Consider the following 57,671-nt stretch of genomic DNA (forward strand, 5'->3'; position numbering starts at 1 on the left):
GCAACAAGCATCGTATAGTTACTCTTGCAACGGAGTTGATCCCATTACTTAGAAATCAAATTTTGCAAGTTGAAGAATATTTAAGATTAGATTTACAAAACGAGCGATACGCAGGTGTGTGGATGCATAACGCTTTAACTCGTAAATATCCCTCAGCTAATAAATCACTAGCGTGGCAATACTTATTTCCTTCCTACAAATTAAGTGATGACCCAGAAACTGGCGAGATACGTCGCCACCATTTCCACCCTACATGTGTTAGAAAAGCGATTAAAAAAGCATTAAAACAAACCAATATTACAAAGGTTATTACGCCTCATACCTTGCGCCATTCATTTGCAACGCACCTATTGCAAAGTGGCGCCGATATTCGCACCGTTCAAGCACAATTGGGCCATTCTGATGTCAAAACCACACAGATTTACACCCATGTTTTACAACAAGGAGCAAACGGTGTTGTAAGCCCATTAAGCAAAATTTTCTAGCTATTATTAAAGATGCGTTAACTTATCATTCAATGTATAGGGCTTGGACCGTTTCTTGATTGCTCAAAGCAGCAGTTAGAGCATTTAACCTAACTTATTTTGAGGCAAAAATGAGGTACCCCAAACTCCCGTTCAATTAATTATCTCTGTGCTTCAAACTCCTTAAAAATACTATTCACATTCACTTTTGCGCCTAGCTTTGCAGCGATTAAAAACAGGCCTGCTAGTTTTCTGTGAACGAACAGAGCATCTACGGGTGGTGCGTGCCAATGCTCTGAGGCGGTGCTCATTTTAAGGCCAAGTTCTTTAATGCGTTTTGGTAAGTCGCTATTCGCAAAATCATACTCACCTTGGTGGCGCAGTGGCTCGCAGGCGAGTAGAAATATATCGACGACATTATCTATATATTCTTGAGCAAGCCCTTGTTGAAAATAGCCAATTTGCTGTGCGGCTGTTGCAACGCCTGCTCTGTCGTTATTAATCGCTCCGGATAATAACTGTAAGTAACCAGCACTAATATGCTGAGGTAGTTCGCGGGTAGCGCCAAAATCTAAAAGCACTAAGCGTTGATTGTCGATTTGATATTGATAATTAGCAAAGTTTGGATCTGTTTGAACTAGTTTAAAGCTAAATAATTCGCGTAAGAATAAACTGAGTAACTGTTCAACCGCTTTATTACGAAGCGCTTGCTCAGTGCTTGCCAGCTCATCCAGCTCTTGTCCCTCAACAAAGCTCATGACTAAAACTTGAGAAGAACTAAGCGAATCTACCACAGTTGGAATAAGGTAATTGTCGTCATCCTTTAAACACTCGCTGTAGCGTTTTAAATAATTAGCTTCTAATTCGTAGTCAGCTTCGTTTATAAGCTGTTGTTTTGCTTCATCGATAAGAGGCTGTATTTCTACCTCTTTGGGTAGCAAACCACTGAGCTTCAGAAGGTAAGCTAAGTTATCAACATCACTGGCAATACCTTTTGCAATACCGGGGTATTGCACTTTAACTGCTAACTTTTCGCCCGATTCTCGATAAGCAATATGCACTTGCCCTATTGATGCCGCAGCAAATGGTCTAAGTTCAAAGTGAGATAATTGCTCTAGCCACGCATCCCCCCAATGCTCACGCATTACTTTAACTAGCTGCTTATGTGGCATAGCTGTCGCTTCTGCACGCAGCCTTGCTAAAATTGCAGATAGTTCAGGAGTGAGTAATTCACCACTATCCATGGATAACAGCTGCCCCAATTTCATTGCAGCCCCGCGAAGATTTGCAAGCTGCTCTGCAAAGCGCTGAATATTTTTAGGCTGTAACAATAACTCCTGTCGTGATGTTTGCTTGCCCGTCGCCCATGCTTTTGTGCCTTCAAACAACATATTACCTGCGACTTTACCAGCTAAAGAGCCAAGCCGAGCAGCGCGTGAAAATCGTGATGTTGGCACAGACTTTTGTTTATTACTCATATTGCTTCACACTATTAACTTTATGCTTTGAATACGTTGATTGCTCGGGTTTAGATCCACTTTGGCTTTTACTGTCTACAGTCTTTTCGCCAAAAGTAAAAAGCCGCATGGCTTCCCGATGCGGCTATTTATTTAAAAGCAACTCAATGAATCGCTTTATTGAATGTTATTGCTTTCCAGACATCAACTGTTCCATTAACTGACTAAAGTCGAAGCTAGCTGCTTTTTGTAATGGTGGATATTTTGATAGTGACTGAATATGCTCACCAAGTAAGTGTTGTACAGGCTCATTTAGCCATTGCTTAGCTTGCACTATGTCTGAACGGTCAGTTAAACCATCAAAGCTTTCAAACGGGTCCATGCGTAAGTTATAGATAATCGGGAACTTTTGCTTTTCGTACTGAGCGTAATAGTTTTCGCTTGTTTCGAAATGAAGTTTCCACTGTTTGTAACGTACGGCTTTGATGCTCGATTCGTAATAGTAAAGAAAACTATCACGCGCACTTTCGTCTGTTTTACCTAACCAATAATCTAAGTTGTTTACGCCATCAATCGGTTGCTTGTGTTCTTTCAGCGCTTTTTTCGCGATATTTGGTTCACCCGCTGCTGCTGCAAGGGTTGTATAAATATCCATGTGTGACTGAATGCCATTTAGTACGGTATTTGCAGGTACTTTACCTGGCCAACGAACAATCATAGGAACGCGTACGCCGCCTTCGTAAGTTGTCATTTTTTCACCGCGGAACGGTGTTGTACCGCCATGTAATCGTGCACTGTGCTCTGGGCCATTATCAGTAGAATAAATCACAATGGTGTTGTCTAGGGCGCCCATCTCGTCGAGCGCAGCCATTAACTCACCCACTTGTTGATCATGCTCAATCAAGCCACTGCCATATAAATCATGCTCTGTAGTGTAGTCTGCTGCTAAGTAACGGCTTTCATTACTTAAACGCGTGTACATATGCATGCGGCTTGGGTTAAACCAAACGAAGAAAGGTTTATCAGCTTTTTGCGCTCGTTTAATAAAGTCTATGCTTGCGTCCATAAACTCTTTATCAACGGTTTTCATTCGCTCACGAGAAAGCTGGCCAGTATCTTTAATTTTTTGCTTACCTACTTTACCAAAACGAGGATCAACAGTTTTGTCATCTACATTTGTGGCGTAAGTATGTAAAACGCCTCGGGTGCCATACTTTTTGAAAAACTCAGGATCTTTTGGGTAATCACGTTGCTCAAACTCTTCTTGAGTATTTAAGTGATATAAATTTCCGAAAAATTCATCAAAGCCATGAACTGTAGGTAGGTGCTCGTTGCGATCACCTAAGTGGTTTTTACCAAATTGTCCTGTTGCATAACCCTGCTCTTTTAAAACCTCAGCAAGCGTATAAGAGCCCGCTTTTAAACCAAGCTCTGCGCCAGGTCGGCCTACCGTTGTCATGCCACTACGAATTGGATATTGACCGGTAATAAGGGCTGCGCGCCCAGCTGTGCAAGATGGCTGCGCATAATGATCGGTAAACATTGCGCCTTCGTGAGCGAGTTTATCGATGTTTGGCGTTTTGTAACCCATGGTACCAAGTCCATAAGCACTAACGTTTTGCCAGCCAACATCGTCGGGGAATATGATTAAAATATTAGGTTTGTCTTTAGCAAAAGCGACCGAGCTTGCTAAATACAAAGCAGCGGATGCTACGGCGAGTAGTTTTTTCATAACAGCAGTCCTTCGTGTATTGTGAGTGAGTACTAATAAAATTTATTGTACGTTTTTCAGTCTACTAAAATTACTGTATACCGCAATTAATTATTATTGCTAGGCATAAAAAAACCGTATTTGCTTACACAAATACGGTTTTTAAACGTTATGAACTTAAATGTTATTTAATAACTTCTAAGCCACCCATGTAAGGGCGTAATACTTCTGGTACAACAATTGAGCCGTCAGCTTGTTGGTAGTTCTCTAAGATTGCTACCAGTGTACGACCAACCGCTAAACCTGAACCATTTAGTGTATGAAGTAGCTCTGGCTTTTTCTCGCCTTGACGACGGAAACGCGCTTGCATACGACGTGCTTGGAAATCAACCATGTTAGAACATGATGAGATTTCACGATAAGTGTTTTGTGCAGGTAACCATACTTCTAAATCGTAAGTTTTTGCTGCACCAAAGCCCATATCACCCGTACATAAAATCACTTTACGGTATGGAAGTTCTAATGCTTGTAAGATTTGCTCAGCGTGACCTGTTAGCTCTTCTAGCGCTTGCATTGAATCTTCTGGTTTTACTAGTTGTACTAATTCAACTTTGTCGAATTGGTGCTGACGAATAAGACCACGTGTATCACGGCCATAGCTACCTGCTTCACTACGGAAACAAGGCGTATGCGCAGTTAAACGAATTGGTAAGTCGCTTTCGTCGTAAATTTCGTCACGAGCACTGTTCGTAAGTGGTACTTCAGCTGTAGGAATTAAGCTAAAACCTGGTTGTTGCTGACCGTCGTCATCCACTAAACCTAAGGTGTGGAATAAGTCACCAGCAAACTTAGGTAATTGACTTGTGCCGTATAAGCTTGCGCTATTAACTAGGTAAGGCACATACATTTCTGTGTAGCCGTTTTGCTCTGTGTGCGTATCAAGCATAAACTGCGTAAGAGCACGGTGCATACGTGCAACTTGACCACGCATAACAGTAAAACGTGCGCCACTGATTTTAACACCCATTTCAAAGTCTAGGCCGTTTACGTCTTGACCAACATCAACGTGATCTTTTACTTCAAAGTCATATGACTTAGGCGTACCCCAGGTTGAAATTTCAACGTTTTGATCTTCGTCTTCACCTACTGGTACTGACTCATCAGGTAAGTTTGGAATAGCAAGTGCAATTTGCTTAAGCTCTTCAAGTACTGCGTCTTGCTCAGCTTTAACGCTGTCTAGTTGATCACCAAGGTTACTTACTGAATCAAGCAGCTGTTGTGCTTTTTCGTGCTCGCCTTTCGCTTTTGCTTGGCCGATAGCTTTGGAACTTGCATTACGCTCGCTTTGAAGTTCTTGCGTTTGTACTTGTAATGTTTTGCGTTTTTCTTCAAGTGCAGTTACCGCTGCAATATCAAGTTCGAAACCGCGTGTTGCTAAACGTGCAGCCGCTTGTTCGATATCTTGACGTAAATATTTAGAATCTAACATGTTTGATTTTTAACCTTTTTGCATTACCAGCTGAAGGCCCAGCCAAGCCATAAATATACACACCACCACGTTTAGGGTGATATTGAGGGCCATTTTAAAAAAGTGACCTTGTTGCAAGAGCAACAACGAATCCATTGAGAATGTTGAAAAGGTGGTCAATGCACCTAAAAAGCCAATACCAATTAAGGTTTTAGCGGGGCTAACAGCGATTATTTCTTTTTCAATCAAGCCGTATAAAATGCCCATTAACAATGAACCAAGAATATTAACTGTCAACGTGCCAAAAGGGAATCCCCTACCGAGCAGTTTTAACATGGTTTCGCTAAGAAAATAGCGTAAACACGCCCCTGAAGCGCCCCCCATTGCAATCATCATATAAAGTTTCAAGCTATTCATAGCGTTTAATATCACTTTGCTCGTTGCGCTGGCTTAAATAGTCCAGCTTTTGTTTTATTTTTTGTTCAAGCCCACGGTCAGTTGGGAAGTAATACTGGCGATCATTAATTGCCTCAGGGAAATACTTTTCGCCAGCAGCAAATGCCCCTTCTTCATTGTGCGCATAACGATATTCAGCGCCATAACCCAAGTCTTTCATTAAGTTGGTTGGCGCATTACGTAAATGCTCAGGCACCGGATAACTCGGCTCATTTTTAGCATCTTGCAGCGCTTGATTAAACGCCATATACACGGCATTACTTTTCGGGGCACTGGCTAAGTAAATGGTGGCTTGTGCGATAGCACGCTCACCTTCGCTTGGGCCAACACGTTGAAAAATATCCCACGCGTTGAGTGCCACTTCCATTGCTCGCGGATCAGCATTGCCAATATCTTCAGTAGCAATCGCTAATAAACGCCGAGCCACATAAAGTGGGTCGCCACCCCCTGCTAAAATACGGCAATACCAATATAAAGCGCCATCAGGTGAACTTCCTCGCACTGACTTATGAAACGCTGAAATCAAGTCATAAAACTCATCACCACCTTTGTCGTACTTGGCTAAGTGAGTTGGTAAAACTTGGCTTAAAACATGTTGATCAACAAGGTATTTTCCCTGCTGCTCAGTGGTTAAATCAACCGCTTGTTCTAACAGGTTAAGCACTTTACGTGCATCGCCATCACTTGCTTGGCAAAGCGCTTGTTTAGCGTTATCGGCAATGTCTATGTGTTTTTGGCTAAGTTCTACGTCTTCACGTAAGGCGCGTTCAATGACGGTAAATAAGTCGGCTTGTTCAAGCGCTTTTAAAACATACACACGAGCACGAGACAGAATCGCATTATTAAGTGCGAATGATGGGTTTTCGGTGGTTGCGCCTACGAAAATAAAGGTGCCATCTTCAATATGCGGTAAAAATGCATCTTGCTGAGATTTATTAAAGCGGTGCACTTCGTCAACAAACAATAAGGTGCGTTGCCCTCGCCCGGCAAGGTTTGTTTTTGCTTCGCTTACTGCCTCACGAATGTCTTTAACACCCGCTGTGACCGCCGACATTTGAATAAGGCTGGCATCGGCATGGTTTGCAATAATTTGCGCTAATGTAGTTTTACCAACGCCTGGCGGCCCCCACAAAATAAGGCTGTGGCATCGGCCTGCAAGAATCGCTTGGTAAAGAGGTTTATCGGGGCTTAAAAGGTGCTGCTGACCAATGTAGTCATTAAGTGTTTCAGGTCGCATGCGCGCCGCTAGTGGGCGCACATCAGGACCAAAATTAAATCCGAGGTTACTCAAGCCTTAATCACCTTGGCTTTGGTCGTCAACTTCAACGCCCTCAGGAATAGTAAATTCAAAGGTTTGAGCCGCCAGAGCTTCGTTTACCTTGGCATCTTTAAAGGTAAATAAAGACTGCTGACCTGAGGTATCTAATACCGTTAGTGATGCGAGGCCTTGCTCTTTAGCATTAAAGCGAATGTCTAGCTTTTCAACTTGGCTCTCAACGCCTTTGTTTGGCGTGACACTAAAGCCAGCATCGGTTGCCACAACTTGGTATTTAGCCCACTGTTCTGGATCTTTTGAAGTCAGCAATACAAACGGTGTTGAATCAATTAGGCTGTGGGTATTCATAATCGTTACTTGCTCAGCAAAGCTGTCGAAGTAATACGTTTTGTCGCCATTAGATACAAACAAGGTATCGTCTGGGCTTTGCTGTTGCCAGCGGATCATCATAGGCTGCTGAAGGGCAATATTCCCCTCACCTTGCATGATAGCTTCGCCTTGCGAATCGGTCACTTGCTGTGAGAACTGTGCTTTAAAACTTTTAATCGCAGCCAGTTGTTGTTGCAACGCTTCGCTGTCGTCTGCAAAACTTTGACCGCTTAATAAACAACCCACAATTAGGGCTAGGTATTTAATTTTTTTCATTAATTTGCTCCACCATTTGGCACTAAGACTTCGCGGGCACCGTTGTGACCTGGTGCGCTAACAATGCCTGATGTTTCCATTTGTTCAACTAAGCGTGCTGCGCGGTTATAACCTACACGAAGCTTACGCTGTACACTCGATACCGACACTTTGCCAGTTTCAATTACAAATGATACTGCTTCATCGTAAAGCGGATCTGACTCTTCATCACCGTCTTCACTGGTTTCTCCTGGTAGTAAAATTTCTTCTGTGGCATCGCCACTTAAAATTTCATCAATATAATTTGGTTTGCCGCGTTTTTTCCAATCGTCTACAACCGCATGAACTTCGTGGTCGTCAACAAACGCGCCATGCACACGCACGGGTACACTGGTACCCGGCGGTAAGTAAAGCATGTCACCCATACCAAGTAAGTTTTCAGCGCCTTGCTGATCTAAAATGGTACGCGAGTCAATTTTACTTGAAACTTGGAACGCCATACGGGTTGGAATATTCGCTTTAATCAAACCAGTAATTACGTCAACCGATGGGCGCTGTGTTGCTAGCACTAAGTGAATACCTGCTGCACGGGCTTTTTGCGCGATGCGTGCAATAAGCTCTTCCACTTTTTTACCCACGATCATCATCATGTCGGCAAATTCGTCAATGACCACCACAATACTTGGTAGTTTATCTAGCTCTGCTGGGCCATCGGCCATGCCGTCGGTATCTTTAAACAGTGGATCTAGAATCGGTTGACCCGCTTCTTTGGCATCCAGCACTTTTTGGTTGTAACCTTTTAAGTTACGCACACCAAGTGCCGACATCAGCTTATAACGACGCTCCATTTCGCCTACACACCAACGCAATGCATTGGCTGCTTCTTTCATGTCGGTAACAACTTCACATAATAAATGTGGGATGCCTTCGTACACAGAAAGTTCAAGCATTTTCGGGTCGATCATGATCATACGAACATCATCAGGGCCCGATTTGTACAGTAAGCTTAATATCATTACATTAACGCCCACTGACTTACCTGAACCTGTGGTACCCGCAACAAGTAAATGTGGCATTTTGCCAAGGTCAGCACATACTGGCTCGCCAGCAATGTCTTTACCTAACACCATAGTCAGTGGTGATGGGTTTGATTCAAACTTAGGCGCGTTAATAACTTCACTTAAACGCACGATTTCACGGTGTTTGTTTGGTAGTTCTATACCTACATAGGTTTTACCCGGAATAACTTCTACCACACGGACACTCACCGCAGACAGTGAACGCGCTAAATCTTTTGATAAACCTGTGATTTTGGCCACTTTAATACCCGGCGCTAAATCAAGTTCAAAACGCGTTACAACCGGACCCGGGTAAACCCCAACCACCGCAGCTTGAATATTAAAATCAAGTAGTTTTGTTTCAACTAAACGCGAAATACCATCAAGCTCTTCTTGTGATAACGGGTTTTTCGCTTTGTCAGGGCGATCGAGTAAATCAAGCGACGGCAACGGATTTGCTGGCGGTTGCTCTTCAAGCAAGGCTTCAAACTTTTCTTTTGCCGTTGGCGGTGGCTGATACGCTGGTTTTGGTTTAGGCATTGGGCGCGCAGGCGAAACAACCGTTGTAACTGGTTTTTCTGGTTCTAAAACGGGGCTTTGATCAAGCGCATTAAGTGCTGATACTGTATCGAAAGATTCATCATCAAGGGCACTAAAACCAATTTCTTGGTCAAGAATATCGTCTAGTTCATCAAAACCTTGGAAATCATCATTGGCTTTTTCCGCTGGCTTCTGCTGTGCTTTAGTCTGCTTTGGCTCATCTTTTTCGGCATCTTTAAAACCAATTGCAGGTTCGTTTTCTGGCTCGACAAAGTTTGCATCAGGTTCTGTAGTCGTAACGTCTTTAACGGCTTCTTTCTCACGGTGCATCCAAGCAGAAAATTGTTCACGCAAAAAGTAGAATGTTTTCATCACCCATTTGCCAACAAAATCGACAAATTGTACCCACGAAATACCGGTTAATAAGGTTAAACCTGCAAAGAAAAAGCACAGTAATAAAATAGAGGTACCGGTAAAATTAAAGGTCGGCATCATGGCTGTAGCGATGACATCTCCCACTACCCCACCGGATGAAAAATTATAAATATCATCAAAATTAATGCTGCTGATGGCAGTCGCTGAAGTAATAAACAACGCAAAGCCAATTACACGTAAAGCAAGTGTGGTGTAATCAAGCTGAAAAATACGGTGTGGCTGTTTAAACAATAAATAACCAAACAACTGAATAGCAACAGGCACTAAATAAGCAAGCCAGCCAAAAGTGAGTAATAGGATATCTGCAACCCAAGCTCCCGCTGTGCCGGTAATATTCTTAACATTAACAAATTCACCGGTTTGCGACCATGAAGGGTCCGCAGGATCAAAACTGATTAATGCACATAAAATAAATACTGCAGCAAAGGTGCTGATGATTAGCCCCGTTTCTAACAGTCTTTGAACACCATTTAGGCGCATAGCTCCCTATTCCTTATTATTCTTTACTTATCGATTAGCAGTGAAATACCTTAGCAGGAAATGCCGTTTGATGCACTTTATCTTAACCTTGATGGACTGATAATGAACAAGTTTTTGTTACTCAATGTGTATTTTAACAGTTTAGGCGATATATGGGCGAATAATGACCCCTTGTTCACCTTTTACTTCTTCCATTACCACATAAGTTCGGCTTTCACTGACGTTGGGTAGTTTTAGCAGAATATCACCCAGTACATTGCGATATTCAGACATATCATTTACCCGCGTTTTTAATAAAAAGTCGAAATTTCCCGACACTAAGTGACATTCGATTATTTCGTCGTGTTTTTTAACTGCAGCGTTAAACTCTTCGAACACATCAGGTGAGGTTTTCGTGATAGTGACTTCTACATACACGGATAATCCTTGACCGAGCTTAGCAGGGTCTACTACCGCTTTGTATCCAAGTATATAACCTTCTCTTTCAAGCTTTTTAACCCGCTCTAAACATGGGGTGGCGCTTAGGCCTACACGCCGCGCGAGCTCTACATTAGAGATCCGACCATCGAGCTGTAATTCCATTAAAATTTTACGGTCTATCCTGTCGAGTAATTGGTGCATATGGCAAACCAGAGTTTTAAACTGTTATATATTAATTTTCAGAGTATATCACTAGAATACCACTTAAAAAAGGTGAGACACACTGGCAGGTCATGAATATAATAGTCAAAAATTTTACCCCGTTCTATTAAGGCGAAAAACTATGATTATTGGTGTACCTAAAGAAATTAAAAACCATGAATACCGTGTAGGTATGGTTCCTGCGAGTGTTCGTGAACTAGTAAACCATGGCCACCAAGTATTTGTTGAAACTGATGCTGGTATGGGCATTGGCTTCACAAACGAAGATTATGTAGCAGCAGGTGCTGAAATTTTATCAACAGCGGCAGAAGTTTTTGCTAAAGCTGAAATGATCGTAAAAGTGAAAGAGCCACAAGCTGTTGAGCGTGCAATGTTACGCGAAGACCAAATTCTATTTACTTACCTTCACTTAGCACCGGATCTTCCACAAACTGAAGACCTAGTGAAAAGTGGCGCTATCTGTATCGCTTACGAAACAGTAACTGATGCACGTGGCGGTTTACCTCTTCTTGCTCCTATGAGTGAAGTTGCTGGTCGTATGTCTATTCAAGCTGGTGCACAAGCATTAGAAAAATCTAACCACGGCCGTGGTATGTTACTTGGTGGTGTACCAGGTGTTGAGCCAGCTAAAGTTGTTGTTATCGGCGGCGGCATGGTTGGTCGTAGCGCAGCGCAAATGGCTGTTGGCCTAGGCGCAGACGTTGTTGTTCTTGATCGTAACATCGATGTATTACGTGCTTTAGACGCACAGTTTGGTAATAAAGTTAAAGCACTTTACTCAACTGCTGACGCGTTAGAAAAACACGTACTAGAAGCTGACCTTGTGATCGGTGGCGTACTAATCCCAGGTGCTGCAGCGCCTAAACTAGTAACTGCTGAGCACATCAAAGCAATGAAACCTGGTTCTGCAATCGTTGACGTTGCAATCGACCAAGGTGGTTGTATCGCAACTTCTAAAGCGACTACTCATGCTGATCCAACTTACATCGTTGATGACGTTGTTCACTACTGTGTTGCTAACATGCCAGGTGCTGTTCCACGTACTTCTACGTTCGCACTTAACAACGCAACGTTACCGTTTATCATCAACCTTGCTAACAAAGGCTACAAGAAAGCGCTTCTTGACGATGCACATTTCTTAAAAGGCTTAAACGTGATTAAAGGCCAAGTTACTTATAAAGAAGTAGCTGAAGCTTTCAACATGGAATATGTTGACCCACGTACAGCGGTTGAAAATGCTTAATTAGCATTGTGAATCGAAATAAAAAAAGCAGCGATATCGCTGCTTTTTTTTATGCCTGTTTGCAAGTGAAGAGCTTTACCTGCAAACAAGTTTGAATATAGTTTTTAACGACGCTTAGTTTGTTTAGCGCGTTGATTGTGCTTTTTAACCGCTTTACGGATTTGGTTAATTTTAGCACGTTTGTCTTTACGCTTTTCAGGAATAACCGACAGCTTAGTTTGCGTTTCGCGGCCAAGTTGTACTGTTTTACGTAAATAGTTAACCGTGTCTAAATCAAGCTCAGCCCAACCACCTTGTGGCAAACGCTTATCAAGCTCTAGCTTACCGTAACGAATACGGATAAGACGCGATACTTCAACATCTTGTGATTGCCATAAACGACGAACTTCGCGGTTACGACCTTCTGTTAAAGTCACATTAAACCAACGGTTGATACCTTCACCACCCATAGGTTTGATGTTTAAGAATTTCGCAGGACCATCATCAAGCTCAACACCTTTTGTTAAAGTGCGCAGCGTTTCGTTTGTCACTTCACCAAACACGCGAGCAGAGTACTCACGCTCTACTTCGTAGCTTGGGTGCATTAAACGGTTAGCAAGTTCACCATCGTTAGTAAACAGCATTAAACCAGCGGTATTAATATCTAGTCGGCCAACTGCAATCCAACGTTCGCCATCAACACGTGGTAAACGGTCAAATACAGTACGACGACCTTCAGGGTCTTTACGTGTACATAACTCGCCTTCTGGTTTGTTATACATAAGTACACGACAAATTCGGTCGGCTTTGTCTTCGATTTTCACCACGTGACCATCAACACGAATTACATCGGTTGCTTCTACGCGGTCGCCTAAACGGGCCACTTTACCATTCACGCTCACGCGATTGGCATCGATGTATTTTTCCATTTCACGACGTGAACCCACGCCAGCACGGGCTAATACTTTTTGTAACTTTTCAGTTTCTACATTACTCATTCAGATAGTTCTCTCACAGAAGGATCGCTCAATAACTGGTTGATTTTACTCTCCTGAAGTTCAGGTAACGGCGGTAATTCATCTAAACCAGCTAATGAAAAATAATCTAAGAAAGCGGATGTGGTAGCATACAACGCTGGGCGCCCTGGCACTTCTTTGTGGCCAACAACCCGAATCCACTCTCTTTCTAATAAGGTTTTAATAATTCCTGAGCCAACGGTCACACCCCGTACTTGTTCAATTTCACCACGGGTAATAGGTTGTCTGTAGGCAATCAAGGATAAAGTTTCTAGTAGTGCTCTTGAGTATTTAGGTGCGCGTTCTTGCCATAAGTTTGCCAGCCAAGGGGCTAAACTGGCACAGGCCTGAAACCTGTAACCGCTGCCAACTGCAACAAGCTTGATGCCTCGGGTTTGATAATGCGTTTGAATCTGTTCGATTGCATTATTAATGCGTGGCATAGATACGCTTAAATCAGCTAATACTGTCTCTTTTAAATGACGTTTAGACACAGGTTTTCCAGCAACAAAAATCGCGGCTTCTATGATTTCGACTAACTGTTCATCACTGATACGTTTTGTGGCCATTGCTACTAAAGGTCATTTTAAATCACTAACGCACTATTATGACAGAAGTCAGCCAAGGTTGGAAAAATTATTGTAAAAAAGCCAGTGTAAAACACTGGCTTTGGGGGATTTTTATGAATAAATATTGAAATTAGCTTTTTTTGACCATTTCAAGGGCATCATCTTCTGCCACATCGCTGCCATATTTGCTAATGTAGCTAATGAACTCGGTGCGACTTACACGCTTATCTTTGTTGCTATCCATGTAGCCAAAATGATTTGCGATGTCGTCGTCATCCGCTTCTTCAATAGAGATGTAACCATTTTTATCGTTGTCTAACGATTTAAAGTCACTTTCGATCGGGTCAAACTTAGCGATTTCTGCTTTAAATGCTGATTCAGACACCTCGCTATCTGTTGCCACTTTGCCTGTATTTAACTGCATGTAGGCGTTAAATTCTGTACGGCTAATTTGCTCATCCATGTTGGTATCGATGTTTGAGAAATGCTCCCAAATTGCATCGTCATCTGCTTCTACTTTCGAGATATAACCATCATGGTCGTTATCTAGGCTGCCAAAATCGCTGTCGATTTTTGCTAAAGAGTTACTTGCAGAACATGCTGATAGGCTTAATGCTGCTAAAATTGTTGATGCTAAAGTTAACTTGTTCATAAGACATTTCCTTGTAGTCGATTAGATTCAGTTAGACTATTTCAAGTTGAATGCCAAAATGCCTTATTGACTAAAATCAAGCACTTACAACTAAGTTAAGTTTTGGTTAAGCCTATGATTTAGAAAGCTTTTCATGGATTGCTGTAATTTTTTCATAAAAAAAGCGCTCCGATGAGCGCTTTTTACAAATCGCTAAAATGTCGCGATTAGATAGCTGCGTTTTGGTAACGCTTAACGAAATCTGTTACTGCTTCGCCATTACATTTTAAGGTATTTAAGTTACCAATTTTTTCACGCACAGGTGTTAAACCTTGCTTAAGTGCAGTAATACAAAGCTGAGTTTCTTTTTGCTCATTTTTAGCAAACACTTCAACAGCTGCTTTTGTTGCTGCTTCTTGTGATTGTGCTTTTTTAGCAATTTCACGGATATCTGTGCCGTTACATAAAATGCTTTGTGAAAAACGTGACATTGAAATGCCGTGTTTTGCTGCTTCTTTACGTGCAGCGGTAAACCCTTCGTTCGCACTTAAGCTACATAACTTTGATTCGATACGGTTATCAGCTGAAAAGTAGTGCGGGTTGCTTGCTAATGAGCCAAATGAGATACATGCAAGAGAAAGCATCACTAATTGTTTTTTCATGGTTTACCTTTAAATAGTACATAATATGAACGGGTGGTTTGCGCGCATTATATAAACAAAAATCAGTAGATCAACTGAATTATTTATTTAATTTAATAATTAATAATGAGTTAACAATGTCTTTAAAATAAGCAGCAATTGATCAACATTTACTCAATTTGATTTTCGTAATTTGCTCATGAATAAGCCCTAGTTTGATGATAGAATTGCGCTAAACGAATAATCAAAAATACAGATAGGTAAACCATGAAGGTAATCTCATTTAACATTAACGGGCTGCGCGCTCGTTTACACCAATTGCAGGCCGTAATTGATAAACATCAACCAGATATCATCGGCTTACAAGAAATCAAAGTGCACGATGAGGCCTTCCCTCTCGAAGACGTACAAAAAATGGGCTATCACGTTTATTTTCATGGTCAAAAAGCACATTACGGTGTGGCGATGTTATGTAAGCAAGAACCTAAATCTGTAGTAAAAGGTTTTGCAACCGATACCGACGAATCACAGCGCCGTATGATCAGCGTAACAGTGACACAAGAAAATGGTCGCGACTTAACGGTAATGAATGGCTACTTCCCGCAAGGTGACAACATTGCCCATGAAACAAAGTTTCCTTATAAGCGTCAATTCTATAAAGATTTAATGACCCATCTAGAAGATAACCACACGCCTGATCAAGATGTTATCGTGATGGGTGACATTAATATTTCGCCAACTGATCTCGACATTGGTATTGGTGAACCAAACCGTAAACGCTGGTTAAAAACAGGTAAGTGTTCTTTCCAACCTGAAGAGCGTGAATGGTTAAGCACGTTATTAAACTGGGGCTTTAAAGATACCTTCCGTGAACTTTATCCAGAAAAAACAGAACAATATTCGTGGTTTGATTACCGCTCAAAAGGGTTTGATGACAACCGCGGTCTGCGTATTGATGTGATCTTAGCAACCCCTGCTCTTGCTGAGCGTTGTGTTGAGTCTGGTATTGATTACGAGTTGCGCGGTATCGAAAAACCATCTGATCATGCGCCAATTTGGTCAACATTTAACGCATGATAGACACACTGCAATGGCAGCTCCCATTGTGGAGCTGTGTGGCTATAATAATTTGGCTCAGCTTTGATAAGCAAAGCGCATCACATTTGCTGGCAACACCGATAAGACAAGTGGGTGTACTCGCATGTGCCCTTGTACTTGCGGTACTGTGGCGTATTAAAGCAGGCATATTACCTGGCCTCGAATTGCATATTTTGGGGGTCACCGCAGTGACCCTAATTTTAGGTTGGCGACTGGCTATTTTTGCAAGTACCTTGGCGAGTTTGTTGTTAGTGCTGGTTGCACAATTGCCAATCAGTTTATTGCCTGTGCATTTGTTATTTACAGCGTTCATTCCAATTACGTTGAGCTATCTGTGCTTTGTAATTTGTTATACCTATTTACCAAGACACTTTTTTATTTATATCTTTTTATGCGCGTTTTTAACCGCAGCTGTTATCGCCTGTATTAAAATACTCACCAGTGGTGTGCTTTATTACTTGCTTGGTGATTACAGTTTTATTGAGATTTCAGAAAACTATTTGATCCTGTGTGCCATAATTTGGTTTCCTGAAGCGATGCTCAATGGCATGGCAATCACCTTGTTGATCACCTATCGCCCTTACTGGGTAAAAACCTTTTATGATAAGGACTACTTAGACTCATGAGTCTTCACTATCACTGCCCGCTTTGCAAACTTGAACTGACGCTCACCGATAAAACGTACCGCTGTGACAATAATCACAGTTTTGATATCGCCAAAGAGGGTTATGTCAATTTACTTCCCGTGCAAAATAAAAAGTCGAAACAACCGGGCGATAACCTTGAAATGGTGCAAGCACGCCGCGTATTTTTAAGTGCCGGGCACTATTTGTTTTTACAGCACGCTATAGCTGAATTAGTAGCATCTCTCGCTCCAAGTTCAGTGATTGATTTAGGCTGTGGTGAAGGTTTTTACACTCAAGCAATTGCAGCACAATCAAGTGCCGATGTTTATGGTGTTGATATTTCGAAGCCGGCGGTAAAATACGCCGCTAAGCGGTATGAAAATGCGCATTTTAGTGTCGCGTCGATTAGCCAAGCCCCTTTTGCAGATGCCAAAGCGGATGTACTTGTTAGTGTGTTTGCCCCTTTATTTGCACAAGAACTTGCCCGCCTTGCCAAACCGCAAGCTAGTTTAATTGTTGCAAGCCCTGGCCCTTGGCATCTTAAAGAGTTAAAAGCGTTTATTTATGCCGATGTTAAACCGCATACAGAGATAGAACCACCAGCAGGCTTCAGTAACGAGTCAACAACATTATTAGAGCAACAGGTGCTGTTGTCTGTTGATGAGATTAAACATTTAATTATGATGACGCCGTTTGCGTGGAAATTCCGCCCAGAGCATTGGCAGCAGATTGAGCAGCAAGGCCCACAAAAAGTAACGTTATCGTTTTATGTGAGCCAGTTTATTCGTGATTAGAAGTGTTCTTTAGTAAAGGCTTTATCCATTTTTTCGAACATATCTTTTAATAGTTGAGCTAAATCTGAATAGCGTGGTTTTTCAGTCGTTAATTGTGACTGATAACCATGCGCTTTCATTTTACTGTGCAGCTCTGTGTACCAACTAAGCATTGCTGGTTCTAAGCGAGTTTCTGCACGGCGGCCTAGCCACAACAAACCTTGCAGCGGTAGTGATAAAAAGAAAAGCGCGATAGTGATTGCTTGTGGAAAATAATCACTACCTAAATAATTAACTTGCATGAATACAGTCAGCATTGCCAATATTGGCATCACTGTAATAGCCAGATCTGTGGCCTTGATCACTCTAAATTCGGCAAACAATGGAGCGAGCTCTTGTCGCATCGGCCATTTTTTAGCGTATTGACGACCTGTTTGCACTTGTGACATGACACCTTTTTGCATCATCACTCCTAGGGTCTTCATCTTGTTTCACAATCGAGTGTAACACACTCCCGGATACAATCCCTGCAAAACCTGTCCTAGTTTTAATACCAAATTAATGGTAATGAGACTAACGTTTAATGTCTAAATGAGATAAAATGTTATCGGCTTAAGTCAACCAGACTTTAGTATAATTACAGCCTAGCTTTGTTAAGTGTAGCAACAAAATACTTATTTACTATACTGGCAAAGAATTCTAATTATCAAGCCTTAATATACACTGACTGATATCGTATTTTTAGGACCTAGCTATGTCGACGCACCTTTGCTCACCACAACATGTTTTAGTACTGAACTGTGGTAGTTCAAGTTTAAAATTTGCCATTTTAGATGCCACTACTTCTGACGAAGTTATTTCTGGTTTAGCTGAGCGCCTTGGCTCAGACACGCCTTCAATCAAATATAAATATAATGGTGAAAAACAACTTATTGAACTTGCAAAGGGCCAAGCCCATGATGCAGCCATTGCTGAGCTTGTGAAGCTAGTTAATGAGTTAGGTCTGGCAGATAACTTAATTGCGGTGGGTCATCGTGTTGTGCACGGTGGTGAGCATTTCACTGAGTCTGTGCTTATCGACGATAATGTACTTACAGCTATCGAAAAAACAGCGGCACTTGCTCCACTTCATAACCCTGCAAATTTATTGGGCATTCGCACTGCACAGCAAGCGTTCTCAACGCTACCGCAAATTGCTGTATTTGATACGGCATTTCACCAAAGCATGCCAAATATTGCATACTTATACGCCCTACCTTACTCGCTTTATAAAGAGCACGGGGTGAGACGTTATGGTTTTCATGGTACAAGCCATTATTATGTTGCTGGAGAAGCGGCAAAATTGCTAGGTAAAGAGCGTGAGCAAACCAATGTGATCAGTGCGCATTTAGGTAATGGTTGTTCAGTGTGTGCGATTAAAGATGGTAAGAGCGTTGATACCAGCATGGGTCTGACACCGCTTGAAGGCTTAGTGATGGGCACGCGCAGTGGTAGCATCGACCCGGGTTTATTCACGTTTTTAACTCAGCAACTTAATTATTCAGTGCAAGAAATTGATGACTTACTTAATAAGCAAAGTGGCCTGTTAGGTATTAGTGAATTATCAAATGACTGTCGCACTATTGAAGAAGCCGCTGTTGAAGGTCACCCGCAAGCAAACCTTGCACTCGATATTTTCTGCTACCGTTTAGCAAAACAAATCGCCGCATTCTTAGTGCCTGTACAACGCCTTGATGCACTTATTTTCACCGGTGGTATCGGTGAAAACTCAGATATCATTCGTGACAAAGTGATCACCCAATTAGGCTTTTTAGGCCTTGAGTGTGACGAAGCTGCAAACTTAGCTGCTCGCTTTGGTAAAGAAGGCTTAATCTCAAAAGGCCAAGCCCACGCGAAAGCGTTTGTGATCCCGACCAACGAAGAATGGGTTATTGCTAACGACGCAGCCCGCATTGCAAAGGAGGGTTAATTAATGGCACGTAGAATTATGTTGATCCCTATTTCAACTGGGGTTGGTTTAACATCTGTTTCTGTTGGTTTAGTGCGTGCACTTGAGCAAAAAGCGCTTAAAGTGAACTTTTTCAAACCAATTGCACAGCCGCGTTCTGGCGATACAGGCCCTGAAAAGTCGACGCAGATTGTTACTCATGGCTCGCCAATTAATCCGCCTACTCCCTTCGATTTGAGCTATGCAGAACAAATGATTGGTGATGGTAAAGGCGACGACTTACTTGAAGAAATCGTCGAGCGCTTTGAAAACACCATTAAAGAAGACGAAATTGCAATTATCGAAGGTATGGTGCCAACACGTCGTCAGCCTTACGCAGGCCGTGTAAACCGTGAAATCGCGCAAACTCTGGGTGCTGATATTGTTTTTGTTTTAACGCCTAGTAACGATAGCAACGACCAAATTGAAGACCGTTTAGAAATCGCCTCAGGCAACTATGGCGGTGTTAACCACCCTCGCGTGTTAGGCTGTATTTTCAATAAAGTTAATGCACCTTTAGATGACGAAGGTCGTGCCCGTGCTGATCTAGTTGAAGCTCATGAGCCAGAGCAACTTGAAAACGAATTAAACCGTTTAGCATCGCTGCCTATTTTCAGAAAGCACCCATTTAAATTATTAGGTTCAATCCCGTGGGATTTCGACCTCGTTGCACCGCGTGTGCGTGATTTATGTGAATACTTAAAGGCCGAAGTTATTAACGAAGGCGACATGGCTCACCGACGTTTACGTCGCGTTACTTTCTGTGCCCGTACCGTATCGAATATTTTAAGCCACTTTACCCCAGGTGCATTACTGGTCACTCCGGGCGATCGCTCTGATGTATTAGTTGCCGCTTGTTTATCAGCTATGAATGGCACCAAGCTTGGGGCTATTTTATTAACCGGTGGCTTTAAGCCGGAAGATCGCATCATGAAATTATGCGAACAAGCGATGGATACCGGCCTGCCAATTCTTGCAACACAAGAAGATACGTGGCGCACGTCTTTATTACTGCACAACTTCAATATGGAAGTACCGTGTGATGATGATCAGCGTATCGATAAAGTAAAAGATCACAACGCCAGCCACATTGACTCTGATTGGTTAGACAGCCTAGCGCAAAGTGTTGGTCGTACTCGTAAAATGTCTCCGCCAGCGTTTCGTTTCTTACTGACAGACAAAGCTCGTCAAGCGAATAAAACAGTTGTTTTACCAGAAGGTAATGAGCCACGCACAATTAAAGCTGCGGCAATTTGTGGCCAACGTGGCATTGCAAAAACAATCTTACTTGGTGACAAAGAAGAGATTTTACGTATTGCTGAGCAACAAGGTGTTGAGCTTAACGATAACGTAACTATTGTTGAGCCAGCGGATGTGATCAACGATTACGTTGCGCCTATGGTTGAAATTCGTAAAAACAAAGGCTTAACAGAAGTGGTTGCCCAAGAGCAATTACTTGATAACGTGGTGCTCGGCACCATGATGCTTGAACAAGGTAAAGTAGATGGTCTAGTGTCGGGTGCGGTTAACACCACAGCGAATACGATTCGCCCCCCGCTACAGTTAATTAAAACTGCACCGGGTTCATCGTTGGTATCGTCAGTGTTCTTTATGTTATTACCTGATCAAGTTCTGGTTTACGGTGACTGTGCAATCAACCCTGACCCAACAGCAGAGCAACTGGCCGATATCGCGATCCAGTCAGCTGATTCAGCGGCTGCGTTTGGTATTGAACCTCGTGTTGCAATGATCAGCTACAGTACGGGTACTTCGGGTTCAGGTGCTGACGTAGAAAAAGTGCGTGAAGCCACTAAACTTGCCCAGCAAAAGCGCCCTGATTTAGTGATTGATGGCCCGCTTCAGTACGACGCTGCAATTATGGAAAACGTAGCAATTAAGAAAGCACCAGACAGCCCGGTTGCAGGTAAAGCAACGGTGTTTGTATTCCCAGATTTAAATACGGGTAATACAACCTATAAAGCCGTTCAACGGAGTGCCGATTTAATTAGTATTGGCCCAATGCTGCAAGGTATGCGTAAGCCGGTAAATGACTTGAGTCGTGGTGCATTAGTAGACGATATTGTTTACACCATTGCCCTTACAGCGATTCAAGCTAAGCAAGTTGAAAGCTTAGAAAATTAACCCTTCAAAATTTAGGCTAATTTATAAAACCCTTATAAATTAGCCTATTACCTTCTTTATACTGACCTATTCCCATATTTATCCACAGAATCTGTGGACAACCTCAACAGCGATATTGAGTAAAACCTCAGCAATCAAAATTATTGCGCTTTATCTTAACTTTGTTTACCTATACTATAAATTCAAAGGCTTCAAAGATAGGATCGCAGATGTCAAAACAAACGTTACAACTTCATAGTGAAGAACTTACCATTCATAGTTTAGATGTCGATGCAACGATTGACCCTGCCTTACTCCAACAAGCTATTTTCTTTATTGCAAAAACGGCTGATGAGCTGTCTATTGTCTGCCCAAGTAGTTTCCAGCTCGACAGTCTGGACCAAGAAACCGACTGGCAAGCACTGGAAGTCATTGGCCCACTTGGTTTTTCGTTGACTGGTATTATGGCGAACATTTCTGGCGTGCTAGCAAAAGCGTCGATTTCGATTTTTGCTTTATCTACTTACGATACCGATTATGTATTAGTGAAAAAGCAAAGTATGGCCAAAGCCATTACAGCTCTGAAAAAAGACGGTTACCATGTGCTAGGTGATGTTAAATAAGCCATGACTAACGAAGTTCAATACTTACCCGAACGCAGCCTCAGAAAAGCGCGCTGCATGGCCATTAAAAGCCCATTTAGTGGGCGTGTAAAAAGCATTAACGAGCACCCTGAGCCATTTTTTCGTTTTGCCACCCTTGGCCCAGGGATTAGTGTTGAACTAACCAGCCACAACATCATTGCGCCATTCGATGGCACCCTATTACAAGTTAAAAATGCTGGTAAAGAATACATTTTACAAGCAAAAAACGGTTTAAAAGTTTTATTAAACTTATCGTTTTCATCGGTTGAAGAACATATCAACCACACCAATATCGCTAAATTAAACGGCAGTAAAATTAGCCAAGGTGAACGATTAGCCTATTTTGATTTACGCGAGTTGAGCAGCCCTATGCTTGGTACGCTTTGCGTTCTCAATAGCCAACACCTTGGACCCCTTTATTATTCACTATCTCAGGTCACTGCTGGGGTAGACACATTACTCACTGTAACTAAAAAGTAGAATTTATGACTATCATGTACGGTATCAGCAATTGCGATACAATTAAAAAAGCCAAGAAATATTTAACTGACAACAATCAAGAATTTACTTTCCATGATTACCGTAAAGACGGCATTAGTGCTGAGCTAGTTAATGAGTTTGCAGCGCACATTGATTGGCAAGATTTAGTTAATAAACGCGGCACAACTTACCGTCAATTATCTGATGAGCAAAAGCAAAACCTAGATAAAGAATCTGCATTAGCGTTACTGGTTGAGCAACCTGCGATGATCAAGCGCCCGGTACTTGTGCATAACGGCCAATATCACTTAGGTTTTAAAGCCGCTCAATACGATGAGATTTTTGCCTAATGACTCACCCTGTTATTGAACTTGCTCAAGCGCTTATCCAACGTGAATCAGTGACGCCTGAAGATGCTGGTTGCCAAGCGTTAATGAACGAGCGCCTTGAAAAGCTAGGCTTTAATATTGAATCACTGTTTTTCACTGATACGCTAAATACTTGGGCTCGTAAGGGCGATGCGTCACCGCATTTTTGTTTTGCTGGTCACACTGATGTTGTACCAACAGGTCCTGAAAAAAATTGGCAGCACCCGCCTTTTTCTGCACTGGTAAAAGACGGTATGTTACATGGTCGCGGCGCAGCCGATATGAAAGGTTCACTGGCTGCTATGGTGGTTGCCACTGAGCGTTTTGTGGCTAAGCACCCAGATCACAAAGGTTCAATTTCGTTTTTAATTACGTCTGATGAAGAAGGCCCGTTTATCAACGGCACAACCCGTGTTATCGATACCCTCGAAGCACGAGGCGAAAAGATTGATTTGTGCCTAGTTGGCGAACCCTCTTCACGAGATGTGCTTGGCGATGTGGTAAAAAATGGTCGTCGCGGTTCATTAACTGGCTTTTTAACCGTGAAAGGTGTGCAAGGCCATGTTGCTTACCCGCATCTAGCGCAAAACCCAATTCATTTAGCTGCTCCTGCGTTAACTGAACTGAGTCAAACCGAGTGGGATCAAGGTAACGAATTTTTCCCTGCAACGAGTTTTCAGGTTTCGAATATTAACGGCGGTACCGGTGCCGGAAATGTGATCCCAGGTGAACTTGAGATTCAATTTAACTTTCGCTTTAGTACTGAAGTAACTCACCAACAGCTACAGCAGCGAGTGGTTGATATTGTTGAGAAACACAACCTCAATTACGAGCTAAATTGGATTGTCAATGGGCTGCCTTTTTTAACCGATCATGGCCCGTTAGTTGATGCTACCGTGCACGCTATTAAGCAGGTGACTGGACGCGACACCGTGCTTGAAACCACCGGTGGTACTTCTGATGGCCGCTTTATCGCGCAAACGGGCGCCAAAGTCATTGAGCTTGGTCCGCGTAATGAAACCATTCACAAAGTAGATGAATGTGTTAGCACGGATGATTTAATTCAACTTGCTGATATTTACGAAGTGATTTTAGAGCAACTGCTTACATGAACCCAACCGAGCTTAAGCAATGCGCCACGGGGTTAAGTAGCTCACATTTAGTTGAGCTACAAAACCATCGCTTGCATCGTGATATTGTCGATGATTTTTTAGCTCTGCAGCAAGGAGCAAAAGAAGCTGGTATTGATCTGACAATTGCCTCAAGCTTTCGTGATTTTCATCGTCAAAGTGCTATTTGGAATGCTAAATTTCAGGGCCTTCGACCGGTTTACACCCTTGAGCAACAAACGGTAGATTTAGAAAATCTAAGTGATACTGAAAAGTGCCACGCTATTATGCTTTACTCAGCACTGCCTGGGGCAAGTAGGCACCACTTTGGTACCGACCTCGACATTTACGATACCCGCCCTATTGACGATGATTACCAGCTGCAATTAACCCCTGATGAGTATTCGCCCACAGGGCCCTTTGCCAAGCTTGCTGCATGGCTTGACGATAACCTAGAAAAATATGGTTTTTATCGCCCTTATCAGGAGTACAAAGGTGGGGTTGCTCCTGAGCCTTGGCATATCAGCCATATTGGTGTATCTGCAAAGATGATGCAGTATTTGTCAGTTGCAACATTACAGCAATCTATTGCACAAAGTGAGCTCAGCGGCAAGCAAGCGATACTAGCCGAACTTAACACCCTGTATGAACGCTACGTATTAAATATTAATACGCCCTAATCTAGACACTGCGCTTTTTTGCCATCAAAAACACCAGTACAGCGCCAAGAATTAAGGCGCTGGCTACAACTAAACGCGCTGTTAATTGCTCATCTAAAACCACCACCCCAGCTAATGTGGCAAGTACAGGCACGGTTAGCTGCACCACACCTGCTTGGCTACTTTTAAGCCTAGGTAGTGCAATGTACCAAATGCTATAGCCAAGCCCGGACGCAAGCGCTCCTGAAGCTATCGCCAAATAAACCCCACTGGCAGTAATACCTTGCCAATCAACCACGGCTAGAAACACTAAAATTGGCACGAGTATTAAACTTCTTAGAAAGTTAAAGCTGGTTGCTTGCAAAGGTGAGCTGCATGATTTTCCGCGAATACTGTAAACACCCCACGCCACACCACTTAACGCCATGAGCATTGCCGGCATCAAAGAAGGCACCGTGGCTGAGGGCAGCATTAAGTATATAAAGCCCGCAAAAGCGACAAACAAAGCCCCCCACTGCACTTTACTGAGTGGTTCTTTATTTAAAACACTATGGCCTATCATGGTTAACTGTACTGCTGAAAATAAGATAAGTGCGCCTGTGCCTGTGTTTAAATCAACATAGGCAACTGAAAAGCACAGCGCGTAAACAAATAAACTAAGCGCACTGATATTGCTACCTTTATCGGTTAAAGGTTGTGCTGATTGTGATTTTGATCTCAATAAAGTTGTTTGCCATAAAAGTAAGCCAAGCAACATAAACGCCCCACTGGCTAAGCGAATAGCAGTAAAACTTAACGGATCGATATCACCACTTTGTAATGCCATCCGGCACAGCAAAGAGTTAGCTGCAAACGCACAAAGTGCAATCAAGGTATACAGTATGGTGCTCAACAAATGAGTTATCCTTTTGGTTTTAAAAAAGATAAGACCTAAAATTAGACAATTAACTTACGATTTTTTACATAATTTATCATAGAAGGTTAAGCCGCGTATGCTAATCTCAGTACATTGTTTAAAAGGAGTGTTCAGTGCATCGACGTTTATTTATTGGAGCTGCTCTACTGTTATCTGGTTGCAGTACCATAGGTATTACTGATCTATTCCAAGATTATGCGACGCAGCTAAGACCTGTGCGCCAAGCTGTTTCTCAGAATAACATAGCAAGTGCGCAGCAACTTTTGCCAAGTAACAGCCGAGGCCATAGTAACTATTTGTTAAATCAGCTTGAAACGGCCCGTCTTGAGTTTTTGGCTAAACAAAATTCTCAGGCTAATGAGACCTTTGAAACTGTTTATCTAAATATGGAAAAAAAACGTCAAGCAGCCAAAGTACAGCTAAGTGCAGGCCTTGAGCAAACAAATTCATTATTAACCAATGACTCAGTGATTGGTTATGAGCCAGCAGCCTATGAAATGACCATGCTGCATAGCTACAAAGCACTGAGTTATGTATTTGATAAACAACTTGAATCTGCATTAGTTGAAGTTAGACGTGCAAATAAAGTTCAAGAAGATGCACTAAAAGACAATCAAGCTGTACTTGATGAACAAGCAGTAAAGACCGCTGAAGGTTACCCTGATATGGCTGAGCTAATTGGTAATGTCAAAAATGGCTTTCAAAATGCCTTTACGTTTTATTTGTCTGGCCTACTTTATGAGGCAGATAAACAGTTTGATGATGCCTATATCGACTATAAGAAAGCACTCGAAATAAATAGCGAAAATAGCTACTTACAGCAAACAGTGTTACGCCTTGCCAAAAAACAAGGGTTTGATCAGGACTTTGAAGAATTTAGCAAACGCTTTGGCAAGCTAAAGCAGACGCAAGCAAACACGGGACAAGTTATTGTAATTGCAGAGCAAGGGTTAATACCAGCAAGGCAAGAGTTTCATTTACGATTACCCATTTATACCTCCCGGGGTGATGCACGCTTTTACAGTATTGCCATGCCAGTTTATCGCGATGCGCCCTATGCGGGCAGTGATAAAACAGTGACTCTCGATGGCGAAAATTTGCCACTGACGCCCATTGTTAGGCTTGAAGCACTGGCAGCAAAAACTTTGAAAGATCAAAGTGCTGGCAGAATAACCCGTCAAGTAATGCGTTTGGTAGCAAAAGAAAAGATGCGCGCAGAATTGGCAAGAAGCGGCGGCGATGTCGGTAATATTTTAGCGAATATATATAACATAGCATCAGAGCAAGCTGATACGCGAAGCTGGTCGACTTTACCAAGTCAACTGAGTATTGCGCAGCACGCGATGCCAGCAGGTCAGCACGCTTTAAGCGTGCTGGGACATGGCGAAATAGACTTTACGGTTAGTAAGCAAGGGTTAACCTTGATTTTCCTAACCTCTATAAATAACTACTACGACACACATGTTGTACAACTCTAGGAGCAATGATGAAATACTTAGTGCCACTATTAACCATTTTACTTGTTGCGGCTTGCTCCTCACGCCCTACCACTTCTGGCATTGGTGTTGAGCAGGCATCACAACAGTATAACCAACAACTGATTGTTAATAACCCTGAACTTGGCAAGAAATTAGCCATTACAGATGTAAAAACACGCCAAACAAATGGCTTAACCGATGTTGTTGTGACACTGGCAAGCCAGTATAAAAAGTCTCAATACTTACAATATCAATTTACTTGGTATGACGCTGATGGCTTTGTTATTCGCGGCAACCATTCACCTTGGCAACCCATTACATTATTTGGATTTGCTAAGACCCAATTACCGGGCCTAGCCCCGACAGCAAATGCTGTCACCTTCTCGCTTGCAGTGCGTGAAGTGTCAACAGAAGCACAAGAATTTGAAGATTAAGGATACTACAATGAAATTACTTTCTGTTAAGTCGGCTGCGGCCGTTGCAATGACAAGCGCTTTGTTGCTGTCTGGTTGTGCTAATAAAGCCGTTGTTAGCTATGGTGATGCGCAAGCTGTTGAAACCACAGATATCAATTTTGGCTCAACGGATCTACAAAAAGTAGCAAGCCAAATGACAGACTCGTTACTTGCTTCACCTGTGGTTGGCACCATGACAGCAAATACTCGCCCTATCGTGTTTGTTGAGCGTATTAAAAACAAAACGAGCGAGCACATTGATACTGAATCAATCACCGATTCAATCTCAACACAGTTATTACGCAGTGGTAAGTTCCGCTTTGTTGATATGACCCGTGTTGAAGCTGTGCGCGAACAACTTAATTTCCAAAACGTTGATCCTCTTGTCGATCCAAATACCGCTATCGCTTTTGGCCAGCAAGTTGGTGCGCAATATATGTTATACGGCAACTTATCGAGCATTGTTAAATCAAATGCTGACAAGGCTGATGTGTATTACAAATTCACCATGCGTTTAATGGATTTAAAAAGCGGCCTAGTTGAATGGGCTGATGAAACTGAAATCCGCAAAACACGTGAGAAATCAACCTTTGGCTGGTAGTCAGGAGGGGTTATGAAATACCTAGTAGCAATCCTAGCAAGCTGTTTATTACTGAGCTCGCCTAGTTATGCTGACTATCAGCGTAACAAAGCAGTACCAGTACAACAGGTGTTATTTGGCTCAGTACAATCAGTACGAACCATTACCGAACAAGAACTGGTCAGAGACAGAACCAATGGCTGGGAAACCTTTGGTGGTGCGCTTATTGGCGGTGTTATCGGTAATCAGTTTGGTGGCGGCAGTGGCCGCACTGTAGCAACCATTTTAGGTTCGATGATTGGTGGCTCTGTTGCTCACAACCGCCAACAAAACAGTCGCGTCATACAATATCAGCTCGTTGAATTGATGATCAAAGTAGAAAGCGGCGAACAGTTTATGGTTGTGCAAGACAAAGACAACCAAATGCTGTTCAACCAAGGTGATAAAGTACGTTTGGTGTACCTCACCGATAACACGGTGCGTGTTGATAAAGCTTATTAAAAAAGCGAGCCTCGGCTCGCTTTTTTTAACTTTGTCGATAATCAGCGAAGAATCGCTGCATCTTACTCATGGCTTCTGTTAAATCATCTTTGTTTGGTAAAAATACCAATCTGAAATGATCAGGATCAGGCCAATTAAATGCGCGACCATGCACTAATAAGATTTTCTCAGCTTTGAGTAAGTCTAAAATCATGCGCTCATCGTTTTTAATATTAAAGTGCGCCGTATCCACCTTCGCAAATGCGTAAAGTGCCCCTTTAGGCTTTTTACAGCTAATACCATCAATGGCATTTAAACCACGCCATGCAATATCACGCTGCACATACAATCGACCACCAGGGTTTATCAAGTTATCGATTGACTGCACACCGCCTAAAGCTTGTTGAATAGCATACTGAGCAGGCACATTGGCACATAAGCGCATGGATGCCAGCATATCTAGGCCACGACTTAAATCTTCCATCATGCTAGTACGACCGCTTAACACCATCCAGCCCATACGCAATCCTGCCGCGCGGTACGTTTTTGCTAGGCCATTAAAGGTGATAATTGGCACATCATCACACAGCGCACCAATCGAGCTGTGGCTGACACCGTCATACAAGATTTTCTCGTAAATCTCATCGCTCAGTAACAATAACTTGTGCTCGCGAGCAATATTGATAAGTTCCATCAACAGATCATCGCTATACACCGCACCAGTTGGGTTATTCGGATTTATAAGCACCAACGCTTTAGTCTTTGACGTGATCTTCGATTTAATATCAGCAATATCAGGAAACCAATCTTGTTCTTCATCACATAGATAATGCACAGGGTTACCCCCTGCTAATTTTACCGAAGCTGTCCATAGCGGATAATCCGGTGCTGGAATAAGCACTTCGTCGTCATTATCAAGTAATGCTTGTGTGGTCATTTGAATTAATTCGCTGACCCCATTGCCAATATAAATATTATCGACATCAAGATTAAATAAACCGCGTTGCTGATAGTGTTGATAGACAGCCACACGGGCTGAGTAGAGGCCTTTAGAGTCACAGTAGCCTTGGGCTGAATATAAGTTACGAATGATATCTTTGTGCATATCTTCAGGCATATCAAAGCCAAAGGCAGCAGGATTGCCAATGTTGAGCTTTAATACTTTTTGCCCTTCGTCTTCCATTTTTCGAGCTTGTGCAAGCACAGGCCCACGTATGTCATAACAGACACCGTCTAGTTTGTGACTCTTTTTGATTTGTGACATGGTTACCTCTACTAATTAGCCTTAAGACTAACCCAGTACGGGGCCACCACGCCAGAGGATTTTTGCGGTTATAACTGAAATAAATTCAAGTTTTTAGCGGCCAGCAAGCCATACTTGTAATTTTTCGACTGAACCTGAAACTTGTTCATCAAGAGTTTGTGATTTTTCTTGTGCTGTTGCGACATCGCCTTGGTTCAAAGTCAGTTCAATTTCTTGCGCAAGTGCTGATAAACTCATGGCACCAAATTGGGCGGCATTTGATTTTAAACTGTGTGCATGCCTTGCTGCTGCTTCATTATCTGAACCAAGATTTGCAAGTACTTCAGAGCCTAAACGCTGAAATTCACTACAACAAAAGGTTAAGGTGTCGGCAAATTGGTCACCTAAAAGTGATTCCATTCCTTCAAGCGCACTCTCATCAATTGTGATTGTCGTCATCTTTATCCCTTAATCAAAAACGTAATTATATAAATCGCAACTTTAGCGGTTCATAGCCAAAAAGCAAACCTGCTTTGCGAGTTAAGCTCATGTATACTAGGCATAGTTTTGATTTACACCTGAGTTTGTATGGCTAGAGAATTGTGCTCACATTGTGGCTTTTCAGTTAAAACCTGTTTATGTGATTCAATAAGCATAATCAATAATAAACTAAAAATCATTATATTACGCCACCCTGGTGAGGAAAAAGTTACTAAGAACACCGCTAATTTACTGAATTTAGGCTTAGATAACTGCCAAATCATTGCAGGTGAGTCAGAACAAGACTTTTTACAGCTCGCAACATTGCCAAAAGCAACAACTGCGGTACTCTATCCTGCTGATAATGCATTATGCTTAGATGAACACACTGCCACTACAGATGCTTTCAAACAGTCTTTAACTCATTTAATTGTGATTGATGGTACGTGGAAAAAAGCCTACAAAATGCTGCAATTAACTCCAAGCCTTCAGGGGTTTCAGGCTGTGAGTTTTAAACAACTACCCCAAAACAAATACGTCATTCGTAAAGCACCACGCGCAGATAGTTTATCTACTTTAGAAGCTGTTGCTCATAGCCTAAAACTGATTGAAGGCCTTGATGTAACACCGCTATACAGATTATTAGCGGCACTGGTCGATAAGCAAACCCAACATATGCCAGATGATGTTAAGGCGCGCTATTTATAATGCGTGTATCAAAACGACTTAGCGCAGGTTTTCATCGTCAAGGGCCAGATTACCGCTTTGATGATCAAGTTGATTTTGACGATATTCGCGACACTTTGGTTTTCGTACCATGGTGGTTGGCAATTGGGTTAATAAGCAAGAGCGGCTTTTAGCAGCAAATTTAATTTACGATGCCTTAGCTGATCTTGCACAAATTCTGACTTTGCCACCAACAGCGATTGGCCTTAGGGGTAAGCTTAATTTTGCCTTTGGTCATGGTGGCCAAAAAGGTGTGCAGGCTCATTACAATGCCCACAGCCAAACTCTTGCGCTAGCTAAAAATGCTGGCGGTGGCGCTCTCGCCCACGAATGGTTTCATGCGTTTGATCACCATATTTGTCAGCATTTATTTAAGAGCAGAAAGAGCATGCAATTTTGCTCAGCGCTGTGGCTCGAACAGTCACCAAATTTAAGCCATCCACTAAATCAGCGTTTAAATGAATTTTACCATCAGGTTTTTTTAGATACCTCAGGTGCAAATCCAAATGAGTTCGTTAAGCAATCTATCGCTTTTGATAAGCAGGTAAAACAACTATATATGAGTATGCCTGAGGAGCTAGCTGCCCGCTGTTTTGAAAAGTGCATTACCATGCACCCTGATATAAAAAATAGCTTTTTAGTGAGTGGGTTATCGACAAGTGGCTTAATCTACCCAGATGAACAGCATACAATGCGCTGCTTTTCTGCACTGCTGAATTACTTTAATCAATTAGGTTTGCTGTTGCATCAAGGCTAATTTCAACTTTCTGCACATCGCTTATCCAAGCTAAGTAGTCATCTGCACAAAGCGGTTTTGAAAAATAATACCCTTGTCCAAACTCGCAGCCATAACTTTGCAGCATTGCTAAGCTTTGTTCGTCTTCAATACCTTCAGCAACCACCTGCGCGCCCAGAGTGGCAGCAATGTCGCAGGTTGCTCGACAGATACTCTGATCATTTACTGAAAACGGCAGATTTAGCACAAATTGCTTATCTATTTTCACTTCGTCAAAGCCAAGTTGACTTAAATAAGCAAGTGAAGAATAGCCAGTACCAAAATCATCAATCGCGAGTTTTAAGCCTATTAAACGGTAGTCATCAAGTGTGGCTTTAATCTTTTTACTTTCTTCCAAAGTGGCTGATTCAGTCAGCTCTAACATCACGGATTCGGCACGCACTTTTTGCTCATTTAAAATGGTGATTAACAGCACAGGTAGGTCTTTATTTAATAGATCTTTTGCTGAAATATTAATAGAAATAACGTGATCGGGTATCAGTTTGCAAAACTTCGCTTGCCACTGGATACCATTTTCAACCACCCACTCTGTGAGTTGATTGATCACCCCTGCTGATTCTGCAATTGGAATAAACACATCAGGGCTCACCGCACCAAATACAGGATGATGCCATCGCAGCAATGCTTCACAGCCCACTACTTTGCCTGTTTTCAAACAAATCTGTGGCTGAAAATGTAAGCTTAACTGGTTTTCATCTATCGCCATTTTAAGCGCCGCAGCAATGGATAATCTTTGTTCAGAAAGCCGCGCACTCTCTGAGTCGAACATGCGCCATCGCTCACCTTGTAGGCGTTTTTCGGTCATTGCTTGTATTGCACATTGCAATATTTGCTTTGCGGTATTGCCATGCATCGGGTAATAAGCAACACCAATATCAACACTATCGACTAAGTTAATATCTTCATGGGTGAGCCCTTCTTCAAAGACCCCATGGATCAAACATGCAAACTGCTCTATATGACTGAGCTCTAATTCACCAATAACTAAGCAACCAAATGTACTGTCATCAACGTGAGCAAGCCATGCGCTCCTGCTGGCTTGAATTTCAAGCTTTAATGCATTCATGGTCTGTAGCTGAGTATTTAAGATACTTAACCTTTCATTTATACAAATATTGGCTTGCTCAAAACCAAATGTAGAACGCGCGTTTGAAAGTACATGAGGTTTAAATAACAAAACTGAAAAGTGTTGTTTCTGCGATACTTTCTTCACCATTTGCGCGAGTAAAAATTGCTTATTTGGCAGTTTAGTGTCTGCATCATGCAGCATAGAATAACTAAATGCAGAAATTTGCTGACGATCTTTTAACAACAGCACAGAACATATCGCCAGTGATGTGATAAGCAAAATGGTGTTGTGAACTCCATGATAACCAATACCAAAGCCATTCCAAATAAATAGACTAAATACCTGAGTCACAATTGTCAGAAGCATAAAACAACGCAGATGAGTGCGGCTATTTTTACGCTGCATTAAACGCAAAAATACAGCAGCTGCAAAACTTAAAAACCCGATGCATGAAACTATAAATAACCATTGGCGATTAAATTGAGGCAGTAGTGATGACAACACGGCTGCACTGAGTAAACAAACCATCATAGCTTGCCACGCTTTTTTAAAGCGAGGTTTATAGGTATGGATTGCTAGAAAGTGATATAAAAAGTAGCTCGCAAAACATAATGCAAACTCATTAACGGGCCATTTTGCTTCCCAATCTAAACCATTAACGAGATAGTTTATTAACCCGTTATCAATCAAAAATCCGATACAAACCAACACGAAGTACGCATTCAGCACCAAGTATTTTGGTTGCTGCGATACAAAAAAATAAACAGCGCACACAAACATACATAAAATTAAGACGCCTAAGATTGCGCCATAGCTTAATATGATTTGATGGAGGTTTATTTCGAACGCTTTTGCAGCAACAACCCCAACTTCTAAAGTCAGTGCCCTATCGTGCTCAAAGTTAACCAATGCCCAGCGATGTCCTTGACTATGCTCTATTAACCAATGTGGTCGCACATTTGATAAGTTTTCGAGTGAGGCGAGCCGCTGATCATCAGTCGCCTGATAACTTTCATCTAACAGATAAAACTTTGCCCAGGTTAAGTTAGGCTCACCAAGATAGACAACGTAATTTTTATTGTCGGGTAGTTGGAATAAATCGATTATTAACCAGTGGGATGTTTGCGGGGCAAGACGAATAGAACTGCTTTCGAGTGCATTCAGCTGTTTAGCATTTTGTAGTGATTCTTGCAGGGTTCCACTTAATTTGGCAAGTGGCTCGGGGGAGTCAAGCAGCCAAACCGAGGCATTATCACTGGCAGCAAAAGTGCTAACGCTGTGTAAAAATACACAACACATTATTATGGGCAGCGTTCTAACAACCCGATGGATGTGCTTGCCAATAAAATGCATTTTAGCTCCGTGCTTTAAACACCAGCTAAAAGTATGGGAGGAATACGCTTAAATTGCCAATTATGCAGGATTTAATTAGGTAAAAAGTTCAGTAACAAAATGTTATGTGGCCCGAAAGCCACACAAACTCTAATTATTTATTATCATCACTGATACGACTTGCAACCGCCGTATTTTGATCTTTATATTTTGCGTCTTTACGCGTGTTATACGGATTTTCTGCAGGACTTGTCATGGTTTCAAAGCTCATGGCACCAATTTTCATCATTGGGCGAAGCGCCAATGGCAATTTACCTGAGTTATAAAACTCTAACACGATATTACCAGACCAGCCTGGATCAATACGATGTGCTGTAACATGTACCATCAAACCAAGGCGAGCTAACGATGAACGACCGTCTAACCAACCAACAATATCTGCTGGTAATGTGACTTTTTCATGGGTAATTGCCAGTGCCAGTTCACCTGGGTGCAGGAAAAATGCTTCTTCATCAGCAAGCACAATTTCGTCACTCATGATTGATTCCATCGCCTTATTTAACTGATCTTTTGGACCACTTAAGTCAACATAGGCTGCGGTATGATCTTGGAAAACTCGAAACTTGTTGCCCAATCGCAAGTCTACCGTCACACCTGAAATCATTTCTTTACTCGGTGTTGGCTCAATAACAATGCGGCCTTCGTCAATATACTGCTGAATATGGGTATCTGATAATCTCATTTATTATTCTACCTAATACAACTTAAACATATGATTTTAAGTTGAAAAAACACGCTAAGCTTTAAACTAAACACACCAAAAATCGAGTGTGTATCAGCAAAGCCAAATGGGGTGGCTATAGTGTGCCATATATTACACAAATCATCAGCGTGTTGCGCGAATAATTCTCAACTAAATAAGATAAGCCATCTCAGGTAATAAGATCAGCTCTTTCTGATTTATCTGAAGTACTGAGTTTTGTTTTAATGCCCCGATTATAAGGAGAATGAGGATAAGTTGTTATGGATTACGTCATTTTATCCGTAATAACATTGCCAGCATGCGTTGCCGCTATTTTAATTGCCAAACATTACGCTAAAAAGCATGATTTATGGCATGGCTTTCTCGTTTTTATCGGTTCATTACTATTAACTAGCTGGTCGGTGGTTGGCTTAGTTGCAAACGAAACATTCTTTTTCCCACTGCCTTCATTACTCACTATTGTCTTTTACTTCTATTGTTTTGGTGAAACCGATATTGTGTTTATGCCTAATTTATTAATTAATCCTGGCATTGCCTTTTTTTGCTATTTTTCGAGTTACTTCTTTTATCGCAAGAAACCTTTCTAAACCCGTGTTATTAATTGTCACTTTTTGAAAATCACGTTTTTAATAAAAAAAGCCGCTCATTGAGCGGCTTTTGTTCCTTTGGGGATCACATATTAAAAGCTATAACGGGCACCGATTGTGTAACGCGGTCCGTACTGGCGAGCAAATAAGAACTGCTCTTCGTAACGACCGTAGCCACGCTCAGTTTCGTTGTTAAGGTTTATACCTTCAAAGAAAACGGTCATGTTTTCGTTAATGTCGTAGTTAACGCTTAAGTCCCATTGACCGTAGGTATCGCCAAATTGTGGCGGCGCATCAGATGAGCCTTGCGATTGACCTACACCAATTAAGTACGAATCACGCCATGCGTAAGTTACTTTTACTGATAAGCCATCTTTATCATAGAAGGCTTGGAAGTTCGCTGAATCACTTAAGCCAGATAAAGGAGCTTGCTGAGTTAAACTTGCTACATCAAATTCAACATCACCATCAACAAACGTGGCATTAACCCCTAAACCAAAGCCGCTTTCACCAAACAAGTGTTGTACAGCAACTTCAAAGCCATCAACTGATTTACTATCTGTATTTTGTGGCTGAGAAATATTCCAAACCATCAATGGATCAGAACTCGTTGGCTCAATGGCACCATCCGCATTACCATAACCTAATGCCAACATTTCATTGAAAACAGCGTCACTCGTAGCCTGCTCGCCACGCGCTTCAACAGATGCAACAGCTTCAAGGTAACGTGGACCATTTAAGATATCGTATAAACCATCAATGGTTGTTTCAGTGATTTGCGTTTGAATAAAGTTATCTACGTCTTTTTTGAAGTAGCCGACCGATGCATAGCTGCCTTCACCGTAGTAGTACTCAAGCGATAAATCGAGGTTTGTTGATTCAAATGGCAACAAATTAGTATTACCTTGGCTACCTGTCCGAGCACCCGGTTTAGGGCTACCCGTTAAGCTACGGCCACCAGCCAAATTACCCAGCGGCGCACGTGCCATGGTTTTACCCCACGAAACACGACCAACTAACTCGTCTGTAATTTCAACTTTTACGTCAATGTTCGGCAACCAAATATCGTAGTTACCTTCTTCTTGATAAAAGTTATCTGTGCCACCAGTTTCGTACTGCATGATCCACTCAGAGGCACTTACCCAGTTCACTTGGCTTTCAACACGTTGACGAACCGTACTGGTTACATCAGTATCTTCGTAGCGAAGACCTGCATTAATTTGGACAAAGTAATTTGCAACTTCAAATTCCCATAAACTGTTCACATAGAAGCTTTGCGTTTTTTCTTCTACGTAGCTTTCACTGTCGATACCATCATAGAAAGGGTCAATTGAATATTGGTTATCGCCCAATAAGTCTTCATTTAAATAAGCAAGTTGACGCGCTAACGCTTCTTCAAAGCTATAGGTGTAGTAATAATTAGGCTCAAGCGCACTACCACCACCAGAGAACTGATCTAACATGTCGCCAGTATCATTATAAGTGAACATGCCGTCTGGGAAGATTTCAGTGAATGATGGGTTAAAGCCCGGACCACCACGCAGACCACTCCAAGCGGTAAAACCACCCATCGTTTGCTTGGTGTGAGCCGCACCAAATTTCACTTTAACAAGCGGAATTTCAAAGCGCTCATTAAACCACGTTGTGTGAAGCTGAGCTTGCTCTACCTTAGACTCACCTGGTGAGTAGCTAAACTGGCTGAAGTTTGAATCAATTTCACTTGGATCTAGCACCGTTGTGCCGTTGTTCCAGTTAACGTAGGCGTGTGGAATTTCTCCAGTGCGGTAATCATACACTTTACTCTTTAACTGATCTGAGCCAAGAATGATTTGCCCTGTTGAACCTAAACCATCATCTGCACCATTATCTGTTTCGTTTTTCGAATCATGATAATCGAACTCAACTTCCCACTCATCGTTAATTTGCCACTCTAGGTTTAAACCAATTGAGCGCGCTTTAACTTCAGTGGTGCCTCGGCTAGCTGTAAATGAGCCATCGTTACCACTGATGTCGGCATAAATCGCTGTACCATTTTCATCAAGCTCATAGCCATTGATATTACTACCAAACTCATTCCAAATACCCCAACCCACGGTATTTACACCGGTAATTGCACGGCTTGCGGTGTAATCAACCGTCGCTGTAAAGTTTTCAACAGGTGAGTACTGTAACGTTACTTGGCCATTCGTTCTTTCACGTTCAACATCAGCAATGCTGTAGTTCATGTCTTTCGGGAAGAAGTAATTACCTGTTGGGTTACCGTCGCTATCAACTGGGCGAGCATCAATGTAATCGCCTTCATCGAGTGTTGGTAAATCAACATTGGCCTGCCAACCTTGGATATTGGCATTTTGTTGTTGGAAGTCACGCTCTTGGTGCGAGAAAGACACCGCAAAACCAAATGTATCATCAGCATAGGTGTTACTGTACATCGCTGAAAACTCAGGCGTTACATCATCACCCGCTTCATTAGATGAATCGTGAATCGCTTTAATTGATGAGCTAAATTTTTCACCTGGGCTATTTAACGGGCGCGTAGTAATAATATTTACCGTAGCACCTAGACCACCACTTGGTACATCTGCTTGCCCCGATTTTGCAACTTCAAGTGCACTAACACCATCAGCGGCAATGTTCTCAAGGGCGTAAGAACGCGTATAACCCGTACCCGGCATTTGACGACCATTTAGGGTGATAAGGTTAAACTCAGGACCAAAACCACGTACTGTAATTTCACTCCCTTCACCGTTAGAACGACTCACCGATACACCGGTAATACGTTGTAATGATTCAGCCAAGTTAGTATCTGGGAACTTACCCATTTCTTCGGCTGAAATCGCATCTACAACACCTGTTGCATCGCGTTTCATATCCATGGCGCGGATCATACTGCCACGAATACCTTTAATTTCGATAACTTCGATTTCGTTATCAGCCTTCTCTTGCTCATCCTGTGCGTAAGCAGACATAGTGCCTAGCCCTGCGGTTAAGATCATCGCAACTGACGCTGCAAGAGGTGTTTTAATAAATTTTGTGCTTTTCATGATTTACCTGCTTTTGCAATATATTGTCATGGATACTGGGTGCCGTATTCAGCACCCATCACTTGTTGCCAATGTTAATTACGGGTTTGCAATTACTGCATTATCGATACGGTAAACCGCACCTTCACCCATCCCCCATGACGGGAACACCATGACAACATCGATTGCACTAATATCAAGACCTGCACTGAGTAAGTCTGCAAGTGTATACGTATAGGTTTGCCACTCACCCACCACAGGCTCGACACCTTCTTGGCTTGCACTTAACGCAAGCTCCACAGCTTGACCTGCATCGTTTGATTCAATTTTGAATAACCACTGTGCATCTTGGTTACTGGCATTTGACACAATTTTCATCTCAAAACGAACCACACCTTCAGATAACAAGTGCGATGCATCAAAGCTCACGCCATCATCAGCTAGGAACCCCATTACCGTAGCGGTAGAACCAATTTGAAATTCTGCCACTGAGCCATGGGTTTCGTCATCCGTTTCGACTGTTGGTGTACTCCCTGCACAACAATCCCAAATGCTCCACAGATCTGCCACGTTTTCAGCAAATAGCGTTAGCTCTGATGCTGTAGATTCTTGCTCTGGAGCATAGATACGTGCATTGTCAACACGGTAAACAGCACCGTCACCTTGACCCCATGCAGGGAAAATCATGATGACATCAATCGCACTTACATCTAAACCAGCGTTTAATAAAGTACTGATTGGGAATGTATAGGTTTGCCATTCACCCGCTACAGGGTCAACGCCTTCTGTGCTTGTGTTTAGGTTAACTTCAACCGCTGTTGCACCTTCATTTGACTCAACTTTTAACAGCCAAGGCGCATCTGGCGTTGATGATAAAGAGGTGATCTTCATCTCAAATTGCAACATGCCATCATCAACCAGTGCTGATGCATCAAACTGCGTACCACTACCACCTGATGAAGTACGGTTGATAAAGCCCATTACGGTAGGTGTTGCACCAATCGAGAATTCAGCAGTCACACCATGTTCTTCGTCGTCGACTACTTCAACAGGTGTTGAACCACCACAACAATCCCACAGCGGCCAATCAAGATTCGTTTCATCGGTGAATAAGGTTAATGAAGGCAATGTTGTTGTGCCGCCATTGGTAATTTCAACATTATCAACACGGTATACTGCACCTTCACCTTGACCCCACGCAGGGAAAATCATGATCACATCAATCAGTGATACATTTAAACCCGCATCAGCTAATGTTTGCAGTGGGAAAGTATAAGTTTGCCATTCACCAGCAACTGGGCTAACACCTTCAGTACTTGCACTTAGGTTTAGCTCAACAGCTGTCGCACCTTCATCACTTTCGATTTTGAATAACCACGGTGCGTCAGGCGTTGATGGTAAAGACGTTACTTGCATATCAAACGTTACATAGCCGTCTTCTAACATCGCACTGGCATCATAAGGCGAGGCTTCACCGTTTTCATCGGTAATAAAGGCATCACGGCTGATAAAACCATTTACCGTAGCCGTTGCACCCACACTAAACTCAACCACATTGCCACGGTCGGCATCTTCAACTAACCCTGGCGTTGTGCCACCACAACAGTCCCATGCAGGCCAGTTAGGGTTAAAACTGCTATCAAAAATAGTCAGCGGCGTAACAGTACCATCACTTGGTGGTGTTGGCGCCGGCGCTGCACCTTGTACAAGTGCATCTTCTAAATCGTCGTAGCCAGGGCGGACGGTTTCACAACCTTTACCTGTGTCTGGGTTTTGCGAACACTCATAAACACGTACATAGTCAACTTCAAAAGTTTGACCGTTTTCGAATGCACTTGCATCAACACCAAGGGCATTAACGTTTTCAGGCCAATCACCACCTACCGCAAAGTTTAAAATTAAATAAAACTCTTGGTTAAATGGTGCAGCGTCCCAAAAAGTCGTTAACTCACCAGTTGTTTGATCATAATACTCTGTGTACCAACCCTTATGTTTAAGAGCCAGCGCTTCACCGCTTGCGTTGTAAAGCAATTCTGATTGGCGCTGCGTTGCGTATAAATAGTTATCTACATACCAACGAATTTCGCCTTCTTGCCATTCAATCGCATAAGTATGAAAGTCATCTGCCGGATTTGAATCTTGCGCGAAGGTGTATGCTTGACCACTACTATCATTATTTGGCCACGCTTGACCATAATGTAACGTGCCGTAGATATTTGACTCTAAGCCATCATCATTTTCGACTTTTAAATTCACTGATTCTAAAATGTCGATTTCACCTGAACGAGGCCACTCACCGTATACTTCGTCGGTTGGCATCATCCAAAACGCAGGCCAAGAACCTTGACCGCTTGGTAGTTTTGCTCTTACTTCAAAGCGGCCATATTTAAAATCGGCTTTGTAGCGAGTATTGATACGTGCAGATGTATAAGGCTTTGCAGCACCGTCTTCTGCAGGCAATGCAACGATATTAAGAATACCATCTGCAACAAAGGCGTTTTCTTCACTGTCGGTATAACATTGTTTTTCGTTATTACCGCCACCTGCACAGTCTATTTCGAAACTCCATTTATTTTCATCAATGGCATCACCATCAAAGTTATCTTCCCAAACCATGACCCAGTCTGAAACGGGTTCAGTTGTATCAATTGTATCAATTTTTGTATCTGTGGCAGAGCCACCGCAGCCAGCTAATGTCGCTACTGAAAGCGCCATTGCAAGTTGTGTTAAGTGTGTTTTGAATTTGTTCATTGCATTGAACCCTAACATTATGTGTTTGTTAGTACTCAACTGATCTATATGAATATTATTTTAATCAGTCAATTGTAAGCGCTTACATGAGAAGGCAAATAAAAAGGCCCAACAATGTAAGCGCTTTCATTAGAGTATGTCACGGTTATTAAAACGTCAATAAAATATTAACATTTACTGCGAATTTGTTTTTAGACATGTTTAACGAAAATACAGGCTTTATACGGCTAAAAATGGGGTTTGAGAGTGAATTTAATACAAAAGAAGCAATCAAGATCTTGTTAATAAGAAAAACCCATTAACAAGATCTTTGCAACAATTAATCTTCAGTAATGACAATTTCAACTGCGCTTGTGTGCGCCTGTTGATAATACAAGCTACTAGCAAGCACACGAGCCGCGGTTTTGTAGGTTTCACTTAATTTCGCCGTATTATCTTTGGCAATTAAGTCACCCTGCTCCGAGCTTTCACGAATTTCAATGGCCAGCGGAATATTCGCTAGTACAGGCACACCATGACGATGCGCTAATTTTACAGCGCCATCTTTACCAAATACATGATTGGGCTCACCACAATGGCCACACAAGAAGTAGCTCATGTTTTCAATTAAGCCAAGCACAGGGACGTTCACTTTATTGAACATAGCAATGCCCTTTTGTGCATCGGCTAGGGCTAAATCTTGAGGCGTGGTGATGATCACCGCACCACTTGCTGGCACTTTTTGGCTCATGGTTAACTGAATATCGCCCGTACCTGGAGGCATATCAACAATAAGATAATCAAGCTCTCCCCAAGCGGTTTCGTTCATTAACTGATTGAGTGCTCCCGATGCCATTGGGCCGCGCCAAACGGTTGCGTCATCACTTGGCACTAAAAAGCCGATCGATTGCGCCTTGAGGTTATGCGCTTCAAAAGGAAGTAAATTTTTATTATCTGCCGTTTTCGGCTCTGCCCCTTGTAGACCCAGAAGCAATGGAATAGACGGGCCATAAATATCGGCATCGAGAATACCCACTTTGGCACCCTCTTGCTCTAAAGCCGAGGCAAGATTCACTGCTGTGGTTGACTTTCCAACGCCGCCTTTACCCGAAGCAACGAGTACAATATGTTTTATTTGCTTAAAGCTATATAGGCTAGGTAATTTCACTTTAGCGCTAATTGACACAGGCACTGATAGTTTATCGGTGACAAATTTTTCAATGTCGTTTATTTCACTCAAGCCTGCAAAAGGGAGGTTTAATTTGACTTGCCAGCTTTTATCGCTGTTTTGATTAAGCTCTTCGAGCCAGTCTTGCTCAATGCCAATGGCAAATGCGTTACTACGATAGGCGGCTAAGGCATCAATGATAGGCGCTTTTTCAGCCGATTTACTTGAGAATAGTTTTGACAGTCCAAACATAGCAATAAATTAGCGTTTCTTTGATGAAAAGTGCTGCGGAATTATGTAACATTCAAGGCATTAAAACCAGACAATTAGATAATATCATTGCTTTGAGTTGTCTATGAGCAACTTACAATGTATTAAATAATGATATTCGAGCATATTTGCATCGAACTAATCTCAATTCGGAATGATTATGGCACAGCGAAAGATCCTGATTACTAGCGCATTACCTTATGCCAATGGCCCGACTCACTTAGGCCATTTACTAGAATATATCCAAACAGATATTTGGGCGCGTTTCCAAAAACAACAAGGTCATGAAACCTATTACGTTTGCGCGGATGATGCTCACGGCACACCAATTATGCTTAATGCGCAAAAGCAAGGGATCACGCCAGAAGAGATGGTTAAAAACGTCAGTGTTGAACGTCAACGCGACTTTGCTGATTTCAACATTGAATTTGATAACTATCACAGCACGCACAGTGAAGAAAACCGTCATTTCAGCGAGTTAATCTACAACCGTTTGAATGAAGCGGGTCACATTAAAAAGCATACTATTTCTCAACTTTTCGACCCAGAGAAAGGTATCTTCTTACCAGATCGCTTTGTAACGGGTACTTGCCCAACGTGTAAGTCAGAGGATCAAAACGGTGACAGCTGTGATTCTTGTGGTGCTACATACAGCCCAACTGAACTTATTAACCCACGCTCTGTAATGTCGGGAGCTGAGCCAATCTTAAAAGATTCGGAGCACTACTTCTTCGACCTACCTGCTTTTGAAGACATGCTAAAAGAGTGGTTACACTCAGGTACGATTCAACAAGAAATGGCGAACAAGCTTGATGAATGGTTTGCAGATGGCCTACAGCAGTGGGATATCAGCCGTGATGCACCTTACTTTGGTTTTGAAATCCCTGGTGCACCGGGTAAATACTTCTACGTGTGGCTCGATGCGCCTATCGGCTACATGGCGAGCTTTAAAAACCTGTGCGACAAAAAAGGGATTGATTTTGATGCATTCTGGCGCGAAGACTCAGATGCAGAGCTTTACCACTTCATTGGTAAAGACATCATCTATTTCCACAGCCTATTCTGGCCGGCAATGTTAGACGGTGCAAAGTTCAGAAAACCTACCAACGTTTTTGCACACGGTTTTGTAACTGTAAATGGCTCAAAGATGTCTAAATCAAAAGGGACCTTTGTTAAAGCGCGTACTTACCTTGATAACTTAGATCCTGAGTATCTTCGTTATTACTACGCAGCAAAACTAAACAACGGCATCACTGACCTTGATTTAAACCTTGAAGACTTTGCACTACGTGTAAACTCTGACTTAGTAGGTAAAGTGGTTAATATCGCAAGTCGCTGTGCAAGTTTCATCACTAAGAAATTTGACGGCAAGCTTAGCGACACCGTAATGGATGAAGCACTATTAGGTGAGTTCCAAGCGGCTTCTTCAAGCATTGCAAATCACTATGAAAACCGTGATTACAGCCGTGCAATTCGCGAAATCATGGCGCTTGCTGACAAAGCAAACCAATTCATCGACGCAAAAGCGCCGTGGGTGTTAATTAAAGACGAAACAAAACAACAAGAAGCACACGATGTATGCTCACTTGGTTTGAATATGTTCCGTGTACTTATCACTTACTTAAAACCTGTTCTACCAGGTATGGCTGCAAACGTTGAAGCCTTCTTAAACGACGGTTTAACATGGCAAGGCGCGCAAACAGCGCTGGTTGGTCACGCAATTAATAAATTCAAACCGTTAATGCAACGTGTTGAAATGGATAAAGTAAACAAAATGATTGAAGAATCAAAAGAAAGCCTAGTTGCTGAGAAAGATAAAGTTGATCCAAACAGCCCACTAGCTAAAGAGCCAATCAGCCCTGAAATCGAATTTGACGACTTTGCTAAAGTTGATTTACGTGTAGCAAAAATTGCTAAAGCAGAACACGTAGAAGGTGCTGAGAAACTACTTAAACTTACCCTAGATTTAGGTGGCGAAACGCGCCAAGTATTTGCAGGCATTAAATCTGCGTATGCACCAGAAGATATCGAAGGTAAGCTAACGGTTATGGTAGCAAACCTTAAGCCTCGTAAGATGCGTTTTGGTATGTCTGAGGGCATGGTATTAGCAGCCGGCCCTGGCGGTAAAGAAATTTATATTCTTAACCCAGATGAAGGCTCAGAGCCTGGCATGCGTGTAATGTAATTACACAATTACTAGCTACTATAAAAAACCGTTGTGTTTAGGCACAACGGTTTTTTTGTGTTTAATGCGTGCTTCACATCGATGTAGTTAGTTTATGAACTTGGGCATGCAGGGTGCTCAGCAAGCACTTGGGTAATTATTTGCCCAAACTGCTGCTGTTGTTGCTCGCTAATAGCAAAAGCGGCATTGTAAGCAAGGGTATCGGCAAGCTCACCTGTTATGACTTCATAAAAAGTCATCGCGGTCAGTAAGTGCCCTGCGTTTGATGCATGATTACCATCTGCACTGTAAAAATTAAGCTCAGGTAATGCGGCAATTGCTTTATCCCAAACTAAACCGATTGGGGCAACACAGCTTGCCTCTTTTTCACTAATCGACAAATGCAATTGGTAGACAAGCTCCCCTTCTTTGCTGTCACCTTGCTGAGGATGCTCAGGAAACAAGATAGGCGTTATTTTCAGCTCTTTTGCACTGGCAATTAATCGCTCTGCCTCATTCGTAGAATAATTAACAGAACCAGACTGAGAGTACTTCTGACCTTGAAAAATAGCATGAGTCCAATTGGCTTGTTGTAGCTTTTCAACATTGCCAGATATGTTCACTATTTCATCTAAAAAGCGACCACTAACGGTAAGCGTTGAAACTTGAGCGTTGGTTAACTCACTGGAAATAAGCTGTTCAAGCAAATCACCTAATTTAGCGCTATGGCTATTGCCATAAATAATAATTTGATAGTCGGCACTACCACTGTTATCAACAATGGCAGCGCCAGAATTGGGTATTGAAGTATCTGGGATGGACGTCGAATTTTCTGTGTTAGAGCCAGAACCACAGGCCACCAAACCAATACAACAGCTTAGTAATATATAAACTGTTAAAGGCCTAAACCGCTTGTTTTCAGTCATTTATCGTTCCATCTATTGGCTTGTTATTTTTATGTCGTCAATATTGAGACATAAAACGGTAAATTGCCAATATTTGGACGATATTTAGCTAAGGGGCTAAGTATAAATCATGTAAAACCCGTTCTTTTCGAGGTAAGTAATAATCATCATAATCGAGTGACACAAGCACCCTTTTAGCTTTGCCTAATAACTCACTGCGAGGCACTAGCCCAATCACTCGTGAGTCTGCACTATTATCGCGGTTATCGCCCATCGCTAGATACATATCGCTGGGAATAACGACAGGAGCAAAATGCTGCATCACCGAGGGCGTTTTGGATATCTGAATAGCGTGCTGAACACCTGCAAGGTTTTCAATGAGTGTTTGCTGCTCTTGCATGTCACCAGTTAATGCGTAATCAAGCGCTTTACCGTTAATGATTAATTTATTATCTATCAAAGTCACTGTATCGCCCGGCACACCAATAACACGCTTTATTAAGCGATTATTTGCAGCCTTAGAATCAAATACAATGATATCACCGGCTTTTGGCTCATCAGTGCGCATTAGCGAAATATGACTAAATGGCACACGCAGATCATAAGCCATTTTATCCGTTAAAATTCTATCCCCTTCAACGATGGTCGGATTCATTGAGCCTGTTGGTACTTCATACCAATCAGCCACCGCACTTCTAAAAACACTCATCAAACAGATGAATAAAATCAAAGAGCGGTTATTTTTCCATACCTTCAAAAGCCAGTTCATATTCGTTCCTTATTTGTTGTTTGTTTTCATAAGAGCTTGTGCGGTACAAATTAGTTCTCAACTAAATGTAACGAAATACGTCAATGATAAAAATACCATACATGATGTTAAAAATATTTGACACCACAACCAATGAGTAGTTTACTTAACATTAAGTCAAATATTTTTTACATTGGATGATAACGATGAGCTACAAAGAAATGACAATTTGGGGCACCTTGGTGGTAACCATAGGCCTGTTAAGCTACTACCTGTTAGGCATTAATTCACTACAAGCTGCGGGTGATCTTAACCAAGATACCATGGTGTCTTATTTGTATAAGGTTGTTGTAGTTGCGGTGATATTAGAGATCATTATGCAATCTGTGCTTGCTGGTATTAAACACAAAGAAGCAGACTTAGGGGATGATGAGCGCGACAAGCTCATTGAGCTAAAAAGCACCAAGCTTGGTCACTGGTTTTGCTCTGCAATTATCTTAATATGTGTATTTTTAGCAACGCAAATTGAGCGCGTATCTGGGCGTATGTTGTTACCTGAGGTCTCTGATCTATATAATATTATGCACTTTCTTATTATTGGTTTTTTAGTCAGTGAAATTATTACTATTGCCAGCAAAGTGTATTTATACCGAAGAGACAGCTAGATGACAAAACAGCTCAGTAATACCATTCGGGAACTTCGATTTCATCATAATGAAATGACTCAGCAAGCATTAGCAGAGGCAGTTGGCGTTTCAAGGCAAACCATAGTAGCAATTGAAAAAGGTAAATATTCACCGTCGCTCGAGGTGGCTTTTAAGATTGCTCAATTGTTTGATAAAAAACTGGACGACGTGTTTTCATATCAGTAATTAACAAAAAAGGTTAGCCAAAGAGCTAACCTTTTTTAAATTCGTATCATTTAATTTTATGACTGCTGATTTTTGAACTGCGCTTTGGCTTGCTCAACTTCATCATCACTGATACCCACTGATTCAGCCGCTTCTTTAATAAGGTGTGGCTGCGTCATCACTAATGCCATCAATTGTTGAAGCTTTTCTGGTGGGATACCTAACTGTTGGACCAGACCCATTGCCATCATTGGGTTTTCCATAAACGCTTGAAACAGCTCACGCACTTTCTCGTCACTTACATTGTGCTCTTTGAGCATTGCAATAATAGGGTTCATATTAACCTTTACTTTTAACTACTAATAAAACCAATAATATGGGCAAATTGATGTTATTCAACTAACATCACCACTTTTCCCGAGTTTTCGTTGTTATCTAAAATACGGTGCGCCTCATTAGCCTCTTGCCAATTTAAGGTTTTGTAGATATTGCAATCGAACAGCCCGTTGGCCAAGTCATCATAAAATCGCGATATAAACTGCTCTTTTAAATCACGTTTAAATTCAATCGAACGGTTACGCAAGGTTGATGCATGAAATGATATGCGCTTACTAAGTAGCCTTGCAAAGTCAACCTCAGCAAAGCGTGCATCTAAAAAGGCTAACATTACAATTTGACAATCCATTGCTGCAACGGCAGCATTTTTATTTAAATAGCGTCCTGAGACAGGATCAACAATGGTATTAGCCTGTAAATTATTGGCTTTGAAGTACTCTACAAAGTCAGTGGTTTTATAATTAATGGTGTGGTCTGCACCAAGCTGTTTGGCATGTTCGCACTTTTCATCGCTACCTGCAGTGATCACCACTTGAGCACCTGCGCGTTTTGCCATTTGAATTGCCGCCCCACCGACACCACTGGCTCCCGCATGGATCAGTGCCGTTTGCCCCGATTTAAGCTGACCAAATTGAAATAAGGCAGAAAAAGCCGTTAAGTATACTTCACTGATAGCAGCGCCCTCTGCCATTGTCATTTCATCTGGTAACGGCATCACTTGTGCGGCATCAACGGCAACATATTCACTATAAGCACCACCCGCACACAAGGCAAAAACGCGCTTATTAAGCAGGTCACCCGATACTGCACTACCTTGCTCAACAATGGTACCGGCGCATTCTAACCCTAAAATTTCACTGTCACCTTTTGGGGCTGGGTATTTACCTTGCCGCTGTAAACAATCAGCGCGATTAACGCCGATTGCTGCAACAGCAATAAGAACTTCGTTATCTTTTAAAACTGGTTTATCTGTTTGCGCAAAATGTAACTGTGAATCTTCGTGCTTAATATAACGCATATCACCTTCTATTTAATTCGTTGCCAGATCTCAGCTTCGACTAATTTGCCATTTTCATACAAGGTGTGATGCCACAAGTCACCTTCTAGTTTGTAATCAAATGCCATGGTCTTACCAAGTAGTGAAGGTACATTACCATAGGAAAAAGTTTCGATAAATTGCTGGTCTTGCAAAACATATTTGCCGCCACCAGCATAATGAAAGTTGCCTTGCTTTTGGGTGATATAGCTAAAATGACTAGGTGTAATCAGTTTAACTGAGGTTATTTCTGGCGCTTTTGCCGTCACATAGCCGTCATTGGTTGCATATTTGCCTTCAACAAATTGCCAGCTTCCTAATAACGGATTGGCGCTTACCATAGACGAAATAAATAAACTCGATAAAAACAGTGTGTTTTTCATAGTGCGTTCCTTAGCTTTTTGAACAGCATACGCTAACACTATGTTCCTATTAAACGGTTATAGATTGAGATTTTTTCATTTGAGCTCTCATCGACGAAAAGCGCCAAGACTGCTTATAAGGATAAACATCAAGCAATTGCCCATCGTTTATAGCTGTTTGTAGTTGCTGCCACATTGTGGCGGTAAAAATATCTTGATGCGCAGCATTAAAGTGATCAAACGCCCGCTTATTGGCGCTAAAAAAGATTTTAAACTGGCTCGGAAATACGTCGTTTTCTGCGATATCAAAGTAACTTTCGCTACTGAGTTCATCTAATGAATCCTCGGTTTTGGGCAGCTCTCTAAATTGGCACTCTGTCATAGGGCAAATTTCATCGTAGTCGTAGAACACCACTCTTCCCCAACGAGTTACACCAAAGTTTTTCATCAGCATATCACCGGGAAAGATATTAGCGCCCGCAAGCTCTTTTATTGCTTTACCGTAATCAACCATTACTTGCTGCAGTTTTCGCTCATCACAGTCGTTGATGTACAAATTAAGCGGTGTCATTTTGCGCTCTACATACACATGGCGCAAAATAAGTGCATTACCCGAAATCACAAGGCTGTCACCAATTTGCTGTTGCATTGTTTGTATGAGCTCTTCACTAAATCGGCTCAAATCAAACGCTAAATAGCGAAATTCATGGGTATCGACTAGCCGGCCAACTCGGTCAGCTTGTTTGACAAAATCGTATTTAGCCATCACCTGCTGTTTGGTAGCCGTTTTTGGCGCACTAAATTTATCTTTTATTACCTTGTACACATAATCTGAGCCTGGGGTGGTAAATACCAGCATCACCATACCCGGCGTCCCCGGCGCAAGTGTGTATTTATCGTCAACGGGGCTATTACGCGTAGTATCAACTTTGTAACGATAAAACTCGGTTTTCGCGTGTTTGATAAAGCCTATGGCATTGAACAATTCAAAGCGTTGCTTATGAGGCATTAAAACACTAAGGTAATCAACGTATCGGGCGGGTTGGTCAGTGTCGACCATAAAATAAGTACGCGCAAAGCCAAACAACAAGCTGAGTTGATCAGCTCCCATCATCACGGCATCAATGTGCAACCCTTTTTCACTGTTTAATAGCGCAATCGCAAATGGCATGTTATCGCCGTTTTTAGCAATACAGCGGCCTATGATGTAGCAGGCTTTATTTCTAAAAAACAATGAATTAGCGTATTCAATATAGCCATCGTTGAGGGCTAGCAGCTCATAAACTTGTGGGCATTGTTGTTTTGCTCCAGCAATCAAGGTGCGCTGTAACATGGCCACATCATCAGCAAAGTTAGCGTATTGTGAGCGAAACACATGGCGTTTAATCAAGCTGCTGATGGCACTTTCAAAGCCATTTTGCAGGGAAATGCGGCTAACCAGTGAATCAAAGGGCCTTGGCCCCAGTTGATAGCGCGCTTTTAGTACAAACAAGTGCACATTGCGGATTTTTCGTGAGTCCCAAATTGCGCCGAAGGTTGAATTAAAAAACGTATGAGCAATGGGCTGGTTTTCGTGGCTTTGCACCATTTCTGCGTATATTTGTTTGGCTAATAACCAAAGCGCTGGGTCGTCTACTTCGCTATAAGCAATAATTTTTACCGCTTGGCTTACCTTTTTGACTTGCCCTTCGTAAACTTGCAATCGCGATTTCATAGCACCTTGAACTTGATGCCACTGGCGCTGCTCAAAGCGACTTTGTGCCCCGAGAGTTATATTTAAAAACTCTGCAAACATAGCCTCAAAACCGGCATACACCGCACGGGCAAGCTTAGTCGCTACGACCTGATTTAACTGTTCGCTGTGTGATTTAACAGCCAAATGTGAACTCTGCTGTGGCATTATTTTTATCGCTTATGCTGATTATTTTAGTCGCCTTGTTTACACACAATAGCAAGCGCGCTTTAATTTAGGTAATTAATAAAGATAATAAATAAGATTGATCAAATGAATATTAGGCACGTCGACCTCAACCTATTGGTGTATTTAAATGTCCTCATTGATGAACAAAGTGTGTCTAAAGCCGCCAACAAACTGGCTTTGACTCAACCTGCAATGAGTAACGCCCTGAAGCGTTTGCGAGATTTGTTTGATGATCCATTGTTAGTGAGAGCCGCTGGCACAATGACGCCAACAGCAAAAGCGCTCAGCCTTAAACCAGAGATAGAATCACTATTAAAAATGGCCGAAGAAATTACTCAGCCAAGTGAAATATTCGACCCGAGTACCGCGAATATAACGTTTCGGATCATGGCAAACGACTACCTTGAATCAACGCTTATTGCGCCGTTTATCACCCAGCAGCTAGCAAAGAACCCGGGGCTTAATTTTGATATTTTGAGCCCAAGTGATGTTAATCTTCAAGATATGGAAAAAGGCACCATCGACCTTGCCATTAACCGCTTTAACGGCCTGCCCCGCTCATTCCACCAAGCCAGTGTATGGCGCGACAATTACTGCTGCTTAACACACCCAGACAACCCTTACTTACAACAGCAAAACCTCGAAGGCTACCTTGCACAAGAGCACATTTGGGTGAATCGGGCTGGTTGGGGCGTTGAAGCGGCCGTAACGAATAAATCCGGCAGTCAAAAACTCGGCTGGGTCGATGAGGCATTATGGCAACTAGAACAAACCCGCAATATTCGTGTATTTACCCGCCATTACATGGTGGCAAGTTTGCTGTGCCAATCACCAAAACTTATCGCTACATTACCCCGTCGCCAAGCCATGTTATTAGCAAAACACACTGATTTGGTAATAAGTCCAGTGCCATTTCAAATCGTACCTATTGAAGTGAAAATGTTATGGAGCCCTTTGTTACACCACGCAAACCCGCACCAATGGCTGCGCAGAGAGCTACTCGCCTTTGCCGGTACGGTGGCTGATCGCTAAAAACAATATAATATTGATTAAATCAATATCAGTTATTGAAAACAACAATTTCATAAATAATGAGTGAAGGGCTAGAGTGAAGTTAAGCACATAAACAAAGAGAAAATGATTATGGAAACTTCAGCGCAATTCACTCAACAGGACGGCCTTTACATCAATGGTCAATTACACTCATTCATCGAGCAGCAGCTTTGTAAAAAAAGCAATTTAGCTTGCGAAGAAATTTACCAAACGCTGGCAACAATGGTTGATGAGTTTGGCTGCCAATGCCGTAAAACCAAACATCAAGATGATGATGTTTTACAAGCAGACACGCTGTTAAAAGCATATAGCTCTGTACGCACTCATCCGCATTGTCATGTTGATGCACAAACAACAACCGCAGTACTTGATGAATACTGCTGCCAAGTTCCGGCTATTTTAGTGGTTGCGTTAATGGACACATTAACAGGCATGACAAGCAACGAACCTGGTGCAGAACACATTTATCAACGTGCAGCACAATTAACAGGTAAACCATGTGTCTACGCTGTTAAAAGCGCCAATGCCGCTTAATATGGTTAATTATTTGAGTTACTTATTCGAGCGATGATGCTTTTTGCAAAATCACTGCAACTAAGCATCGTCGCACCGGCTACTAGGTTAGCCAAATCAAACGTCATTTCATTTGCGCTAAGCGTCTGTTCTAGGGCTTTTTCTATTTTATTCGCCGCTTCGTGCCAGCCCATAAAACGTAGCATCATGACCGCACTTAAAATGCTGCTTGTTGGATTTGCACTGTCTTCCCCGGCAATGCGATTAAATGTGCCATGAGTCGGTTCAAAAAAAGCCACTTCATTATTTAAGTTTGCCGCAGGCATTATACCTACCCCACCAACTTGTGCGGTTAGCATATCAGCTAAGTAATCGCCGTTTTGATTGGTTGTTACCACCACATCAAATTGCTCTGGAGTGAGCAGTGCTTGTTGTAACATGTTATCGGCAATGACTTCTTTGATGATTAAATCATCTTGATTGTCTCGTTTGATCACTAACCAACGACCATTTTCATGCGCTTCAGCGTTAAACTCTTGCTCAGCAAGGGCAAATGCCCAGCGTTTAAAAGCGCCATCGGTAAATTTAAGTACATTGCCTTTGTGCACCACCGTCAGTGATTCACTGTGCTCTTTAAGGGCAAAGTTGAGTGCGTAACGCATTAGTCGCTCTGCTGCCTCTTTCGAGCTATTTTTTATGCCAATGCCACATTGGTTATCAAAACGAAGTCGGGTGACCCCCATTTCTTGGCACAGAAAATCAAGCATACGTTCGTTGTCAATACTGCCAGCCTGCCATTCAATGCCCGAGTAAACGTCTTCTGAGCTGTCGCGTATTACTGTGATTTGGGTTTTTTCAGGCTCTTTTAAGGGCGATGGTAAATGCGGATAACTGCGAATGGGCCGCATGTTAACGAATAAATCCATCTCATGACGAAGAGCCACATTTAATGACCGAAAACCTCCGCCAAGGGGGGTTGTTAACGGCCCTTTGATGGCAATTTTATACTGTCTAACGGCATGTAGGGTTTCTTGCGGGAACCAGTCGCCATCGTAAAGCGCTGCTGCTTTTTCGCCATTGAATACTTCCATCCAATGTATTTGTTTATCACCTTGATAAGCATGTTTCACCGCAGCGTCGACAATATCACGCATCACCGGGCTTATATCTTGACCCACACCATCGCCTTCAATGTAAGCTATAACCGGGTTATCAGGAATATGCCATTGGCCCTTACTATTAATCGTAATTTGCGCGCCATTCGAGGGTACTGAAATATGTTGATACTGCATCATGCCTTCCCAGCAAGGTGTTTTAACAATATTAATATCAAGAAATAGCGAATTTGTCTGTGCTTACAAAGAAATAGCCGCTATTCAAGCAATCAATGCGTTACCTTGGTTATTTCGTCTTGCATAGCACAAAATAAGGAAGCAATAAGCTGCGTATCGAGCGTGACGGTATCTTTTTTAAGCGCAGTATCTACTGCAACGGCTTTAACATAGAGCATTTCACACTCAAACATATTCGCAGCACCTTTGAGCATATGAACATTTCTGCTTAAGCCATCTATATCCATATTTTTGTATTGCTCGCGCATTTCTCGATACTGTTCTTCAAGACCTTTTATATAGTCATCTTTAAGCGCCTGAAACTCTTTTTCAGGTAACTTGATATCGGCCAACTCATCACAATCTAAGTAACTGGCAATTTTATGACTAAAGCCATTGCGATCAATTGGTTTGGCTATTAAATCATTAAAGCCTTGCTTCATATAACGGGCAATTTCATGCTTCATGGTATTCGCTGTCAATGCAATAATTGGCGCGCTAACCCCGGTTGCTTGCATCATTTTTAATGCCTCTTGACCGTCCATAATCGGCATTTGAATATCGAGCAAAATAAGGTCAAAGCTGTCTTCGAGGGTTGCTTGCACTGCGTCTTTACCATTTTCGACGGTGGTCACTGTCAGTCCCATCCGCTCTAATATTCGCGCAATTAAACGTCGGTTGTCTGGATGGTCTTCGGCAAGTAATACCCGTCCCTTCAAATTTTGAGGCGCATCAAGCTTACTAAACGGTGAGGTTTCAATAAGCTTCACTTCGCTCATGTCATTGAGCCAACGTGTGTTATCTGTGGTGTACACCGACATGGTGAAAATAAATTCACTGCCAGAGCCGACATTACTTTTAACGCTGATATCACCATCCAATTTCTGCGCAAGGTTCTTTGAAATGTTAAGGCCAAGCCCGGTACCGCCATACTGGCGAGAAATACTAGAATCCGCTTGATAAAAGGCACTGAACAAGGCTTGTTGCTCTTTGTCTGTCATGCCGATACCGGTGTCTTTTACGCTTATCGACAACTTATCGTTATGACAGCTCACCGTTAAGGTTATACGCCCCACTTGAGTGAACTTAAGGGCATTAGTGGTCAAGTTTAATAAGATTTGCCTTAAACGACTCGGATCGGTGATCAAGTAGTCTGGCAATGGGAACTGGTAATCTACACTGAACTTTAAGCCCTTATCGCGAATTTGCTTGCCGATAAGAGACTCAATATTGGCAATCGTGGCAAACAAGTCTGTTTCGACTAAATCAATCTCTAGCTTATTGGCTTCAATTTTCGACATATCAAGTATATCGTTTATTAAGCCAAGAACATGACGGCTATTTTGCAAAATAACCCCAATCCCATGGTTGCGCTCATGAGGCTTAATATCCCCGAGCATAATGCCATCTGCATAGCCAATGATTGATGTCATTGGGGTACGAATTTCATGACTGATATTCGCTAAAAAACGACTTTTAGCTTCATTCGCATCGCGAAGCTCTGAGGCGAGTTCTTCAAGCTCCAACGTTCTTAAATGGACTTTTTCTTCAAGGTTTTTGTTGAGCTCTACGTTGTCATCGTGAAGCAACCTAAACTTATCGGCAACAGCAAAAGCCAGCAACATGGCGTCCATGGCTGTGCCTATCAAACCCAATAAATATAAATTAATGGAGGTAGCAGGCAGCAAGCCTAAATTAGTTAAATTTCCGACCATATTCGGTAGCATCATGGCAATGTAAGCAAGCACAAAATAGCGTGCTGGCTTAAAGCCAATGAGCATACAGCGTATACCTATGTATAAGCCTAAACATAAAGCGACACCGGTGACTAACGTTGACCAATAAAAACCAAAGCTTGGCCATAAAATACAAAACGGAATACCCAGAGTAGCGATTACACCCACCGTCAGGGATAATTGCGCCAGTTTGGGAAATGTCTCTTTAAGTTTGAGTAAGTTGTTGTAAAACAGAATATTGGTTAAGGGTGTGAGGGCAAAGCCGAGCCAATGAAGATGAGGATTATAGTAACCAAACAGCTGATCCGAAATATGGAAAAAATGGCTCCAAGCAAACACCCAGGATGCAGTAAATAGCGCGTAGTAAAGGTGTGTGACATCACGAGAAACCAAGTAAATCAATAAGTTATATAAACCAAGTGCAATACCCACCCCAAAGCAAAGCATCATGATCATATTTTCAATGGTTATGTTTTGAAAATAATCTTGATAAGGTGTTAATACCAGCTTTGCGGGAGTATAAAAGTAGTCACTCTCAAAATAAGTGATAAGCGTATAGTGCTTACCTTTTTCAAGAGATAAACGATTACCATAGTGAAAAGCAAATTGATTCGGCTCGACCCCACCGGTTACAAAGTACTGTATCGGGGCAGTTGGATCAGTAATATCGTAAATGCGGCTTTCTATTTTCGATACCAAGGTGTTATACGGATAAAGCACTAAATCTTCAATATCACTTAGATTTTCAATTTCAACAATTAACCAATAACTACCGCCAACCGAGCTTATTCGAGATTGCGGTTTTTTGCTTGCTCGCCAAGCATCAATCGCAGCCACCGATTGCGGAAACATATTATCGTTTGCCGTAAACACTTCACCAACATCATGAAGGTTTTGATCAGCCACAGCATCAGTGTAGACAAACGTCTGTTGTGCATTAGCCGAAACACTCAATAGCAATAAAAACAGCAGAGTACTTAAATACAGCTTTAACCGCATTCACAAAACCCCTGTACCATTTTGGAGATGGCAACGACTAGAATTGCAGTGAAACATCAAAGCCATAGCGACGCCCTTCCCCTTTAAAGTCTTCAAGCATGCCTAGGAACGAGCTTAAATCGAACTTTAACTGACTGTATTCAGTATCAAATAAATTTTTGCCCCATAAAGTAAATGACCAATTATCAACATCATATTTTAGATGCGCATTAACAATGCTAAAGCCGTCTTGGCGGGCATATGGGTTCATGTTCTGGTCAAAATAAAACTCAGACTGATAATCGTAAATAATGTTGGCCGATAACGGATACGACGCCAAGCTGGTATCGTATTTTAATCCCGCTGATACATTCCATTTAGAGGTAAATGGCAGTTGGTTATCGGTAATACTGTTGCCAAGTGGGTCAACGTATTCTTCAAATTCAGCATGGGGGATATAGCCTATTGAAAGTAGCATGGCTAATTGCTTAGTTGCTTGGTAATTAATTTCAGTTTCAAGGCCATAAATAGTTGAATCAGCGACATTTTCAAGTAATTGCACTGGGGGCATTTGCGGTGTTTCTGAGGCTTGATTCATAAACACTTGTTGGTCGTTATAGTCATAGTAAAACGCCGCCCAATTCATTCTAAGTTGCTTCCCAGGCCAGAACGACTTTAAGCCAATTTCATGAGCATTTAAGCGTTCTTTGCCATAGTTTGCCAAGATTGCTTGTTCTTCAGATGACAAAAAGCCACCATTGTAGCCGCCACTTTTACTACCATTTGCAAAACGATAGTAAAGATTGCTTGTATCTGAATAGCGATAATTAACGGCAAATTGGCCGCTAAAGCCGTTATCTGATTGCTCATCGGTAACGCGATAAAATGGTACAAGCACTCCGTCTAAGTCGTTCACATCAACCACCGCATTTAACGTGGCGATTGAGTCATACTCAAGTGACTCATAGTCATATCTAAGGCCGGCTGTAATCATCCATTTATCTGCGACAGGCACTTCAATTTGGCTAAATACTGCCAAATTTTGCATCTTGATTTCGTTATCGTAGATAAAGGTCGCGGTTAAGT

Annotated in this window: 52 protein-coding genes and 2 pseudogenes (1 of these 54 cut by a window edge); 24 read left to right on the forward strand and 30 right to left on the reverse strand. The window is 42.1% G+C overall.

All coding sequences use genetic code 11. The features are described from left to right. Positions 1-2: 2 nt before the first annotated feature. Positions 3-485, forward strand: a pseudogene (locus C2M25_RS07365) (tyrosine-type recombinase/integrase); the annotation flags it as partial. Between the two features lie 140 nt (positions 486-625). Here C2M25_RS07365 and C2M25_RS07370 read toward each other — a convergent pair. From C2M25_RS07370 to lrp, 8 genes are all read right to left on the reverse strand, one after another. Beyond that, positions 626-1,942: an ABC1 kinase family protein gene (locus C2M25_RS07370; protein ID WP_105180782.1), complete on the reverse strand. Its 1,317-nt coding sequence runs from the start codon at positions 1,940-1,942 to the stop codon at positions 626-628. A 166-nt stretch (positions 1,943-2,108) separates the two neighbouring features. After that, positions 2,109-3,653 carry an arylsulfatase gene (locus C2M25_RS07375; protein ID WP_105180783.1) on the reverse strand — a complete coding sequence of 515 codons (1,545 nt, stop codon included), beginning with the start codon at positions 3,651-3,653 and terminating at the stop codon, positions 2,109-2,111. A gap of 163 nt (positions 3,654-3,816) precedes the next feature. Then, positions 3,817-5,121 carry a serine--tRNA ligase gene (gene serS, locus C2M25_RS07380; RefSeq protein WP_063704658.1) on the reverse strand — a complete coding sequence of 435 codons (1,305 nt, stop codon included), beginning with the start codon at positions 5,119-5,121 and terminating at the stop codon, positions 3,817-3,819. Positions 5,122-5,130: 9 nt separating this feature from the next. Next, positions 5,131-5,517, reverse strand: coding sequence for a fluoride efflux transporter CrcB (crcB, locus tag C2M25_RS07385; protein WP_082389253.1), 387 nt, complete (start codon positions 5,515-5,517; stop codon positions 5,131-5,133). Beyond that, the gene (locus C2M25_RS07390; RefSeq protein ID WP_063704656.1) at positions 5,510-6,847 is read right to left on the reverse strand and encodes a replication-associated recombination protein A; all 1,338 of its coding nucleotides are present in this window, start codon (positions 6,845-6,847) and stop codon (positions 5,510-5,512) included. Before C2M25_RS07390 ends, crcB begins: the two co-directional genes overlap by 8 nt. Positions 6,848-6,850: 3 nt before the next feature. Further along, positions 6,851-7,477, reverse strand: a complete 627-nt coding sequence (gene lolA / locus C2M25_RS07395) for an outer membrane lipoprotein chaperone LolA (protein WP_063704654.1) — start codon at positions 7,475-7,477, stop codon at positions 6,851-6,853. Further along, positions 7,477-9,969 (reverse strand): DNA translocase FtsK, encoded by a 2,493-nt coding sequence (locus tag C2M25_RS07400; RefSeq protein WP_063704652.1) that lies wholly within the window; start codon positions 9,967-9,969, stop codon positions 7,477-7,479. Before C2M25_RS07400 ends, lolA begins: the two co-directional genes overlap by 1 nt. Positions 9,970-10,110: 141 nt before the next feature. After that, positions 10,111-10,590, reverse strand: a complete 480-nt coding sequence (lrp, locus tag C2M25_RS07405) for a leucine-responsive transcriptional regulator Lrp (RefSeq protein ID WP_063704651.1) — start codon at positions 10,588-10,590, stop codon at positions 10,111-10,113. A 142-nt stretch (positions 10,591-10,732) separates the two neighbouring features. Here lrp and ald point away from each other — a divergent pair, with 142 nt between their 5' ends. Continuing rightward, positions 10,733-11,854, forward strand: a complete 1,122-nt coding sequence (gene ald, locus C2M25_RS07410) for an alanine dehydrogenase (protein ID WP_063704649.1) — start codon at positions 10,733-10,735, stop codon at positions 11,852-11,854. Between the two features lie 104 nt (positions 11,855-11,958). Here ald and rluB read toward each other — a convergent pair whose 3' ends face one another. The 4 genes from rluB to C2M25_RS07430 all read right to left on the reverse strand — a co-directional run bounded on the left by rluB (position 11,959) and on the right by C2M25_RS07430 (position 14,711). Further along, complete coding sequence (gene rluB, locus C2M25_RS07415; RefSeq protein ID WP_063704647.1) at positions 11,959-12,831, reverse strand: 23S rRNA pseudouridine(2605) synthase RluB; 873 nt, start codon at positions 12,829-12,831, stop codon at positions 11,959-11,961. After that, positions 12,828-13,418: an SMC-Scp complex subunit ScpB gene (gene scpB, locus C2M25_RS07420; protein WP_063704645.1), complete on the reverse strand. Its 591-nt coding sequence runs from the start codon at positions 13,416-13,418 to the stop codon at positions 12,828-12,830. Before scpB ends, rluB begins: the two co-directional genes overlap by 4 nt. 130 nt (positions 13,419-13,548) lie before the next feature. After that, positions 13,549-14,070, reverse strand: a complete 522-nt coding sequence (locus C2M25_RS07425) for an EF-hand domain-containing protein (protein WP_063704643.1) — start codon at positions 14,068-14,070, stop codon at positions 13,549-13,551. Positions 14,071-14,276: 206 nt separating this feature from the next. Beyond that, complete coding sequence (locus C2M25_RS07430; protein ID WP_063704641.1) at positions 14,277-14,711, reverse strand: hypothetical protein; 435 nt, start codon at positions 14,709-14,711, stop codon at positions 14,277-14,279. A gap of 246 nt (positions 14,712-14,957) precedes the next feature. Here C2M25_RS07430 and xthA point away from each other — a divergent pair, with 246 nt between their 5' ends. The 3 genes from xthA to C2M25_RS07445 are packed head-to-tail and all read left to right on the forward strand — an operon-like array spanning position 14,958 to position 17,208. After that, a complete protein-coding gene (gene xthA / locus C2M25_RS07435; protein ID WP_063704639.1) occupies positions 14,958-15,767 on the forward strand; it encodes an exodeoxyribonuclease III in 810 nt (269 codons plus the stop codon). After that, entirely contained in the window at positions 15,764-16,414 is a 651-nt protein-coding gene (locus tag C2M25_RS07440; RefSeq protein ID WP_105174308.1) for an energy-coupling factor ABC transporter permease, read from the forward strand. The genes xthA and C2M25_RS07440 overlap by 4 nt, the downstream gene beginning before the upstream one ends. Continuing rightward, positions 16,411-17,208, forward strand: coding sequence for a putative RNA methyltransferase (locus tag C2M25_RS07445; RefSeq protein ID WP_105180784.1), 798 nt, complete (start codon positions 16,411-16,413; stop codon positions 17,206-17,208). The genes C2M25_RS07440 and C2M25_RS07445 overlap by 4 nt, the downstream gene beginning before the upstream one ends. On the opposite strand, the gene yfbV is transcribed toward C2M25_RS07445, so the two are convergent. Next, entirely contained in the window at positions 17,205-17,651 is a 447-nt protein-coding gene (gene yfbV, locus C2M25_RS07450; protein ID WP_063704635.1) for a terminus macrodomain insulation protein YfbV, read from the reverse strand. The genes C2M25_RS07445 and yfbV overlap by 4 nt on opposite strands. 290 nt (positions 17,652-17,941) lie before the next feature. On the opposite strand from yfbV, the gene C2M25_RS07455 reads away from it, so the two are divergent. The 7 genes from C2M25_RS07455 to C2M25_RS07485 all read left to right on the forward strand — a co-directional run bounded on the left by C2M25_RS07455 (position 17,942) and on the right by C2M25_RS07485 (position 24,576). Further along, entirely contained in the window at positions 17,942-19,156 is a 1,215-nt protein-coding gene (locus tag C2M25_RS07455; protein ID WP_063704633.1) for an acetate kinase, read from the forward strand. Between the two features lie 3 nt (positions 19,157-19,159). Further along, positions 19,160-21,316, forward strand: a complete 2,157-nt coding sequence (gene pta, locus C2M25_RS07460) for a phosphate acetyltransferase (RefSeq protein ID WP_105180785.1) — start codon at positions 19,160-19,162, stop codon at positions 21,314-21,316. A 209-nt stretch (positions 21,317-21,525) separates the two neighbouring features. Next, positions 21,526-21,918 carry an ACT domain-containing protein gene (locus C2M25_RS07465; RefSeq protein WP_054552960.1) on the forward strand — a complete coding sequence of 131 codons (393 nt, stop codon included), beginning with the start codon at positions 21,526-21,528 and terminating at the stop codon, positions 21,916-21,918. A 3-nt stretch (positions 21,919-21,921) separates the two neighbouring features. Beyond that, positions 21,922-22,419, forward strand: a complete 498-nt coding sequence (locus tag C2M25_RS07470; RefSeq protein WP_063704631.1) for a PTS glucose transporter subunit IIA — start codon at positions 21,922-21,924, stop codon at positions 22,417-22,419. A 5-nt stretch (positions 22,420-22,424) separates the two neighbouring features. Further along, entirely contained in the window at positions 22,425-22,769 is a 345-nt protein-coding gene (locus C2M25_RS07475; protein WP_054561266.1) for an ArsC family reductase, read from the forward strand. Further along, positions 22,769-23,899, forward strand: a complete 1,131-nt coding sequence (gene dapE, locus C2M25_RS07480) for a succinyl-diaminopimelate desuccinylase (RefSeq protein WP_063704629.1) — start codon at positions 22,769-22,771, stop codon at positions 23,897-23,899. The genes C2M25_RS07475 and dapE overlap by 1 nt, the downstream gene beginning before the upstream one ends. Further along, positions 23,896-24,576 (forward strand): M15 family metallopeptidase, encoded by a 681-nt coding sequence (locus C2M25_RS07485; RefSeq protein ID WP_105180786.1) that lies wholly within the window; start codon positions 23,896-23,898, stop codon positions 24,574-24,576. The genes dapE and C2M25_RS07485 overlap by 4 nt, the downstream gene beginning before the upstream one ends. 1 nt (position 24,577) lies before the next feature. Here the strand turns inward: C2M25_RS07485 and C2M25_RS07490 are convergent, their stop codons facing one another. Further along, on the reverse strand, positions 24,578-25,447 hold the full coding sequence (locus tag C2M25_RS07490; RefSeq protein ID WP_105180817.1) for a DMT family transporter: 870 nt from the start codon (positions 25,445-25,447) through the stop codon (positions 24,578-24,580). 137 nt (positions 25,448-25,584) lie between these two features. Between C2M25_RS07490 and C2M25_RS07495 the strand changes: the two genes are divergently transcribed. Genes C2M25_RS07495 through C2M25_RS07510 form a run of 4 tightly spaced genes read left to right on the forward strand, consistent with a single transcriptional unit; the run spans position 25,585 to position 28,485 of the window. Then, a complete protein-coding gene (locus C2M25_RS07495) occupies positions 25,585-26,949 on the forward strand; it encodes a COG3014 family protein (protein ID WP_105180787.1) in 1,365 nt (454 codons plus the stop codon). An 8-nt stretch (positions 26,950-26,957) separates the two neighbouring features. Next, positions 26,958-27,383, forward strand: a complete 426-nt coding sequence (locus tag C2M25_RS07500) for a YcfL family protein (protein ID WP_054552954.1) — start codon at positions 26,958-26,960, stop codon at positions 27,381-27,383. A gap of 10 nt (positions 27,384-27,393) precedes the next feature. Further along, positions 27,394-28,005 (forward strand): penicillin-binding protein activator LpoB, encoded by a 612-nt coding sequence (gene lpoB / locus C2M25_RS07505; RefSeq protein WP_054552953.1) that lies wholly within the window; start codon positions 27,394-27,396, stop codon positions 28,003-28,005. Between the two features lie 12 nt (positions 28,006-28,017). Continuing rightward, positions 28,018-28,485 carry a glycine zipper 2TM domain-containing protein gene (locus tag C2M25_RS07510; RefSeq protein ID WP_063704626.1) on the forward strand — a complete coding sequence of 156 codons (468 nt, stop codon included), beginning with the start codon at positions 28,018-28,020 and terminating at the stop codon, positions 28,483-28,485. A gap of 25 nt (positions 28,486-28,510) precedes the next feature. Here C2M25_RS07510 and C2M25_RS07515 read toward each other — a convergent pair whose 3' ends face one another. Next, entirely contained in the window at positions 28,511-29,728 is a 1,218-nt protein-coding gene (locus C2M25_RS07515) for a pyridoxal phosphate-dependent aminotransferase (protein WP_063704625.1), read from the reverse strand. A gap of 93 nt (positions 29,729-29,821) precedes the next feature. Beyond that, positions 29,822-30,166: an Hpt domain-containing protein gene (locus C2M25_RS07520; protein ID WP_063704624.1), complete on the reverse strand. Its 345-nt coding sequence runs from the start codon at positions 30,164-30,166 to the stop codon at positions 29,822-29,824. A gap of 129 nt (positions 30,167-30,295) precedes the next feature. On the opposite strand from C2M25_RS07520, the gene C2M25_RS07525 reads away from it, so the two are divergent. Together C2M25_RS07525 and C2M25_RS07530 are read left to right on the forward strand one after the other, a co-directional pair. After that, positions 30,296-30,895 carry a tRNA-uridine aminocarboxypropyltransferase gene (locus C2M25_RS07525; RefSeq protein WP_105180788.1) on the forward strand — a complete coding sequence of 200 codons (600 nt, stop codon included), beginning with the start codon at positions 30,296-30,298 and terminating at the stop codon, positions 30,893-30,895. Continuing rightward, positions 30,895-31,670: pseudogene (locus C2M25_RS07530) on the forward strand (CLCA_X family protein). The gene C2M25_RS07525 and the pseudogene C2M25_RS07530 overlap by 1 nt, the downstream one beginning before the upstream one ends. Here the strand turns inward: C2M25_RS07530 and C2M25_RS07535 are convergent. Both C2M25_RS07535 and dcd read right to left on the reverse strand, forming a co-directional pair. Continuing rightward, entirely contained in the window at positions 31,636-34,131 is a 2,496-nt protein-coding gene (locus tag C2M25_RS07535) for an EAL domain-containing protein (RefSeq protein ID WP_105180789.1), read from the reverse strand. The pseudogene C2M25_RS07530 and the gene C2M25_RS07535 overlap by 35 nt on opposite strands. Positions 34,132-34,264: 133 nt before the next feature. Next, positions 34,265-34,852, reverse strand: coding sequence for a dCTP deaminase (gene dcd / locus C2M25_RS07540; protein ID WP_063704618.1), 588 nt, complete (start codon positions 34,850-34,852; stop codon positions 34,265-34,267). A gap of 281 nt (positions 34,853-35,133) precedes the next feature. Here dcd and C2M25_RS07545 point away from each other — a divergent pair, with 281 nt between their 5' ends. Next, complete coding sequence (locus C2M25_RS07545; RefSeq protein WP_063704615.1) at positions 35,134-35,460, forward strand: hypothetical protein; 327 nt, start codon at positions 35,134-35,136, stop codon at positions 35,458-35,460. A gap of 92 nt (positions 35,461-35,552) precedes the next feature. Here the strand turns inward: C2M25_RS07545 and C2M25_RS07550 are convergent, their stop codons facing one another. The 3 genes from C2M25_RS07550 to apbC form a co-directional block, all read right to left on the reverse strand. Beyond that, positions 35,553-38,504: a TonB-dependent receptor gene (locus tag C2M25_RS07550; protein ID WP_063704613.1), complete on the reverse strand. Its 2,952-nt coding sequence runs from the start codon at positions 38,502-38,504 to the stop codon at positions 35,553-35,555. A gap of 78 nt (positions 38,505-38,582) precedes the next feature. Further along, on the reverse strand, positions 38,583-41,234 hold the full coding sequence (locus tag C2M25_RS07555; RefSeq protein ID WP_105174318.1) for a glycoside hydrolase family 16 protein: 2,652 nt from the start codon (positions 41,232-41,234) through the stop codon (positions 38,583-38,585). Between the two features lie 319 nt (positions 41,235-41,553). Then, on the reverse strand, positions 41,554-42,633 hold the full coding sequence (gene apbC / locus C2M25_RS07560) for an iron-sulfur cluster carrier protein ApbC (protein ID WP_063704612.1): 1,080 nt from the start codon (positions 42,631-42,633) through the stop codon (positions 41,554-41,556). Between the two features lie 178 nt (positions 42,634-42,811). On the opposite strand from apbC, the gene metG reads away from it, so the two are divergent. Beyond that, positions 42,812-44,836 (forward strand): methionine--tRNA ligase, encoded by a 2,025-nt coding sequence (gene metG, locus C2M25_RS07565; protein ID WP_105180790.1) that lies wholly within the window; start codon positions 42,812-42,814, stop codon positions 44,834-44,836. Positions 44,837-44,928: 92 nt separating this feature from the next. Here the strand turns inward: metG and C2M25_RS07570 are convergent, their stop codons facing one another. Continuing rightward, positions 44,929-45,741, reverse strand: a complete 813-nt coding sequence (locus C2M25_RS07570) for a hypothetical protein (protein WP_105180791.1) — start codon at positions 45,739-45,741, stop codon at positions 44,929-44,931. Positions 45,742-45,829: 88 nt separating this feature from the next. After that, positions 45,830-46,489, reverse strand: a complete 660-nt coding sequence (gene lepB / locus C2M25_RS07575; RefSeq protein ID WP_105180792.1) for a signal peptidase I — start codon at positions 46,487-46,489, stop codon at positions 45,830-45,832. Positions 46,490-46,674: 185 nt separating this feature from the next. On the opposite strand from lepB, the gene C2M25_RS07580 reads away from it, so the two are divergent. Both C2M25_RS07580 and C2M25_RS07585 read left to right on the forward strand, forming a co-directional pair. Beyond that, the gene (locus C2M25_RS07580) at positions 46,675-47,133 is read left to right on the forward strand and encodes a hypothetical protein (protein WP_105180793.1); all 459 of its coding nucleotides are present in this window, start codon (positions 46,675-46,677) and stop codon (positions 47,131-47,133) included. Continuing rightward, positions 47,134-47,340, forward strand: coding sequence for a helix-turn-helix transcriptional regulator (locus C2M25_RS07585; RefSeq protein WP_054552938.1), 207 nt, complete (start codon positions 47,134-47,136; stop codon positions 47,338-47,340). A gap of 56 nt (positions 47,341-47,396) precedes the next feature. Here C2M25_RS07585 and C2M25_RS07590 read toward each other — a convergent pair whose 3' ends face one another. The 4 genes from C2M25_RS07590 to aceK are packed head-to-tail and all read right to left on the reverse strand — an operon-like array spanning position 47,397 to position 50,953. Then, a complete protein-coding gene (locus C2M25_RS07590) occupies positions 47,397-47,657 on the reverse strand; it encodes a DUF2999 family protein (RefSeq protein ID WP_054561248.1) in 261 nt (86 codons plus the stop codon). Positions 47,658-47,710: 53 nt separating this feature from the next. Then, a complete protein-coding gene (locus tag C2M25_RS07595; RefSeq protein ID WP_063704602.1) occupies positions 47,711-48,673 on the reverse strand; it encodes a zinc-binding dehydrogenase in 963 nt (320 codons plus the stop codon). A gap of 8 nt (positions 48,674-48,681) precedes the next feature. Next, the gene (locus tag C2M25_RS07600) at positions 48,682-49,074 is read right to left on the reverse strand and encodes a hypothetical protein (RefSeq protein ID WP_199775163.1); all 393 of its coding nucleotides are present in this window, start codon (positions 49,072-49,074) and stop codon (positions 48,682-48,684) included. Between the two features lie 49 nt (positions 49,075-49,123). Beyond that, on the reverse strand, positions 49,124-50,953 hold the full coding sequence (aceK, locus tag C2M25_RS07605) for a bifunctional isocitrate dehydrogenase kinase/phosphatase (protein WP_105180794.1): 1,830 nt from the start codon (positions 50,951-50,953) through the stop codon (positions 49,124-49,126). Between the two features lie 105 nt (positions 50,954-51,058). On the opposite strand from aceK, the gene C2M25_RS07610 reads away from it, so the two are divergent. Both C2M25_RS07610 and C2M25_RS07615 read left to right on the forward strand, forming a co-directional pair. Further along, positions 51,059-52,006, forward strand: coding sequence for a LysR family transcriptional regulator (locus C2M25_RS07610; protein ID WP_105180795.1), 948 nt, complete (start codon positions 51,059-51,061; stop codon positions 52,004-52,006). 111 nt (positions 52,007-52,117) lie between these two features. Continuing rightward, a complete protein-coding gene (locus tag C2M25_RS07615) occupies positions 52,118-52,561 on the forward strand; it encodes a hypothetical protein (RefSeq protein ID WP_063704594.1) in 444 nt (147 codons plus the stop codon). Positions 52,562-52,566: 5 nt separating this feature from the next. Here C2M25_RS07615 and icd read toward each other — a convergent pair whose 3' ends face one another. From icd to C2M25_RS07630, 3 genes are all read right to left on the reverse strand, one after another. Further along, a complete protein-coding gene (gene icd, locus C2M25_RS07620) occupies positions 52,567-53,832 on the reverse strand; it encodes an NADP-dependent isocitrate dehydrogenase (protein WP_105180796.1) in 1,266 nt (421 codons plus the stop codon). Between the two features lie 92 nt (positions 53,833-53,924). Beyond that, positions 53,925-56,606: a 7TM diverse intracellular signaling domain-containing protein gene (locus tag C2M25_RS07625; protein ID WP_105180797.1), complete on the reverse strand. Its 2,682-nt coding sequence runs from the start codon at positions 56,604-56,606 to the stop codon at positions 53,925-53,927. Between the two features lie 37 nt (positions 56,607-56,643). Further along, a protein-coding gene (locus C2M25_RS07630; RefSeq protein WP_234003547.1) for a TonB-dependent receptor crosses the window boundary here: on the reverse strand, positions 56,644-57,671 show its 3' portion. 1,237 nt of this gene lie beyond the right edge of the window; only the last 1,028 of its 2,265 coding nucleotides appear in the window; its start codon lies beyond the right edge, outside the window; the stop codon is at positions 56,644-56,646.

It is taken from the genome of Pseudoalteromonas sp. T1lg21, from assembly GCF_002964625.1.
Classification (GTDB): Bacteria; Pseudomonadota; Gammaproteobacteria; order Enterobacterales; family Alteromonadaceae; genus Pseudoalteromonas; species Pseudoalteromonas gelatinilytica.

Coding starts and splice junctions, on each gene's coding strand:
- lepB (WP_105180792.1), bottom strand. CDS start 46,489: ATGAACTGGCTTTTGAAGGTATGGAAAAATAACCGCTCTTTGATTTTA.
- C2M25_RS07465 (WP_054552960.1), top strand. CDS start 21,526: ATGTCAAAACAAACGTTACAACTTCATAGTGAAGAACTTACCATTCAT.
- C2M25_RS07525 (WP_105180788.1), top strand. CDS start 30,296: ATGGCTAGAGAATTGTGCTCACATTGTGGCTTTTCAGTTAAAACCTGT.
- yfbV (WP_063704635.1), bottom strand. CDS start 17,651: ATGCAAAAAGGTGTCATGTCACAAGTGCAAACAGGTCGTCAATACGCT.
- ald (WP_063704649.1), top strand. CDS start 10,733: ATGATTATTGGTGTACCTAAAGAAATTAAAAACCATGAATACCGTGTA.
- C2M25_RS07580 (WP_105180793.1), top strand. CDS start 46,675: ATGAGCTACAAAGAAATGACAATTTGGGGCACCTTGGTGGTAACCATA.
- C2M25_RS07375 (WP_105180783.1), bottom strand. CDS start 3,653: ATGAAAAAACTACTCGCCGTAGCATCCGCTGCTTTGTATTTAGCAAGC.
- C2M25_RS07475 (WP_054561266.1), top strand. CDS start 22,425: ATGACTATCATGTACGGTATCAGCAATTGCGATACAATTAAAAAAGCC.
- C2M25_RS07400 (WP_063704652.1), bottom strand. CDS start 9,969: ATGCGCCTAAATGGTGTTCAAAGACTGTTAGAAACGGGGCTAATCATC.
- crcB (WP_082389253.1), bottom strand. CDS start 5,517: ATGAATAGCTTGAAACTTTATATGATGATTGCAATGGGGGGCGCTTCA.
- lrp (WP_063704651.1), bottom strand. CDS start 10,590: ATGCACCAATTACTCGACAGGATAGACCGTAAAATTTTAATGGAATTA.
- C2M25_RS07520 (WP_063704624.1), bottom strand. CDS start 30,166: ATGACGACAATCACAATTGATGAGAGTGCGCTTGAAGGAATGGAATCA.
- dapE (WP_063704629.1), top strand. CDS start 22,769: ATGACTCACCCTGTTATTGAACTTGCTCAAGCGCTTATCCAACGTGAA.
- C2M25_RS07570 (WP_105180791.1), bottom strand. CDS start 45,741: ATGACTGAAAACAAGCGGTTTAGGCCTTTAACAGTTTATATATTACTA.
- C2M25_RS07610 (WP_105180795.1), top strand. CDS start 51,059: ATGAATATTAGGCACGTCGACCTCAACCTATTGGTGTATTTAAATGTC.
- C2M25_RS07590 (WP_054561248.1), bottom strand. CDS start 47,657: ATGAACCCTATTATTGCAATGCTCAAAGAGCACAATGTAAGTGACGAG.
- xthA (WP_063704639.1), top strand. CDS start 14,958: ATGAAGGTAATCTCATTTAACATTAACGGGCTGCGCGCTCGTTTACAC.
- C2M25_RS07445 (WP_105180784.1), top strand. CDS start 16,411: ATGAGTCTTCACTATCACTGCCCGCTTTGCAAACTTGAACTGACGCTC.
- C2M25_RS07585 (WP_054552938.1), top strand. CDS start 47,134: ATGACAAAACAGCTCAGTAATACCATTCGGGAACTTCGATTTCATCAT.
- C2M25_RS07455 (WP_063704633.1), top strand. CDS start 17,942: ATGTCGACGCACCTTTGCTCACCACAACATGTTTTAGTACTGAACTGT.
- C2M25_RS07500 (WP_054552954.1), top strand. CDS start 26,958: ATGAAATACTTAGTGCCACTATTAACCATTTTACTTGTTGCGGCTTGC.
- C2M25_RS07370 (WP_105180782.1), bottom strand. CDS start 1,942: ATGAGTAATAAACAAAAGTCTGTGCCAACATCACGATTTTCACGCGCT.
- C2M25_RS07535 (WP_105180789.1), bottom strand. CDS start 34,131: ATGCATTTTATTGGCAAGCACATCCATCGGGTTGTTAGAACGCTGCCC.
- icd (WP_105180796.1), bottom strand. CDS start 53,832: ATGCAGTATCAACATATTTCAGTACCCTCGAATGGCGCGCAAATTACG.
- C2M25_RS07440 (WP_105174308.1), top strand. CDS start 15,764: ATGATAGACACACTGCAATGGCAGCTCCCATTGTGGAGCTGTGTGGCT.
- lolA (WP_063704654.1), bottom strand. CDS start 7,477: ATGAAAAAAATTAAATACCTAGCCCTAATTGTGGGTTGTTTATTAAGC.
- C2M25_RS07430 (WP_063704641.1), bottom strand. CDS start 14,711: ATGAAAAAACAATTAGTGATGCTTTCTCTTGCATGTATCTCATTTGGC.
- dcd (WP_063704618.1), bottom strand. CDS start 34,852: ATGAGATTATCAGATACCCATATTCAGCAGTATATTGACGAAGGCCGC.
- C2M25_RS07550 (WP_063704613.1), bottom strand. CDS start 38,504: ATGAAAAGCACAAAATTTATTAAAACACCTCTTGCAGCGTCAGTTGCG.
- C2M25_RS07600 (WP_199775163.1), bottom strand. CDS start 49,074: ATGAAAAACACACTGTTTTTATCGAGTTTATTTATTTCGTCTATGGTA.
- metG (WP_105180790.1), top strand. CDS start 42,812: ATGGCACAGCGAAAGATCCTGATTACTAGCGCATTACCTTATGCCAAT.
- C2M25_RS07425 (WP_063704643.1), bottom strand. CDS start 14,070: ATGAACAAGTTAACTTTAGCATCAACAATTTTAGCAGCATTAAGCCTA.
- C2M25_RS07510 (WP_063704626.1), top strand. CDS start 28,018: ATGAAATACCTAGTAGCAATCCTAGCAAGCTGTTTATTACTGAGCTCG.
- pta (WP_105180785.1), top strand. CDS start 19,160: ATGGCACGTAGAATTATGTTGATCCCTATTTCAACTGGGGTTGGTTTA.
- C2M25_RS07625 (WP_105180797.1), bottom strand. CDS start 56,606: ATGCGGTTAAAGCTGTATTTAAGTACTCTGCTGTTTTTATTGCTATTG.
- C2M25_RS07470 (WP_063704631.1), top strand. CDS start 21,922: ATGACTAACGAAGTTCAATACTTACCCGAACGCAGCCTCAGAAAAGCG.
- C2M25_RS07615 (WP_063704594.1), top strand. CDS start 52,118: ATGGAAACTTCAGCGCAATTCACTCAACAGGACGGCCTTTACATCAAT.
- rluB (WP_063704647.1), bottom strand. CDS start 12,831: ATGAGTAATGTAGAAACTGAAAAGTTACAAAAAGTATTAGCCCGTGCT.
- C2M25_RS07485 (WP_105180786.1), top strand. CDS start 23,896: ATGAACCCAACCGAGCTTAAGCAATGCGCCACGGGGTTAAGTAGCTCA.
- C2M25_RS07595 (WP_063704602.1), bottom strand. CDS start 48,673: ATGCGTTATATTAAGCACGAAGATTCACAGTTACATTTTGCGCAAACA.
- aceK (WP_105180794.1), bottom strand. CDS start 50,953: ATGCCACAGCAGAGTTCACATTTGGCTGTTAAATCACACAGCGAACAG.
- serS (WP_063704658.1), bottom strand. CDS start 5,121: ATGTTAGATTCTAAATATTTACGTCAAGATATCGAACAAGCGGCTGCA.
- C2M25_RS07555 (WP_105174318.1), bottom strand. CDS start 41,234: ATGAACAAATTCAAAACACACTTAACACAACTTGCAATGGCGCTTTCA.
- apbC (WP_063704612.1), bottom strand. CDS start 42,633: ATGTTTGGACTGTCAAAACTATTCTCAAGTAAATCGGCTGAAAAAGCG.
- C2M25_RS07515 (WP_063704625.1), bottom strand. CDS start 29,728: ATGTCACAAATCAAAAAGAGTCACAAACTAGACGGTGTCTGTTATGAC.
- scpB (WP_063704645.1), bottom strand. CDS start 13,418: ATGGCCACAAAACGTATCAGTGATGAACAGTTAGTCGAAATCATAGAA.
- lpoB (WP_054552953.1), top strand. CDS start 27,394: ATGAAATTACTTTCTGTTAAGTCGGCTGCGGCCGTTGCAATGACAAGC.
- C2M25_RS07545 (WP_063704615.1), top strand. CDS start 35,134: ATGGATTACGTCATTTTATCCGTAATAACATTGCCAGCATGCGTTGCC.